The sequence below is a fragment of the Finegoldia sp. P3-F-LR genome, from assembly GCF_052932165.1.
Genome location: NZ_JBRFJE010000013.1, coordinates 1 through 53,736, shown reverse-complemented (window position 1 = coordinate 53,736; position 53,736 = coordinate 1). Strand labels below are relative to the sequence as shown.

Below are 53,736 nucleotides of genomic sequence, written 5' to 3'. Positions count from 1 at the left end.
TATTGATTTAAGTCCTCCTGATTCACCTGATAAGTATTCTAGTACTAATTTTATTTTAAATTCTTTTGTGTATTTTGGCATACAAAAACCCCTCCATCCGTATTCCGGATTTTGGGGTTCAGGTCATGATTTTAGCTATCTTTTTTAAGTTTTATTATTTAGTTTTACTTACCTTCTGTTGTGGTTGTTTCAGTGCTAACAGAGTTTAATTTATCATCTTTATCGACTTCACCTGGTTTTATATTACCATCCTTGTCTATACCATATTCTTTTGCATCTGTATCCTTGACTGCACCTGCTGGAATATTTGGTACACTTTTAATATAACCACCTGTAGCAAGTTCTTTAATATCTCCAGGTAATTTACCATCATTATCTTGTTTATAACTTTCCACAGCTGTTTCTAAGACTCTTACGTTTGCGTTATGAGCTGTTCTGGCTGCTTTTTCTTTTTGGTTTTTGTAGACAGGGATGGCTATTGCTATAAGTATTGCAAGTATAGCTAATACAACCAATAATTCTAGTAATGTAAACCCTTTTTTCTTCTTTTTTAACGTTTGTAGTTTCATAATTTCCTCCAGTTACTTATTATTCTACTTACTTTTATTATAATCAAAATTAAGGATTATTCAATACAAATAATTAAATATTTTTAAATCTCTTCAAAAATTAATTTTTTAGCTAAATTCCTATAAAAAACAATTAACGGTCCTGATAAAAATCCTAAAAATATAGTTCCTATTCCTATTTGTTCTCCAAATAATAGGCCAACTACAATGCATATTATATCTAATACGATCCTTGTATACTTATATGATAAATCTCTTTTAACTATATTGTCCACAACATAGGGCATAGCGTCATAAGCACTTGCACCTAGGTCAGCTTCCAAGTAAATTCCAACTCCTATACTCATAACATTTATTCCAATTATCAACAGAATAAAGTTCACCCAAAATTTGTCAGTATCCATAAATTTTAGTAGCATATACGAAAAATCAGCACTGTAACCTACAGTCGCCATATTTATAACTGTTCCAAGTCCGATAGATTTTCTGTGACCGAAAAATACTATAACGATTAATATAAAATTGGTTACAGTAATTACAGTTCCAAAATCTTTATTCAAAAAGTCTGAAAATCCACTATTCATAAAACTAAGAGGATCTACGCCTAATTTTGACAGTCTGAGTATTCCTATACTAAATCCGATTATTAAGTTTCCTAATATTGCAAACAATATTTGTTTTGTCTTTTTATTCATTAAAAATCTCCGTAAGTGTGTATTTTACTAATTCTTTAATATTATCATAAATAAACTCTTCATTTATGACTAAAGGATAGTAATTGTTTATTAAATTATAATTGTTGTCCATACTTGTCATTGTGCATTCCACAAAATCATCATCAATGTATCCTTCATGCAAACTCAAACATAAAGTTATAAACATTCCTTGCGATTTGATTTGAGTTGATTCATACATGGCATCAATTTCCATTTTATTATCTGTAATCAAACTAATTTCTAAGTTATTTTTTACTTTCTTTACATCATACAACAAATATCTAACGAATTTTGAGTACATATTAAAAGTATCACATTTTTCCTCAAAAAACTTTATCATATAATTGTACAGTTTTATCTTAAAATTCATGGATGTTTTGGCAAATTCTATTAATTCATCTGAAATACGATTTGATTTTGAAATCTTTTTGTATAGATTCACTGATTTTGATTTATCATCTATATTAATATCGAATAATTTTGATGCCAAATCTTTTGCTTTAATGGAAGTGAATTTTGAATTGTAGTAATTTCTAATTAATTTTTGCAAATAAATGCAATTGTTAATCACATCAAATTCTGTGTATTTTATTAATTTTGTATTGATAAATTTTACGTCAAATTTACTAAAGCTAATAATTTGTTTGTTTTGTAAGATTTTATAAGCTGATTTTATGATTTTTTCTTCAGATTCATTATTTTTTGAGTAGAAATTATAATATCTATCATTTGTAAAGATATTTATAAAATAAATATGGTTTTTGTGAGGATCTATTCCTGTTGTTTCTATATTTATAACAGCCTGATTTTCATTCATTTTATCACCATTTCCATTATACTATTATTTTGGTAAATTTTCTCTACATGTTATAATATTAGTATGATTTTAAATAGAAATGAAGGGATATAATGATATATTTAGACAATGCTGCTACTACGAAAGTGTCAGAAAATGCGGTAAAAGAAATGGTTAATGCAATGACTGTTGATTTTGGAAATCCTTCAAGTTTATACGATTTTGGAATGAGAGCGGAAAAGCTTGTTACTGATTCCAGAAATTCAATTGCAAACTTATTAAATGTTAGGCCAGAGAATGTGTTTTTTACATCTTGCGGAACTGAAGGTAATAATATTTCTATCAATGGAAGTGTTACTAATGATAAAAAAGAAGAATTTATAACTACAAATATAGAACATTCTTCTGTGTTTAAAACTTATAATAAGTTGAAGGAAAATAGGACTGTTCATTTTGTAAATGTAAGTGATGATTTTAAAGTAGAAGATATTATTGATTTGATAAATGAAAAAACACGTTTAGTTTCGGTTATGCATGTTAATAATGAAACTGGTAAAATTCTTCCAATAACAGAATTGGGCAAGAAAATTAAAGAAAAAAACCCTAATACTTTGTTTCATGTTGATGGGATTCAAGGTTTTGGCAAAATTAAATTGGATATTAATGAAGCGAAGATTGATTTCTACACAATTAGTGGTCATAAAATTCACGCTCCAAAAGGAATTGGTGCGATTTTCATTAGAAATCCTGAAAGGGTTAAGCCTCTTATAATAGGTGGATCACAAGAGTCTGGAATTTCTCCTGGAACCGAAAATGTAGCGGGAATTGTGGCATTGAAATGCGCGAGTGAAGAAGTTTTTTCAAAAATTGATGAGACTTACGACAGATTATACAAGATGAAGTCATATTTGATGAATGAATTATCAAAAATTGACGGTGTGTATTTTAATTCTAAGCTAGAAGGATATAGTCCATACATTACGAATGTGTGCTTTAATTACATTAAGAGTGAAGTATTGCTACACTATTTGGAACAAGATGAAATATACATTTCTACTGGGAGTGCATGCAATGGTTCAAAAAAATCGAGAATTATACAAAGCATCAACACACCTGACGAGTTTTCAGATGGATGTATAAGAATTTCATTTACAGATGATACGCCTGAGGATGTTTTGGATGTGTTTGTAGAGAAATTAAAGCTTAGATTAGAAGATATTAGAGATATTATGAGGAGATAAATGTTAGATTGGTATATATCGGTTAGTTTTGGAGAACTAACATTAAAAGGAAAAAACAGACACACTTTTGAGAAGCGTGCAATAAGTAAGATTTTGGATGCGATTTCTGATTATAAAATTGAAGAATATTATCAAGAGCAAGGTAAGTTGTACATCAAGGCTGATGTCAATGATTTTGATGAAATTATAGATCATATTAAAAAAGTTTTTGGAATTGTGTACATTAGTCCTTGCATAAAATGTGAAAAAACGGTTGAAAGTATGCAAGACGGGGTATTAAAGATAGTAGAAGATAAAATTATCGAAGATAAACTTCAAACCTTCAAAGTTGATGTTCATAGAGTTGACAAAAATTTTGAACCTAAATCGCCTGAGTTAAATCCACTTTTAGGTGGTACTATATTAAAAAAATATGGAAATTATGTTAAGGTTGACATCAAAAATCCTGACTTTTTTGTTTATGTAGATATTAAGGATAATTGTTATGTTTACACAGATAGAATAAAAGGTTGGGGTGGTCTTCCAATTGGTAGTTCTGGAAGAGGTTTATTGTTATTATCAGGTGGTATAGATAGTCCTGTGGCTGCTTTTCTTATGGCAAAAAGGGGAGTTCGTGTGGATTGTTTACACTTCCATAGCTATCCATTTACAAGTCAAAGAGGATTTGAAAAGGTTAAGCAATTAGCAGAGGAAGTTTCGTATTATACTGGTAATATTAACTTTTATTCTGTGAACTTGCTTCCAGTATACAAAGCTATCACCAAAAACTGCAAGGAAAGAATGATGACTATCATTTCTAGAAGATTTATGATGAGAATTGCAGAAAGAATTGCAAATGAAAACAAAATTGATGCCTTGATTACAGGAGAAAGCTTGGGACAAGTTGCAAGTCAAACTATTCAAGGGGTTTCAGTAATTAATGAAGTTACAAGTCTACCTATTTTAAGACCTTTAATTGCAAGTGATAAAACAGAAATCATAGAAATTGCAAGAGAAATAGGAACGTACGAAACATCGATTTTGCCTTTTGAAGATTGTTGCACGGTATTTACGCCGAAAAGACCAGTTACTAAACCAAGAATTTACGATGTCAAAAGAGAAGAAGAAAACTTAGATATTGAAGGTTTGGTTCAAGAATGTATAGATAATATGGAATTAATTAAGATTAGACAATAGGAGGAAGTATGAAAAAAGCAGGAGTTATTATAGGTATTATTGTTGTGTTAGCATTATTATTAGTGCCACAATACAATGGATTGGTTCAATCAAAGGAAGATGTGAATGAGGCTTATGCACAAGTTCAAAACGTTGTTCAAAGAAGGGCGGATTTGATTCCAAACTTGGTTAACACAGCAAAAGGATTTGCAAAGCACGAAGAAGATGTATTCATCAAAGTTTCTGAAGCTAGAGCTGGGGTAAAGAATGCCAAAGATCCAGAAGAATTAGCAAAAGCAAATGATGAATTGACAAGTGCATTAAATGGTATGAATGTTGTTGTAGAAAGATATCCTGAATTAAAATCAGATACCCACTTTACACAACTTATGGATGAATTAGCAGGTTCAGAAAACAGAATCGCTACAGAAAGAAAGAATTACAACACAGTTGTAAAATCATACAATCAAAAAGTTAAGAGATTCCCAACAGTAATATTTGCTAGATTAATGGGATTCAGCTCTGAAAAATACTTTGAAGCAGATGCTTCTGCACAAAAAGCACCACAAGTTAATTTTGAATAGGACAAATAAATAATGAGAAAGCAATATAGATTGATATTCTCATTTGTTTTAGCTTTTTTATTAATTTTTAATGTAAATGCTTTTGCCCAAGATTTGCCGAAATCACCGGATACTTTTTATCTTGATGAGATGGGTGTGATTAGCCAGGAAGTTAAAGATAAAATAGTTAAGACGAATGTAGAACTTGAGCAAAAAACAGGCTCACAAGTACTTGTTGTAACCATAAAAGATTTAAAAGGAAGAGATCCGGTTGATTATGGCGTTGATTTGTTCAATAAATGGAAAATAGGAGATGCCACTAAGAAAAATGGGGTTCTGATTTTATTGTCACAAGATTTAAATGAACCTAAGGGTCGTAATCGTCACATCAATATCATTACAGGTTATGGAATTGAAGGAAGACTTAACGACGGTAAGGTTGGTAGGATAATTGATGAATATATGCTAGATGATTTAAAAGATGGAAATTATTCTAATGCCCTACAAGAAGGATTCAATGCAGTTGTCAGTGAAGTTGCTGCTGAATATGATGTTGAATTAACTGGAGATTTTGACAAATATCAAGAAAATTTAAACAGAAAAACAGATCCACAAGTTTTTAATTCTGTACTAAGAATGGTAATAATTCTGCTTGTTTTGTACTTTATCTCAAGAAATAATCGTAGAAATAATAGATACAGAGGCAGAAGACGTGGTGGTACAATATTCTTCCCTGGATTTGGAGGAGGATTCGATGATGATGACTTCGGCGGATTCGGCGGAGGTTTTGGCGGCGGATCTTCTGGAGGATTCGGTGGATTCTCTGGAGGAGGAGGCTCATCCGGAGGCGGAGGAGCTGGAAGAAGCTTTTAATCAAATTTATGAAATACTCTCAATTAATTTTGAGAGTATTTTTTTGCGAAAACTTAGTAAAATATTTTTAACTTTTTGTTTAGTTTTATACGCTTTTATGTTATAATACTTTTGGTTTAATATTTTAAGTAAGGAGATAGTAATGGAAATAGGAGAAAAAATAAGATCATTGAGGTTAAAACTTGGATTGACCCAAGAAGAATTGGCAGAAAGGTCTGATTTGACAAAAGGTTTCATATCACAATTAGAGAGAGATTTGACAAGTCCTTCTGTAGATTCACTTAATGACTTATTAAATGCTTTGGGAACTGATATGGCAACTTTTTTTATGGATAAGCCTACAGTAAAAGAGATTTTCACAAAAGACGACTATCAATCAAGTGAAGATTTGAGCATGAATTCTACTATTACATGGCTAGTTCCAAAATCTCAAGTCAACACTATGGAGCCTGTTATAATTACGCTTAATCAAAAAGGAGAAACTAAAGAATACAATCCATTTGAAGGCGAAGAGTTTGGGTATGTACTTGAAGGAAGTTGCAACATTTATCTCGACAATGAAATATATAAACTAAACAAAGGTGATTGTTTTTACACGAAGTGCAATAAAACTAGAATGTTAGAAAATAATGGCACAAAAATCTGCAAGGTGATATGGATTATGTCACCACCAAATTTTTAGGGGGAATGTTTAATGGATAATATCATTGAATTAATCGGTATTAATAAATCTTTTGAAGATGAACATATTTTAAAAGATTTGAATCTTTACATTAGAAATAAAGAATTTTTGACATTATTGGGACCGTCAGGTTGTGGAAAGACTACGACTTTGCGATTAATTGCTGGATTTGAAACTCCAGATACTGGAAAGATTATTTTTGAAGGAAAAGACATCAGTCATATTGCACCTTATAAGAGAAATGTGAACACGGTTTTTCAAAAATACGCTCTATTTCCTAATATGAATGTTTTCGAAAACATAGCTTTTGGTTTGCGAATCAAAAAAATGAACGAAAAATTAATCAGAGAAAAAGTAACAGAAGTTTTGAAACTTGTAAATTTGTCTGGTTTTGAAAAAAGAAAGATAAATAATTTGAGTGGTGGTCAACAACAAAGAATTGCTATAGCAAGAGCTTTGGTTAATGAGCCAAGTGTTTTGTTGTTAGATGAACCTTTGGGTGCATTGGATTTGAAGTTGAGAAAAGGAATGCAAAACGAACTCAAAAATATTCAAGAGAGAATAGGAATTACATTTGTTTATGTAACACACGATCAAGAAGAAGCTTTAACTATGAGCGATACTATTGTTGTTATGGATAATGGTGTAATTCAACAAATAGGAACACCAGAAGATATCTACAATGAACCTAAGAATGAGTTTGTAGCTAAATTTATTGGCGAAAGTAACATAATTGACGGGATATTTTTAGAAGATTGCATGGTAGAATTCTCCAATCATAAATGGAAGTGTGTGGATAAAGGATTTAAGAAAAACGAAGGTGTACAAGTAGTTATTAGACCTGAAGATGTGGAGATAGTTGCTCCAGAAAAAGGACAAATCAAAGGGACAGTTATTAGCGACAGGTTCAAAGGAATTCACTACGAAATGTTTGTGGATACTGGAGATTTCAAATACAAGGCACAATCAACTATCAACAAACCTCAAGGAAGTATTGTAGGCATTAACATTGATCCAGATAATATTCATATTATGAAGAGGTGCGACAATGAAGCTTAAGAAATTATCCATTCCTTACGCTATTTGGATATTATTTTTCATTGTGTTTCCGTTGTTTCTTATAGTTTATTATTCAGTTACAACTGGATCATTGAGAGATTTTTCCAATCCACAATTTTCGCTGGAATACTTTCATAGATTTTTTACATCAAAATATGTAAAAGTGCTTTTGAATTCAATAAGATTGGCTTTTATAAGTACAGTGATTTGTTTGCTGATAGGTTATCCAACAGCTTATTTTATCAGTAAAGTAGACAAAAAATACAAGGCTGTGTTGATGCTTATGATAGTTATTCCTATGTGGATGAACTTTTTGTTGAGAACTTATGCGTGGATTATTTTAACTGGTAAAAACGGGATAATCAACAGTGTGTTGATACATTTTGGTTTTTCTCCAATAAAAATGCTTTACACTGAAGGAGCTATTTTAATGGGGATGGTTTACAATTTCTTACCTTTTATGATACTTCCTATTTTCTCAATACTAGACAAATCAGATTATTCACTAGTAGAAGCAAGTTACGATTTAGGAGCATCAAAGTTGCAAACTTTTTTGAGAGTAGTGTTTCCGATGAGTTTGCCTGGAGTTATTACAGGAATTACTATGGTGTTTATTCCTGCGATATCTACATTCGAAATATCTGCATTGCTTGGTGGTAACAAATACAATTTGATTGGTAATATAATTGAGCATCAATTTAGAATAGCAGGAAACTGGCATTATGGTAGTGCGATTTCTGTTGTTTTGATAGTTATGATTTTAATTTCATTAGCTTTTACAAATGAGAAAGGAGAATAAAATGAAGGAATTTTTTAAGAAATTTTATTTGGCATTGGTATTTTTATTTCTTTACGGACCAATTGCTGTATTAATGGTATTTTCATTTAATGATTCTCGTTTGAAAGGAAGCTGGGTAGGATTTACATTCAAATGGTACAAGGAATTATTGCATAACGAAGAAATCTTGTCTTCTTTTAAAACCACAATACTAATTGCCATATTAGCTACAATAATTGCTACAATTTTAGGAACAATAGCAGCAATAGGAATTTATTATTTGAGAGGTTACAAGAAAACTTTGCTTTTAAATATGAATTATCTTCCTGTTTTAAATCCTGATATAGTGACGGCAGTAAGTTTGATGGTAATATTTAACTTGATGAATTTTCCATTCGGATTTTTCACGATGTTATTGTCACACATCACATTTACAACTCCTTATGTAATACTTGCGGTGTTGCCGAAATTATCGCAAATGAATAAATTCTTGCCAGAGGCCGCAATGGATATGGGAGCAACTCCTTTTTATACTTTGAGAAAAGTTGTGCTGCCAGAAATAAAAACGGGAGTATTTTCAGGAAGCTTGTTGGCATTTACACTTAGTATTGATGATTTTGTAATAAGTTTCTTTACAACAGGTCATGGCGTGTCAAACTTATCCGTTACTGTGTACTCTATGGCAAAGAAAGGTGTAAATCCAGCAATTAATGCGTTGAGTACTATTATGTTTTTAGTAATGGTTATTCTATTATTGATTCTTCACAAGAGAACAAATCTATTGGAGGAATTGTAAGATGAAAAAAATTTTATTATTCTTATTAACTATATTGGTTTTAACTTCTTGCTCTAAAGATGATTCAAATGTTTTGTATGTATACAATTGGGGAGAATACATCGAGCCAGCTTTGATAGAAAAGTTCGAAAAAGAAACGGGAATTAAAGTAATATATGACACTTTTGAGCAAAACGAAGATATGTACATGAAAGTAAAAGAAGGAGGCAACAATTACGACGTTGTGGTTCCTTCAGATTACATGGCTGAAAAAATGATTAAACAAGGAATGCTTGAAAAAATTGATTACAGCAAAATTCCAAATTTCAAATACATCGATGAGAAGTTTAGAAATTTGGATTATGATCCCAAAAACGAATACACAGTTCCATATATGTGGGGAACTGTAGGAATTCTTTACAATAAAAATAAGGTAAAAGAAAATGTGGATAGCTGGAATATTTTGTGGGATGAAAAATACAAGGACAATATCATAATGATGAACTCCACAAGAGATATTCTAGGAGTAGCTTTGAAAAGAATAGGGTATTCAATGAATTCTAGAAATGAAGCTGAGTTAGAGAAAGCAAAAGAATCATTGATTAAACAAAAAGACATTGTACTTGCTTATCTTGTAGACGAAACGAAAAATCAAATGGTAAATGAAGAAGCGGACATTGCTGTGATGTATTCCGGAGATGCGATTGTCGCAAAGAGTGAGAATGAAAACTTGGAATATGTAATTCCAAAGGAAGGATCAAATTTATGGTTTGATACATTAGCTATTTTGAAAAATGCAAAACACAAAGAAAATGCCGAAAAATTTATAAATTTTTTGACAGATCCTGAGAATGCAAAAGTTAATGCCGAGTATATTGGTTATTCTCTTCCATCTACAGAAGCCAAAAAACTTTTGGACAAGGAAATCCAGGAAGATGATACAGCTTATCCTGATTTATCAAAGCATAAAAATATGGAAATATTTAAAGACCCATCAGATTTTGTAGAAAAATACGATGATATATGGGCTGATATAAAAGCAAATTAACCTAGAAAGTGCGAGAGAAATTCTTTTGCACTTTTTTCATTTGAGATTGAATAATAAACGGATTTTTCATATAATATGAGTAGTTAAGAAATTGGAGGAAATATGTTTATAGAAATATTAAAAGTTATTCTTTTAGGAATTATTGAAGGAGTAACAGAGTGGTTACCAGTTAGTTCTACTGGTCATATTTTATTATTGGACGAATTTATAAAACTAAACATGTCAGATGCTTTCAAATCAATGTTCACAGTTGTAATTCAATTGGGAGCAATCTTGGCAGTTGTAGTAATTTATTGGAACAAAGTGTGGCCATTCAAAAAAGGTAAAACTCATCTTGTATCAATCAGTAAAAGCAAAATGATAATGTGGGCAAAAATAATTGTAGCGTGCATTCCAGCGGCAATTATTGGTATAAAATTTGATGATTTTATCGAAGAACACTTTTATAATTATTTTGTAATTTCATTAGCACTAATAATTTTCGGTATTCTTTTTATTATAATTGAAAACAAAAACAAAGAATCACACAAAAAACTAGTCGATAGTATTGATAAAATCACTTACAAACAAGCTTTTATCGTAGGATTATTTCAAGTAATTGCAGCGGTATTCCCAGGTACATCACGTTCGGGAGCTACGATTTTGGGAGGTATTGCCATAGGATTATCCAGAACAATTGCAGCTGAATTTACATTTTTCTTGGCAATTCCAACAATGTTTGGAGCAAGTTTACTAAAACTTGTGAAATTTGGATTTAGTTTTACAGAAATGGAAGCATTCGTGTTATTATTGGGAACTGCAGTAAGTTTTATTGTATCTGTAATCACAATTAAATTCTTAATGAATTACATCAAAAACAATGATTTCAAAGTGTTCGGTTATTACAGAATAGCTCTTGGTGTATTGGTTCTAATTTATTTCGGCCTAATCAGATAGTTGTGATATAATAATGAGGAGGAATAGTTGCAATTATTCCTAAATGAACATTAGAAAACATAGACGAATATATATTTGAAAAAATAAGTTGTAGCGACTTATTTTTTTATTGATACATAAGGAGTTATGATGAATTTAGATAATTTAAATGACAGACAAAGAGAAGCAGTCGAAAATACAGATGGTCCTATGTTGATATTGGCAGGAGCAGGAAGTGGTAAAACAAAAGTTTTGACTACGAAAATTGCGTATTGTTTGGAAAAAGGATTGTGCTCAAAATACGAAATTTTGGCAATTACCTTTACAAACAAAGCTGCCAAAGAAATGAAAGAAAGAGTTGAAAACATCTTACAAGAAGACGTAGACAGCATGTGGATAGGAACTTTTCATGCCATTTGTTCTAGAATATTGAGAGTAGAAATAGAAAGAATTGGTTTCGAAAGAAACTTTACAGTTTATGACAGAGCAGATCAAATATCTCTTGTAAAAGAATGTTTAAAGGATATGGGAGTAGATCCTAAAAATGTCGAAATCAAAAACGAAATCAATACAATTTCTAGATTAAAAAACGCAGGTGCTACAGAAAAAAATATCGACAAAGAAGATTTTGATATAAGTTTAAGCACTTTTACTATGGAATTATTCCAAAAATACGAACACAAATTAAAAAGATACAATTCGTTAGACTTTGATGATTTGATTGTGAAGACTAATTTGTTGTTCGAAGAAAATCCCGACTTGAGAGAAAAATATTCTGAAAGATTTAAGTATGTGTTTGTCGATGAATACCAAGATACAAACGATACTCAGTACAAGCTTATCAAAAATTTGGTTTCTAAAAACGATAATATTTGCTGTGTAGGAGATTCTGACCAATCAATTTACGGTTGGAGAGGAGCAAACATACAAAACATTCAAAACTTTGAAAAAGATTTTAAGAATGCAAAAGTTATTTTATTGGAACAAAATTATCGTTCAACACAACCTATTTTGGATTTGGCAAACACTGTGATTAAAAACAATTCACTCAGAAAAGATAAAAATTTGTGGACTGCAAAAAATGAAGGGGATATGCCTATATATAGGAGAATGTATTCTGATTTAGATGAGGCAGACCAAGTGGTTCAATGGATTGAGCAAGAAAGATATCGACAAAATCCATACGAAGAAATGGCGATTTTGTACAGAACTAATGCACAATCAAGACTCTTCGAAGAAAAATTGAATAGACTAGGAATTCCTAATAGAGTTGTAGGTGGATTGAAATTCTACGATAGAAAAGAAATCAAAGATTGTGTTAGTTATCTTAGAATTGTTGAAAATTTGAATGATAATATGGCATTAAATAGAATTATCAATGAGCCGAAAAGAGGAATTGGCAAAACAACTATGGATAAGTTGTTGCAATATTCTCAAGCAAGAGGAATTAGCATGATGGAATACATCAAAAACACAGATCTTCCTGATTTTTCAAATGTTACAGCAAAAAAACTTCAAGAGTTTTATTATTTAATCAAAAGCTTTCCAAAAGACGATTTGAATGTTGCAGAACTTATGGAATATATTTTGGATAAAACAGGATACAGAGCGAATCTAGAAAAATCAACTAATAGAGATGATAAGACAAGGTTGGAAAATATTGACGAATACATTTCGTCTTTATATCAATTTGTTCAAGATAATCCTGATAAAAACTTGAGAGAATATTTGGAAACATCTTCTTTGATGACTGATTTGGATAAAACAGATGACAATACTAAAGGTGTATCAATGATGACAATCCACGCGGCAAAAGGATTGGAGTTTGATGTTGTATTTTTCACTGGGCTAGAAGAAGGTACTATTCCATCAAGAGTAGATGAAGATGTAGAAGAAGAGAGAAGATTGTGCTACGTGGCAATCACAAGGGCAAGGAAAAAATTGTACATTACAAGTGTACAATCGAGAAGAAGATTTAATGAATTTCAAACAAAAGCTGAATCGAGGTTTATAGAGGAAATGGAAAATAAATATAAAGACGAATCTCCTAATAAAGAGGTTAGTTTTAGAGAATCGTTCAACACAAAAGTAGTTGACGATTACAGGACAGAAGCATCAGCTTCAATCACTAAAAAACAAAATACTGTTACTAAAAACAATGAAAAGTACAGAGCTGGAGATAAGGTTTCACACAAAAAGTTCGGAACTGGTGTAATCGTTGGAATTGTAGAAAAAGACAATGGAGATGAGTTGACGATTAATTTCGACAAAAAAGGATTGAAGAAGCTAAATTCATCACTAGCACCACTAACAAGGGTTGAATAATGGAAAAGGAAGACAGAATAAAATATTTAGTAGACATACTAAATAAATACGCTTTTCATTATTATACTTTGGACGATCCTTTGATTGAGGACTCAGAGTACGATGTTTTGTATGATGAGCTTGTAAATCTTGAAAAAGAGACGGGAATTATTCTACCAAATTCTCCTACAAATAGAATTGGTGGAGAAGTTTTATCGGGATTTGAAAAGCATGTGCACTTGAATACTTTGTACAGTTTAGGAAAAGCGCAAAGCAAAGAAGAAGTTAGAAATTGGGTCAATAAAACCATTGAGTTTGTAGAAAATTACAATAAAAACCATGTAAATAAATTGCCAACTGTTGAATTTTATGTAGAATTTAAGTTTGACGGTTTGACAGTAAATTTGACTTATGACGGTGGATATTTGGTAATGGCTACTACAAGAGGTAACGGCACTATCGGAGAAGTTATTACAAGCCAAGTGAGAACTATCAATTCAATTCCCTTGAAAATAAAAGACACACGATTGATGGAAATTCAAGGCGAAGGAGTAATGCCACTTTCATCATTAGAAAAATACAACCAAACTCATGAACCAAAGCTAAAAAATGCTAGAAATGCAGCAGCAGGAGCTCTTAGAAATTTAGACCCAGCTGTTACAAGAGAAAGAAACTTGGATGCTTATTTCTACAATGTAAATTATTTGGAAGAAAACGGTCTTGAAACTCAAGAACAAATGATGAAATTTTTGAAAGATAATTATTTCAAATTGTATCCATACGAAAAACACGCAACATCATTCGAAGAAATTTCAGAATTTATTGACGAGATTTTTGAATTAAGAAATGAAATTGACGTATTGACAGACGGTGTGGTAATTAAAGTAAATGATTTTAAAACAAGAGAAAAATTAGGCTATACTAATAAATTTCCAAGATGGGCAATAGCTTATAAATTTGAACCTGAAAGATTTACAACAATTGTCAAAGAAGTGGAATGGAATGTTGGAAGAACTGGAAAAGTAACTCCGACGGCTTTGTTGGAGCCTGTAGAAATTGGTAATGTAACTGTAAAAAGAGCTACACTTAATAATATTGACGATATTGAAAGAAAACAAGTAAGATTGAATTCAGAAGTTTTCATTAGAAGATCAAACGATGTAATTCCAGAAATAATGGGAGTCGTAAATCCTGAGCAAGAAGATACCAAAGAAATTGAAATCCCGCATTACTGTCCATATTGTCACAGTGAATTATTTAGAGATGGAGTTCATATTTTCTGTCCAAACTCAATGAGTTGTACTCCACAATTAGTTAAGAGAATGGTTCATTTTGCAAGTAGAAATGCAATGAACATCGATGGATTAAGCGAAAAAACTTTGGAAGTTCTGCTAGAAAAACTAAACATCACATCAATAGAAGAAATCTACGATGTAAAAAAAGAACAGTTGATGCAATTAGAAGGCTTTAAAGAAAAGAAGAGCCAAAATCTTATCAATGCAATTGAAAAAAGTAAAAATGTTGATTTGGCTAATTTCATCTTTGCATTGGGAATTCCTGAAATTGGTGAGAAGACAAGCTTTGAATTGGCACAAAAATATAAAAGCTTTGATAATTTGAGAGAAGCGAAGTTTGAAGAATTAATTCAAATCGAAGATATTGGAAATGTAATTGCAGAAGAAATCGTAGAATTTTTCCATGACGAAACTATTTCTCATTCTATTGATTCACTTCTTTCAAAAGGAATTAAAATTAAAAACCCTGAAAATATTGAAAAGAAATTGGATAATTTAACTTTTGTTTTGACAGGAAGTTTGGTGAATTATTCTAGAAAAGAACTTACAGATAAGTTATCTAATTTGGGAGCAAAAGTTTCATCTTCTGTATCCAAAAATACTGATTATGTGGTGTATGGAGAAAAAGCTGGATCCAAACTTACAAAAGCGAAGGATTTGGGTGTAAAATTAATGACAGAAGATGAATTGAATTCATTCCTAAACAACTTATAAATTTAATTTATTTATGATAAAATTTAATCATGAATTAAAAAGGAGTTAGTATGATTAATCGAGATGAAGTAGTAAAAATCTATGATTTGGCTAACCTAGAGTTAACTGAAAACGTAGATGATTTATATGAAAAATATAATACTGTATTGGATTTTGCAAGTATGATTATGGAATGTGATACTGAAGGAGTGGAATATATGGAATTCTTGCCACAATATCACAGTATACTTAGAGAAGATACACCAAAAGAATCAATTCCAAGAGAAGTTGCGTTAAAAAATGCAAAATCTCGTGAGTATGGTTATTTTAAATTGAAGAAAGTGGTGGAATAATGATAGAAAATCTTAGAAACAAATTTGTAGAGAATCCTGAAAGTTTAAGGGACTACTACAATGATTTGGATAAATTAATAGAATCAAAAAAAGATTTGAATGTGTTCATAACTTACGACAAATCATTCGTTGACCAACAAGTTGAAAAACTAATTGAAAAAGCAAAAAACAACGAAAAGTTGGGAAAAATGTACGGTGTTGCAGTAAGCGTTAAGGACAATATCAATGTAAAAGATTTGAAGATGACTTGTGGATCAAAAATGTTAGAGGATTATGTTTCAATTTATGATGCCACTGTAATCAAAAAATTAAAAGAAGAAGACTGCGTTATAGTTGGAAAAGTTAATATGGATGAGTTTGCCATGGGATCTTCTTCTGAAACAAGTTATTTTGGCCCTACAAAAAATCCTGTAGACACAAAATTAATCCCAGGAGGTTCTTCATCAGGATCAGCTGCCAGTATCAAAGCTGAAATGGCTGTTGTAAGTTTGGGAACTGACACAGGTGGATCTAGCAGACAACCAGCATCTTGTTGTAATGTAGTAGGATTTATGCCAACTTATGGTTCTATTTCTAGATTTGGAGTTCAATCAATGGCAAATACTTTGGATGAAGTTGGTATATTATCAAATTCTGTTGAAGATATAATGGATACTTACAATGTAATTGCAGGTCACGATGACAATGATATGACTACAATTCAATTTGAAGTAAATGTTCAAAAGAAAGATTATGATTTTAAGGGCAAAAAAATTGCAGTTGTTGATTTAAAAAAATATAGCAAAGATGAAACAGTTATCAAAGAATACCAAGAAATATTGGAGATTCTAAAAAAATTAGGAGCCGATCTAGTAGAAATCGACTTTGAATATTTAAAATACGCAAATGCGTTATACAACGTAATAGTTACTAGTGAAGTGTCATCTAATATGTCAAGATTTGATGGAATTAGATATGGATATTTAACAGATGATTATGAAAATACGAGAGATTTGTTCGTTAAGGTTAGAAGCGAAGGATTTGGCGAAGAAGTTAAGAGAAGAATTGCTATGGGAACTTTTTATCTAGCAAGTTCCAATGACCAAAAAGTTTACAAACAAGGTTTGAAAGTTAGAAATCTACTTTCACAAGAATTTAAAAATATTTTCAAAGATTTTGATTTAATTGCTACACCTACAATGACAAGCTTACCTTACGAATTGGACAGTAGAAAAGACGATCCTTTGGCTGTATACGATTCAGGTATTTTCAATGTAATTGTAAACTTGAGTGGATTGTGTGCTATTTCAATTCCTTACAAATCAGGAATATCAACTAGTTTGCAACTAATTGCAAATAGTCACGACGAAGAAAATTTATTGAATGCAGCTTTAGCGTTTGAAAGGAGATAGCATGAACTTAAAAACACTTATAGGATTGGAAATTCACGTAGAATTATCAACTAAAACTAAAATGTTTTGTGGTTGTAAGAATGAATTCGGACAAGTTCCAAACACAAATGTATGTCCGATTTGTTTAGGTCATCCTGGAGCACTTCCTCACATGAACAAAGAAGCTTTAAGATACGCTATCATGGCTGGACTTGCTTTTGATTGTGACATTGCTAATGAATTTAAGATGGACAGAAAAAAATACTTTTACCCTGATTTAGTTAAAGGATATCAAATCACGCAAGAAGACCAACCACTTTGCACAAATGGATATATTGAATTAAAATCATCTACTAAAGGTAAAAAAGTTAGAATTAGAAGAATTCACATAGAAGAAGATACAGGTAAATCAATCCACAACGAAAGTGGAAACACTTTAATGGATTATAACAGAGCGGGAGTTCCACTAATTGAAATAGTTAGTGAGCCAGATATGAGCACTCCTGATGAAGCCAGAGAATTTTTAGAAACTTTAAGAGAAAGAATTAAATATTTGAAGATATCAGATGTTAAGATGAGTGAAGGATCATTGAGATGCGATGTTAACATCAATGTATACGATGAAGATTCTGATTTTAAAACTAAAATTTCTGAAATTAAGAACTTGAACTCATTCAAATCAGTTTCAAAAGCTTTGGTTTACGAACAAGCAAGGCATATACAATTGGCAAAAGAAAATAAAATCGGCGAAAAAGAAACTAGAAGATGGGATGAAGACACTCAAACTACAATAGTAATGAGACACAAAGAAGAAGGAAATGATTACAGATTTTCTGTTGAAGGAGATATTCCTAAAACTTATGTGGAACAATCTTACATCGAAGAAATCAAAAATGATTTGCCTGAACTTCCACAAATGCGTAAAGAAAGATTCATTAACGAATACGAGATTGATGAATACGACGCTGATATTCTTACAAGAAATGGATACTTGGCTGACTACTACGAAGAAGTTGTAAAAATTTCTAATGATCCTGTTCAATCTTCAAATTGGTTATTGGGAGATGTACTTCGTCAAGTAAATGAAAATGAAATTGAAGTAGAAGAAATGAATATGTCTGCTGAAAATTTGGCAAAATTGATTAAACTTTCTTCAGCTAAGAAAATAAATAATCAAACTGCAAAAAAAGTTTTGAGAGAAATGTTCAATGAAAACTTTGACCCAGAAGTTTATGTCAAAGAAAAAGGATTATTACAAGTTGATGATGATAATTTACTACAACAAATAGTGGATGAAGTGGTAGCAGAAAATCCAGAATCAATCGAAAGTATTAGAAATGGTAAAGATCGTGCGATTGGTTTCTTAGTTGGACAATGTATGAAAAAATCAAAAGGCAAAGGAAATCCTCAAAAATTCAATGAATTAATAAAAGAGAAAATCTAATGAAGAAAATATATTTATCTACAGGAAATAAAGGGAAAGTTTCTGAAATAAAAGAAATACTTTCTGATTTAAACTATGATGTGTATTCCAAATCCGAATTGGGTATAAATGAAGATGCAGTAGAAGATGCAGAAACTTTGGAAGGCAATTCACTTATCAAAGCTAAATTTTTAAAAAAATACACAGATGATATTGTAATGAGTGATGACACTGGGCTTTTCGTAAATTCTTTGGATGGAAGACCTGGAGTATACTCTGCGAGATTTGCGGGCGATGAATGCGACGATAGTGAAAATCGTCAAAAACTTTTATCTGAATTGAAAGAAAAAGAAGATAGAAGCGCTTATTTTGAAACTGTGATTACAATCATAGATTCAAATAATGAAATTCATCAAGCAAAAGGAAGAGTAGATGGCAAGATTTTATTAGAAGAGTGTGGAGAACATGGTTTCGGATATGATAGTATATTCATGCCAGATGGCTACGATAAAAGTTTTGCACAAATGGAAGATTGTGAGAAAAACAAGATTAGTCACAGAAAAAGAGCTTTGGAAAACGCCAAAATCATCTTGAAAGGTTTAAATGAAAGTAGCAATAATTAGTGATACACATAACAAAATCGCAAAAGTTTATGACTATTTATTTGATAAAGAAATTGACATCATCGTTCACTTAGGAGATGTGTGCGATGATGCAATTTTACTTGAAGATTTATTAAAAGTAGAAGTCATTTATGTAAAAGGAAATAACGATTTTTATGTTGTTGGTGGTGAATATGACAAGGTTATTAGAATTTCTGATAAAAATATTTTCATAACACATGGCCACAAGTACAATGTATCTTCAGGAGTGACAAAATTAGTCGAAAAGAGCAAATCTTTAAATTGCAAAATGTGTTTGTATGGACATACGCATAGGTATTTTAATGAAAAAATTGATGGCGTTTGGGTTATCAATCCAGGATCTGTAACTTATCCAAGAGATGGTCAAGCTGGATTTGTAATATATGATACAAAAAAAGAACAAATAGAAAGGATACTTTTATGAATGTTTTAGACATTAAAGAACTTAGAGAAGATTTAGGTAAAAGAATTATCGATGGTGTAGAAAAATTAGGCAGAGAAGTTAAGGTTGCAACTGTAAGAGTTGGTGAAAATGCAGGAGACATTTCTTACGAAAAAGCTGTAAAAAACAACTGCGCTAAGTTGAACATAACTTGTGATCAAATAGTTTTAAAAGAAGGAGAAAATGAAAAATTAATCCAAACTATAAAAGAACTAAATGAAACACACGACGGTATATTGATGTTTAGACCATTAAAAGATAAAAAATTGGAAAAAGAAATTCAATATATAATCGCTCCAGAAAAAGATATCGATGCGATGGGAATGGTTAACTTAGGAAAAGTTTTGGCAGCAGAAGAAGATGCATATTATCCAGCTACAGCTAGAGCTGTTGTTGAAATAGTTAAATACTACAACTTTGACGTTAAAAACGTAGTAATCGTAAACAGATCATTAGTTTTAGGTAAACCACTTTTCAATATGCTTATAAAAGAAAACAAGACTGTTACAATGTGTCATTCTAGAACAGAAGATATAAAATCATTTACTAAAAACGCTGATTTGGTTGTAACTGCAGTTGGAAAAGCTAAAATGTTTGATGATTCTTACTTTACTGAAGATTCTTATGTAGTAGATGTTGGAGTTAGCTTGGATGAAAACGGAAAATTATCTGGCGATGTTAATCCAGAAGTTAACGTAAAAGTATTGGCAAATAGCGTTGGAAAAATCACAACAAGAGTATTATTGTTGCAAATGGTTGAAGGCGCTTTAAATAGACAATAATTTTTATCCCAAAGACCTCTTTATCAATTAAGATAAAGAGGTTTTTGATTGCAGTAAACTAAAAGTGTATAATAGATTAGGTGATAATTTTGAAAATAAGCGCAGTAATAATGGCAAGTGGTTTGTCCAAGAGAATGAAATCTGACAAATTAATGCTGAAATATAATAATAAATTTATTTTTGAATATATTATTGATTTGGTAGCAAAATCAAACTTTTGTGATAGAGTTGTAATTACGAATAATTCTACGATAATAAAATATTGCAAAAAAATCGGAATCAAAACTATTAATAATCCTAACAATGAAATTGGACAAAGCGAATCAATCAAATTAGGAGTCAAATATTTCAAAGAAATGGATGGTATTTGTTTTCTAGTTTCTGATCAGCCATTATTAACAGAAATTTCAATAGAAAAATTAATTAATTCATTTGAGAAAGACAAGATTTGTCAATTGAAATTCAAAGACAAAATAGGAAACCCTGTAATTTTCTCCAATAAATTTTTCAATCAATTATTGTCACTGAAAAACGATGAAAAAGGTTCAATAGTTAAAAACAAGAATTTGAATGATGTAAAATATGTAGATGTAAATTTTGAAAGAGAACTAATGGACATAGACACGAGTGAAGATTATGAAAGGATTTTAAATGCAGAAAATTTGTTTAGTTAGAGGCGCAGGTGATATAGCCACAGGTACAATTCAAAAACTTGTTCGCGCTGGGGTCAAATGTATTGTTACTGAAGTTTCAAATCCAAGTAGTATAAGAAGAAAAGTGTCACTTTCTGAGGCGGTTTATGAGAAAAAAACAGTTGTAGAAGATATAGAAGCTGTTTTGTGCGAAAATTTAGATGAAATTGGACAATACTTAGAACGATACAATCCCGTGATAATAGTAGATCCAAAACTTACAATATTAAATAAGATGAAATTTGATGTAGTGGTGGATGCTATATTAGCTAAGAAAAATACTGGACTTAAAAAAGGTATGGCTGAGATTACGATAGGATTAGGCCCTGGTTTTGAAGCAGGTGTTGATTGCGATATTGTGATTGAAACTATGCGTGGTCATGATTTAGCTAGAATTATCGAACAAGGATTCGCAAAGAAAAACACAAGTATTCCAGGAATTATCGATGGATTTTCCAATGAAAGAGTTATATACTCTGATTTTGATGGTCGATTTACACATATTAAAAGTATTTCAGATATTGTTAATAAGGAAGAGATTATAGCAAAAGTCGGAGATAATTATATAAGAGCGACTTTAGATGGCGTTATACGCGGAATGATTAGAGATAATTTTGAGGTCAAAAAAGGACTTAAAATAATTGATATTGATCCGAGATATGAAGAAGTAGAAAATTGTTTTACAATTAGCGATAAAGCTAGAGCAATTGGTGGGGCAGTTTTGGAAGCGATTATGATGTTAGAAAACAGGAGAGAAAAGGATGCAAAATGATGTTTTGTTAGAAATGTATAAGTCTTTGGAAGATGGATATAAATGTATGATGGTAACATTGTTTAAAAATAGAGGATCAGTTCCTGGTAAACAAGGAAACATTATGGCTGTTCGTGAAGACGGAAAAACTTTTGGAACTGTAGGAGGCGGCGCTATCGAACACCAAGTAATCAAAGATTCTATCGAAAACTTAAAAAAAGATAGTGACTTCGAATTTGATTATGTTCTTAATGAGGGAGAAAAAGTTAGTATGAGTTGTGGAGGTAGAGCTAGTGGATTTGGTAAAGTGTTTTTTCCCAAACCAACTTTGATTATTTTTGGAGCTGGTCACTGTTCTCAAAAACTAGCCAGAATTGCAACTTTAACAAATTTTGAAGTTATAGTTGTTGATGATAGGGACGATTTCATTTATAACGAAGATTTTTCTAATATTAAAAAATATATCAATAAAGAAATCGCAGATTCGATTGATGATTTGAGATTTACACCAGATACTTTTATTATATCTGCAACTAGAGACCATAAGCACGACGAAGAAGTTGCCTTTAATATTTTGAACAAACCTCATAAATACTTCGGAATGTTAGGCTCAAGGAAAAAAGCAGACACGTTAAAACGAAATTTGATAGAAAAAAATGTGGACAAGAGCTTAGTCGATAGTATTAATGTTCCAGTAGGGCTTGATATTGATGATGGATCTGTAGAAGAAATAGCTATTTCGATAATGTCTCAAATTTTAAAAGTCAAAAACGGCAAATAAATTAAACAAAGCATGACTTACATCAAAGTCATGCTTTTGTTTAATTTATTTATTTTTATTTTGGCAATCCGGACAGACGCCTCTAAATTCAAGAGTATGTGAGTCGATTTTGAAACCGGTTTTGTTTTCCAAATCCGTCTCTATTTTTTCGATAGGGCAATGATCGATAGGAATGATTTTGCCGCAAGACTCACAAATTATGCTGTGTTTATGTTTTTTGCCTTTTAATCTGTAGTATGAAATACCATCAATTTCACATACAATTTCAACTATTCCTTTATTTTTTAATATTTTTAAATTTCTGTAAATTGTAGACAAATTGGATTCTTCCTTCTCCTTAAAAATCTCATACAAATCTTCTGCAGATATAGGTTGTTCTGTTTTGTCTAAAATCGATATCATAAGTTTCCTTGCTTTTGTGATTCTTAAACCATTGTTTAACAAGATTTCGTTTTTCATATTATCACCTATAATTATTATATCATTTTATTATGAAATGTTTATGAATATTTCAATTTTAAATTTGGAAGAATGCTACAATTTGTCAACTTTTTCGTTATTAATATCTAAAATTTCACAGATTAGTGGTATAATATATAGTTAGTGAAATAAGGAGAGTTGTTTATGAACATTTTATTTTCACCACCTGATATTTCTGATAAAGAAATTGAAGAAGTGGTAGACGCATTAAAATCCGGTTGGATTACAACTGGACCAAAAACCAAACAATTAGAAAAAAACTTACAAGAATATACACAATCAAAAAAGACTTGTTGCTTCAATTCAGCAACTGCTGCATTGGAATGTGCGCTTAGGATTTTGGGCGTAAATGGTAAGAAGGATGAATGTATTACTTCGGCTTACACTTATACTGCAAGTTGTTCAGTTATAGATCATTTGGATGCTACAATTAAATTAGTAGACGTTCAAAAAGATTCCTACTTTATGGATTATGATAAATTATATGATTCCATAAATGAAAATACTAAGGCTATTATTCCAGTTGATATCGCAGGAGTTCCTGTTGATTACGATAAAATTTACGAAATTATTGAAGCTAAGAAATCAATATTCAGACCTTCAAACGAAATTCAAGAATCATTGGGAAGAGTAGCTTTGATTTCAGATAGCGCTCATGCGTTAGGCTCAACTTATAAAGGCAAAAAAATTGGATCATTCCAAGATATTGCGTCTTTTTCATTCCATGCTGTTAAAAACTTTACTACAGCTGAAGGTGGAATGCTTGCAATAAATATTGGTGATGTAGATAAGATTTACAATGATTTACAATTATATTCCTTACATGGACAAAATAAAGATGCATTAGCCAAAACCAAATTAGGTGCATGGGAATACGACATTAAAGGTCTTTATTACAAATACAATATGCCTGACATATTAGCGGCAATTGGTCTTGCACAATTAGAAAGATATGACGATTTATTGGCTAGAAGAAAAGAAATAATCAAAATGTATAACGATGGTTTTGATAATACTTCAATTAGTTATTTAAATCATTTTGGTGAAGATTATACAAGTAACGGCCATTTGTATTTAACAAGAGTAGAAGGTATAGATGAACAAACTCGCAACGATATAATTGTCAAGATGGCAGAAAAAGGTATTGCTACGAATGTTCACTACAAACCAATTGCAATGATGACAGGATACAAAAATTTGGGATTTGATATAAAAGATTATCCTAATACTTTTGAACAATACAAAAATGAAATAACATTGCCACTTCACACATTATTATCAGATGCTGAAGTAGCATATGTAATCGAAACTTACAAGGATATAGTTAGTGGTAAATAATATGAACAATCGAGTAGATGAAATCCTTAAAAATAGCAAATTTAATCTTTTCATCAAAAGATTATTTGATATTTTAGCATCTTTATTTGGAATTTTGGTTATGGCAATCCCAATGATTATAATTTCCATTGCTATAAAATTAGATTCAAAAGGTCCTGTGTTTTTCAAGCAAAAAAGAGTTAAGAAAAATAATAAGGACTTTACAATTTTGAAATTTAGGACTATGGTTGTGGATGCTCCAAAATTGGGAATGGCAATAACAGTTGGAGACGATCCTAGAATAACAAAAGTAGGAAAGTTTTTGAGAAAAACTAAATTAGATGAGTTTCCACAATTGTTCAATGTATTGGTCGGAGATATGAGTTTTGTTGGTCCGAGACCTGAAGTTAGAAAGTACGTCGATATGTATTCTGATTCGGACAAAGATATTTTGAAAATTAGACCAGGAATTACGGATTTGGCAAGTATAAAATACAGAGATGAATCAGAAATTTTGGATAAATCTGACAATCCTGAAAAGACATATGTTGAAGAAATTATGCCTAATAAAATCGAACTAAACAAACAATACATTGAAAATATTAATTTATTAAATGATATTAAAATAATTCTTCAAACATTGAAGATTTTATAACTAATTAGTTATTTATATAGATAAAGAGAAATTAAATGGGGGATTTTAATGAATATACCATTGTTGAATTTAAAAAGACAATATAAAAACATTGAAGAAGAAGTAAATGCAAGTGTATTAGAGTGTTTCAAAAATGCACAATATATAATGGGTGAAAATGTTAAAGAATTTGAAAAAGAAATAGCTAATAAAATTGGCGTAAAACATGCAATTACAGTTGGAAATGGAACTGACGCGCTGATTATAGCATTGAAGTCTTTGGGAATCAAAGAAGGAGATGAAGTTATAACTACTGATTACACTTTCTTTGCAACTGCTGAAGCTATAAGATTTGTTGGAGCTACACCTGTATTTTGTGATGTTGAATTGGATACTTATAATATCGATCCTTCTCAAATAGAAGAAAAGATCACAGACAAAACAAAGGCAATTGTTTGTGTTCATTTATTTGGAAATGCATGTAAAATGGATGAAATAAATGATATTGCCAAAAGACATAATTTGTATGTTGTTGAAGATGCAGCACAAGCAATTAATTCACAATACAAGGGAAAAAATGTTGGTAATTTAGGAGATGTAGCTTGTTTCTCATTCTTCCCTACAAAAAACTTAGGATGTTTTGGTGATGGTGGAATGATCACAACTAATGATGATGATTTGGCAACCATTATAAGAGCTTTGAAGGTTCACGGTAGTGGCGAAAATGGAATGAAAGCTTATGCTATATTAAATGATGAAGAAGTTGAGGTTGTGGAACAAAATTCAGGAGACAACACTGTTTACAATCCATTGAAATACTACAACTATTTAATCGGTCACAATTCAAGATTAGACGAAATCCAGGCTGCTATTTTGAGAATTAAATTGAAACACTTAGATGAATATACAGAAAATAGAAGAAGTATTTCACACGGATACATCGAAGCTTTGAAGGATACTTCATTGGTAATGCCAACTGAAACTGAGGGCGGAAAGCACGTTTTCCACTTATTTATTTTACAATCTGAAAACAGAGAGGAAATAGAATCAAAATTAAAAGAAAAAGGCATTGCTACTGGAACTTATTACAAAGTCCCAATGCATTTACAAAAAGCTTTTAATGATTTAGGATATAAAAAGGGAGATTTTCCTAATGCGGAATATCTTTCAGAAAGAACTTTTGCAATTCCATTGTTCCCAGAAATGAACGATGAAGAAAGAGAATATATTATTAATTCTATAAAGGAGATAGTATAATGGACTTTTTTGCTCATGAGTCTTGCTATATAGATGAAGAGACAAAGATTGGTAAAGGTACTAAAATTTGGCATTTTAGTCATGTGATGTCAGGTAGCACTATTGGAGAAAATTGTAATATTGGTCAAAATGTTGTTATTTCTCCAGATGTTACACTTGGTAATAATTGTAAAGTTCAAAATAATGTTAGTGTGTATACTGGTGTTGTTTGTGAAGATGGTGTGTTCTTAGGACCTTCTTGTGTGTTTACAAATGTTATTAATCCAAGGGCTTTTATTGAGAAAAAAGATGAATATCGAAAAACAACTATTAAAGAAGGCGCGTCTATTGGCGCCAATGCGACTATTGTTTGTGGAAACACAATTGGCAAATATGCTATAATTGGAGCAGGAGCAGTTGTTACAAAAGATGTCGGGGATTACGAAATTGTAGTAGGAAATCCAGCAAGACATCATGGATATGCATGTTCATGTGGAGAAAACCTAAAAAGAGTTTCCCTCACAGATTATATATGTGAAAATTGTGACAAGAAATATTTATTAAATGATTATAAATTGAGTGAGGTATCAAATGAATAATTTAAAAGAAGAATTATTGGGCAAAATCGAAGATAAATCTCTAGTAGTAGGGGTTGTTGGATTAGGTTATGTAGGATTGCCATTAGCAGTTGAAAAGGCAAAAGCAGGTTATACTGTTATTGGATTTGATGTACAACCTGAAAAAGTTCAAATGGTTAACGATGGAGTTAATTATATTGGTGATGTTGTTGATTCAGAATTAAAAGCTATTGTTGAATCTGGAAAATTAAGAGCTACAAGTGATTTTGAATCAGTTGCAAGTTGTGATTTCATAGCTATTGCTGTTCCAACACCATTGGATATTTACCAACAACCAGACATTTCTTACGTTGAGAAATCAACTACAGATGTTTCTAAACATTTGAAAAAAGGATCTATAGTTGTCTTAGAATCCACTACTTATCCAGGAACTACTGAAGAATTAATGAGACCTATATTGGAAAATGGTTCAGGCTTGAAATGTGAAGAAGATTTTTACTTAGCATTCTCTCCTGAAAGAGTAGATCCAGGTAACAAACAATACAAAACTAAGAATACTCCAAAAGTTGTTGGAGGAATTGGGTCAGAATCTACAGAAGTTGCAGCAGCATTGTACAGAAATGTACTTGAAGGAGAAGTTATGACTGTATCTTCACCAAGAGTTGCTGAAATGGAAAAAATTCTTGAAAACACATATAGAAATGTAAATATAGGATTGGTAAATGAATTTGCTAAACTAGCTAATAAAATGGATATCAATATGTGGGAAGTAGTAGACGCTGCTAAGACAAAACCTTATGGATATCAAGCATTTTATCCAGGTCCTGGTGTAGGTGGACACTGTATACCATTAGATCCATTCTATTTGACTTGGAAAGCTAGAGAATACGATGTACACATGCCAATCATAGAAGCAAGTGGTACTGTAAATGATAGTATGCCTGAATGGGTTGTAGATAGATCAATGAAGATTTTATCTAGAAAATTTAAAAAACCTTTAAATGGTTCAAAAGTTTTAATTCTAGGTATTGCTTACAAAAAAGACATCGACGATTTAAGAGATTCTCCAGCATTTGTTGTAATGGATAAATTTAGAGAAGAAGGAGCTATTATCGATTACTATGATGGATTCAATCCTTCATATTTCAATCCAGATGGATCTAAGACTTACTCATTAAAAGAAATTAATCCAGAAGTAGTTAAAGGTTATGATTTAGTTGTTATAACTGCAGATCACACAAATGTTGATTATCAAATGGTTGTAGACAATGCACCATTTGTATTTGATACAAAATACGCTACAAGAAACGTAGAAAACAATAAAGATAAAATAGAATTATTATAAGAGGTAATATGCAAAAAATTAAATGCGCAATCATTGGCTGTGGTAGAATTTCTTATAAACACGTAGAGGGAATTGCAAACAATGATTCAGAAATGGAATTAGTTGCAGTATGCGATATTATTGAAGAAAGAGCCATCGAAAAAAGAGATGAATATTTGGAAAGATTTTCTGACAGAGATGTAAAAGTATACACTGATTACAAAAAAATGTTAGAAGAAGTCGACATCGATATGTGCTCTATTTCAACAGAAAGTGGTTACCACGGTGAGATAGCTCTTTACTGTTTAGAACAATCAAAACACGTATTGATTGAAAAACCAATGGCTATGAGTTTAGAAGAAATCGATAAAATTAATAAGTTAGCTGATGAAAAAGGATTAAAAGTTGGAGTATGTCACCAAAATAGATTTAATCCTCCAATTCAAAAATTGAAAAAGACAATTGACGCTAATAAATTTGGAAAGATGACAAACATCACAGCAAGGGTTTTATGGAACAGAAATCAAAACTACTATAACTTAGCTCCATGGAGAGGAACAAAGGCATTAGATGGTGGTACATTGATGAACCAATGTATACATGCACTAGACTTGTTGTTATGGATGATGGACGATGAATTAGTAAGCGTAAAAGCTGAAACTGAAACTTTCCTAAGAGACATAGAAATGGAAGATTACGGCGTAATTTTGATGAGATTTAAGAGCGGTAGAATTGGACTATTGGAAGGTAGTGCCGATGTTTATCCTAAAAATCTTGAAGAAACTATTTCTGTATTTGGCTCAACAGGAACTGCTGTTATCGGTGGGTTAGCTGTTAACGAAATAAAAACTTGGGTATTTGAAGATGAGTCTGAAACCGGAGAATTGGAAGATGATAAATCTATCGATAATGTGTACGGAAACGGACACACTCCATTGTACAAAGATTTTATTCACGCAATAAATACAGATACTCAGCCGCTAATCAATGGTCACGAAGGAAGAAAGCCAGTTGAAGTATTAATGAAGGCTTATGGCTGGATCGACTAATAAAATATTTTGAAAACAAACAAGCTCTTGATTTTTATCAAGAGCTTGTTTCAATTTAATTAGTATTTGTAGAATCCTTCTTTTGTTCCTCTACCTAATTTGTTTTCATCTATATATTTCTTTAACATTTGTGCAATCTGATATGTTACAGAATTTTCATCATTTACATCTGGTTTATTTAAAGTGATATTATAAGCAGTTTTAAGACCGACTACATCTAGTATTTGGAAAGGTCCAAATGGAGCACCTGTTCCGTATCTCCAAGCGTTGTCGATATCTTCGATGTCAGCTATGTCTAAAGCCTTTAGAGTCATTGCTGCATCTAATAACGGAACTAATAGTGAATTTAGTAGATATCCAGGTTGTTCTTTCTTTAATTTTAATGGAATCATTCCTATATCTTTTGCGAAGTTAACTACTTCATCGTATGCTTCATGGGAAGTTTCGCTGTGTCCCATAATTTCTGCTGTATTATTGTTCCAAATTTCATTTGCAAAGTGAAGAGCAAGATATTTTTCTGGACGGGGAAGTAAATCCTTAAACGAACTTGGTAATAATGTTGATGAATTTGTTGCAACTATAGTATTATCATTTAATACTTTTGCCAAATTCTTATAGAAATCAGATTTTTGTTCTGGATTCTCAGAAACAGCTTCAATCAATAAATCACAATTTTCAACTGATTTTTCTAAGTCTGTTAAAAGATGAATTCTATTGAATCCTTCTTCTACATCTTTTTTTAAATTTTCAATATCATCAAGTGTCAATTGATCTGAAGAAATACCTCTAGGTATAATTACTGAGTTAACAGTGTTTTCATCAGATAATCCAACCTTAATTCTATCTAGTATACTTAGATATGTTTCTTTTAATGCATCAAAACGTGGCTTAGCTCTATCTACAGAACCTTCACTTCTTAACCACACGTTGACATCAAAGCCTTTAAATGCAGTTTGAAATGCTATTTGAGATCCTAAAACTCCTCCACCAGCCACTGTTACATTTTTAATTTTCATAAATTTGCCTCCTTTAAATTAACCTATATTGTAATTTTATTCAATATTTATATACCATTAAATAATTTTACAAATCTTAATTGAACAAATTGTCTAATTTTTCGGTTTTTGTAAAATTTTAGAATGTTTAGAAATTAATAATAAGGGTATAATTAAAGTGAGGCGCTAGAAGTTAAAATAATTACTGAAGATTAAATTTTTATAATTTAACAAGTTGTTGTTTAGGATTTATTCAAAAGTGGTATATATATTAGGTAACAAATATATCAATAATTTACAAGGAGGTTTTATGAGTGGATTTAAAAAATTTGTTCATATATTGTTTTCAATATTACTAATTTTGTTTTCTTTAGTAATGTTTTTCACAGTATTCAATTTTGGACAAGTTAGTTATAATCTCAGAGAGCTCATGATGAATGAGGTATGCTTTTATATATTAGCAGTTATTGGAGCCTTAATTTTACTAGGGGCACTTATAATAATGTTTAAAGCAATACTCTCTGATAGTTTAAGTGATTTCTTGATCTCAAAAGACAAGGATGGAGAAGTTATGATATCTACAGATGCACTTGAAAATACTGTAAAAAGTACTGTAAATAAATTTAATGATGTCAGAACTTCTAATGTTAATGTAAGAGTCCACAATTCAAATGAACCATATATGAATTGTGATGTAGAGGTTGGAGTAAGGGATATGTCAAATGTAGGAGGTCTTGGTGAAAACATCAAAAATGATATCAAGGCTAATCTGGAAACTTTAACTGGTTACAAAGTTAAAGATATTACTGTAAAATTCTTGGATTTGGCAAAATCTACTAGCAAAAGAGTAGTGTAGGGGGTAAGAATGAACAATAATAAAATGTTGGATAATTTTCAATCCCCAGATGAACAAAGAAAAATAATTTTTGTAAAAGAAGATTCAAAAGATAAATTTGACGAAAGGTTAATAAAAAATTTATCAGGGTTAAGAAAACCAACTAAGTATGGAATTTTAGGTGTAATAATTGCACTTTCATTTTTAAAGCTTGGTTTTTGGGCAACAATCTTAATACTATTGCTTTTTGGTATAGGTTATGGTTATGGATTGTATAAAGAAGGTAATCCTAAATTTATCAGATTTTTGATGAATTTATTTAGGAAATAATATAGTATAAAAGGAGATTAGAATGATGGAAGAAAAAAAATACAATGAAGTAAACAAAGTAAATGAAGAAAAAGCTGAAAAAGAAAAGGAACAAAAACACGAATCAAAACTAACTTTTGATAACTCTGTAGTTCAAAAAATCGCTGCAATAGCAGTTAGAGAAATTCCTGGTGTTTTAGATATGGAAGGTGGATTCTTCTCAGGAATTCAAGAAACTTTCGGTGGATATAATGCAACTAAAGGTATTGATGCTGAAGTTGGCGAAAAAGAAGCTGCAATTGATGTATCAGTAATATTAGAATATGGCGTATCAGCTGTTAAAGTATTCCAACAACTACAAGAAGTTGTAAAACAAAGCGTAAAGAAAATGACTGGATTAGATGTTGTAGAAGTTAACTGCAAAGTAGTTGATGTTATGACAAGAAAAGAATTCAACTTGAAAAACAAAAAAGAAGAAGAAAATAAAAGTGGATTAAAATAAACTAAATTAAAAAGGGAAGGCATGATGCCTTCCTTATTTTAATGTTACAACAGCTCCGTAGATATGGGGACCTGTATGTATAACAAAAAGACTAGAAATAGGTCTCTTATAAATTTTAACATTAGGATAATAATCTTGTATTACTTTTTCTAATTCATCTGCATTTTCTTGTAGGTTTGAATGCATTATATAGATATTGTCTATTTGATCGTTAGCTGCGAAGTCAATTATATAATTAAGGATTTGTTGGTTGACTTTTTTTCTGCCTCTTACTGCATCTATAACTTCCAAATTTCCAGTTTTTTTGATGCAAGTTATAATAGGTTTTATGTTTAATAGATTTCCAACGACTTTACTTGATCGTTTAATACGACCACTTGTGTGAAGATAATCCAATTTGTCTACAGTAAAAAAGAAATCTTCTTTTGTTTTTAGCTTTTCTAATTCTTTTACTATTTCTTCGAAACTTATGCCATTTTCTTTCATTTTTACAGCTTTTTCAATTAGAAAACCCATTCCCATTGAACATGATCTGCAGTCTATCAAATGATATGTAATTTTATCAGAGTATAAGTTTAATATTTGTTGAAATAGATTATAAGTCCCGCTAATTCCGCAGCTCATGCATGTAGCTATTATATGTGTGTATCCTTCTGATATGATGTATTCTATTTTGTCAATCAAATCACTTGTTAAGGGAAGCGAACTACTAATAGTGTTACTATTAATGTCGTTTATAACGTCGTCAATATTTTTTTCATATTTATCTTTATACGTAACTTCCGAATTGTAAATGATTTGAAGAGGGACTTCTACAATATTGTATTCTTTAATAATTGATGGATCTACATCAGATGTAGTATCAGATAGAATAGCAATTTTTTGCATTTTTTATTCCTTTCTAAATCGTTTAATAATTTTGTATATACAAGTTAACATAACTATTATATCATTTTAACGAAAAAAATACGACAAGCAGTTTGCCGTATTTAAATCGTTATCGTGATTTTTGTTCCAACATCTAATTTAGATTCAAGAGTAATAGATCCATTGTGGATATCAACTATGTGTTTGATGATTGATAATCCAAGCCCTGTAGATTCTTGTGAAGAACGTGATTTATCAACAACAAAGAATCTCTCAAACACTCTAGTTTGGTATTTTTCAGCTATACCAATTCCAGTATCCTCGCAAATTATTTTAGTTTTGTCATTTTCTTTGAATATTGAAATCTTAATTTTACCTGAAATCTTGTTGTATTTAATTGCATTTGTAACTAAGTTTTCAATCATTTCTTTAATTAAATTTTCGTTACCGTATATCATGCAATTTTCCTGTAAATCCGTAACAAGTTCAATTTTTTTATTATCCAATTTGTTTTGGTTAGAAGTGACTATTTCATCGATTATTTTTTCAGGATTAAATAAACTTTTTTCAATATTATCTTCTGATTCATCTAACTTGGATAGTTTAATAATATTATCGATTAATTCTAATAATCTCAATCCTTCTTGGTGTATTATTGTAGCAAACTTACTTACATTTTCTGGACTAACCATGTTGTTTGCTATCATTTCAGCATAACCATTAATTGAAGTAAGAGGAGATTTTAATTCGTGACTAACATTCGCTGAAAATTCTCTTCTTCTTTTTTCAGCCTTAATTTTGTCACTCTCATCTACTAAGAACAATAAAACTCCATTTATAGTATCTTCATCTAATACCGGTGCAATATACATTGATAATAGAATTCCTTGCATTTCAATATTTATATGATGAGCTGTTTTAGTTGATATTACATTTTTTATTGCAGAATGGATTTTTAAATCTCTGTTTAATGAAATAAAGGGTCTTCCTTCATACTTTGAATCATTTGCTCCAAATAAAAACTCAGCAGACTTATTAACTGACAAAACATTCATATTCTTATCAAGTAGGATAAGACCTTCTCTCATATTGTCTGTAATAGTTTTAATTGTAGTTGACCTTTCTTCTAATTCATCTACATATTTTTTTATTGTATCATTCTTGCGTCTAATAATATTGATAAAAGGTATAAGCTCATCGTAAACTGGTTGTTCTAATAATTTTGATTCTTTGTCATTAACGATGTTATCATCTAATTCATTGGCAATAGTTTCTATAGGATCTAAGATTTGTCTTATTTGTCTTCTATTAATATCGATTAATAATATTAATGATAATGCTAATATCAATAGGGTATAAGGCAATAAATCCAAAATAGTTTTCAAAAAACTAGAAGATTCGCAGCTAACTCTAAGAACATCAGAATTTTGCTGAAGTATAGCAATATAATACATACTTTTATCAAAACTATCAGACTTACGTGTTATTGAGCCGATTTTGGATTCTCTTGCATCTTGTATTTCTTCTCTGTTTGAGTGGTTATCCAAAGAGTCTACATTTGTATCAGTATCATATACTACACTTCCATTTTCATCAATTATTGTAAATCTATTTGAAGGATTAATCCTTTTAAACTTTTTAACATTTGTAATAGTCTTATCACGACTATTATCGCTGATAGAATCTACGTATTGTATTTCACGTAGGAGAGAAGTTTCTTCTTTAGACTTGTTATAATTATAAAATATAAATGTTTGTAAGCCTAATCCAACTGCTAAAGCTATTATAATGACAAGAGAAATTCTAGTGTAAATTTTTCTTTTCATCATTCACCAGCTTTGTATCCAAGATTTCTTATCGTTTTGATTATGCTGGAAGCGTTTTTAAGTTTTTGCCTTAAAGTGGCTATATGAACATCAACTGTACGTGATTCTCCTTCAAAATCGAATCCCCAAATTTTTGTCATGATATTTTCTCTAGTCAAAACTTTTCCGATATTTGATAGGAGATAGTACAGTAATTCAAATTCCTTGTAAGTTAATTCTATATTTTCTCCATCAACACTAACTGTTCTCTTATCATAATCTAATTCAATATTCTTATAGATAATTTTAGATTTTGTTTTACTTAGTGAGGATCTTCTTAGTAGCGCTCTGACTCTTGCTAGTAGTTCCATAATACTAAAAGGTTTGATCATATAATCATCAGCGCCACTATCAAGACCTACTATTTTATCGTATTCTGTAGTCTTGGCAGTAAGCATCATTACTGGGATGTTTTTTGTTTTTTCATTATTTCTTATTTCTTTTAAAATTTCAAGCCCGCTTTTTCCCGGAAGCATAATATCTAGAATAATTAAATCTATGCTAGAAGAATACAATGTGGATTTGAATTCTCCATAGTCTCCAAATCCCATTGCATCGTAGCCTTCATTATTAAGTGCATAGATAATTAATTCTCTTATGCTTTTATCATCTTCTACACAGCAAATCATTGTGCATTTTCCTCGTATCTTTCGCCAGTAACTGAGAATATTACCCAAGTTGCAATTCTTTCTGCATTATCGCCAATTCTTTCAATGTATTTTGCGACTTGAATTAAATCTATAATTTGTTCAGGATTTTCACAACCAGATTTAATCAATTCTATTGATTCTTCCATGAAGTGATTAAAAAGCTCATCAACCTCATCGTCTTTTTTGATTACAGAATTTGCCAATTCGACATCATCATCAGTAAAAGCGTTGATACTTTCTACAAGCATTTTTTGTGCACATTTACCCATGGATCTTATCATAGTCAAATCTTTTGGAAGTTGTGATTTACCAATCAACATAACAAGTTCTGAAATTTCTTGTGCATGGTTTCCGATTTTACTCATACAAGAAAGAATTCTAAGTGCTGATGAAATAAATCTCAAGTCTTTGGCTACAGGAGATTGTGTAGTAAGAAGTCTCAAACAAGTATCTTCTACTTCTTTTGACATTTCATAAATAGTTTCTTGAGAATCATAAACTTTTTGTGCTATTTCCAAGTCTTGAGTTTCCAATGCGTAAGTGCTTTGTTCGATTTGTCTTTCGACATTTGCTCCAAGAAAAATTAAATTATGTTTTAATTCTTCTAATTGATGTGTAAAATATTTTCTCATAATACCACCTCTTTTTAACCGAATCTACCAGTAATATAATCTTCTGTTCTTTTATCCTCAGGTTTTGAGAACAGTATATCAGTATTATTAAATTCTATAACTTCACCTGTCAAGAAAAATGCTGTCTTATCAGAAATACGAGCAGCTTGTTGCATATTGTGTGTTACCATTATAATAGTATATTTTGATTTCAAATCTTGACACAAATCTTCGATTTTATTAGTTGAGATAGGGTCAAGAGCTGATGTAGGTTCATCCATTAATAATACTTCAGGTTCAACAGCCAAGGCTCTTGCGATACAAATTCTTTGTTGTTGTCCACCTGAAATAGAAAGTGCGTTCTTTTTCAAGTTATCTTTTACTTCATCCCAAATAGCCGCACCTTTTAAAGATTTTTCAACAATTTCATCTAACTTAGATTTATTTTTTTCTCCATGTAATCTTGGACCATAAGCTATATTATCGTAGATTGACATTGGAAATGGATTAGGTTTTTGAAAAACCATACCGACTCTTTTTCTCAACAAGTTTACATCGTAATTTTTATCGTATATATCTTTGCCATCTAAAGTTATTAAGCCTTCGATTCGACAGCCATCAATAAGATCGTTCATTCTATTTAGACACTTAAGCATTGTAGATTTACCACAGCCAGAAGGTCCAATAAAAGCGGTGATCTCATTAGATTTCATTTCCATATTGATTTTCTTTAGAGCTTGAAAATCATCATAATATAAATCAACATCTTTTATACTTATCTTAGACATTATTTACTTCCTTTCGTCAATTTTTTTCCTATTAAATTGGAAACTATATTTATTATTAAAACTAAAATTACTAATACAACGCCAGTTGCATAAGATTCTTCTACATGGAATCCTTCAGAAGATAATACATACATGTGTAATGCTAAACTTCTTCCAGATTGCATCAAACTTGATGGCACACGAGGATCTGTTCCTAATGTAAACATCAATGCAGCTGTTTCTCCTACAACTCTTCCTATTGAAAGAATAATTCCAGCCATGATTCCAGGCATTGCGACAGGAAGTAGTACCTTTCTTATAGTATACAACTTTCCGGCTCCCAATGCATAACTTCCAGCTCTTAATTCGTCATCGATTGATAACAAGGCTTGTTCACTGGCTCTAATTATTAATGGTAGCACCATTATGAACATTGTAAGAACTCCAGAAATTAAAGAATATCTAAACTTTAATCTCATTACGAATAACAACATACCAAATAAACCATAAACAATTGATGGAATACCAGATAATGTTTCTGTTGCAAGTCTGATAAGAGTAACTACTTTAGAATTCTTCTTAGAGTATTCAGACAAATAAATTGCTGTAAATATTCCTATAGGACTTGCAATTAATAATGTCAACAAAACTAACATAACAGTAGTTTTAATTGAAGGCATCATTGATACATTCTTAGAAGTATAGTGGTTTGAGAACATACTAGGTTTTAAATGGGGAATACCATTAACTAACATGTAGATAATTAAATAAAACAATACAGCTAAAGTAATAAAAGCCATCAAATAAATAAAACCTTTAATGATTCTACTTTTAGTTTTATTTTTTCTTAAATTTTTTAAACTATTTGTTGATACATCAATAGAATTATTTTCCATTATTTACACCTCTCTTAATCAAATTAAATATTAGATTTATTAAAAGTATAAATACAAATAATACCATAGCGGTTGCAATCAAAGCATCTCTATGAGCACCAGACGCATAAGCCATGTCCAATACGATGTTAGTTGTCATAGTACGCGTTCCTGAAAAAATACTTTTTGCTATTACAGGTTGATTTCCGGCAACTAAGTATACTGCCATTGTTTCTCCGATAGCACGTCCAATTCCAAGTATAACTGATGATAATATACCTGACTTTGCAGCAGGAACTACAACTCCCATTACAGCTAATTCGTGACTAGCTCCAAGTGCAACACTTCCTTCATAATAAGAATCTACAACAGTATTTATTGCACTTTCAGATAAAGTGATTATCGTTGGTAAAATCATAATTCCTAGAAGAATAGAAGCTGTAACTATGTTCATACCAGTTCCTCCAAAAGCTTTTCTAATCATTGGAACTATAACCACCAAAGCGAAGAAACCATAAACGATAGATGGGATACCAGCCATTAAATCAATACAAGGTCTCAAAAAATTATATAATTTTTTGGGGCAGAACTTTGCAAGATAAATCGCTGTGAAAATACCAATAGGGACTCCTATAATTATGGAGCCAATAGTTACATAAATACTACCGATAATCATTGGAAGTATACCAAATTGAGCAGGGACATCGACTGGAGCCCAATTTTTACCAAATATAAAATTAGTTAAGCCAACTTTTTTTATAAAAGGCATTGATTCACCAAAAATGAAAAAACATATTAAAACTATCGCAAAGATAGAAGTCAATGCTGATACTAAAAATACGTATTTCATTATTGATTCAGATAAATATTTCTTTTTCATATTAAATCCTTTCTTTATTTTTTTCACCTTAATAATATCAAGAGCTTGTAAAATTAATGCGATAACAATGTTAATTAAATGTAAAGTTTTACGAGCAATAAAGTTAAAATCCGTAGAAATAGGGAATTATTAAACTTTACAAATGTAAATTAAAATTTTTTAAAATAAAAAACAGATCCCATAAGAGATCTGCTTTTTGAGAGGAATTATTTAGAAATTTCAGACCAAGATTTAACTTTGCCTGTGAAGATATCTTTTACTTGTTCTAGAGTTAAATCTGTTGCGTTAGTATTTTCTTTGTTAACTATAACTGCTATACCATCAATAGCGATAGGTTGAGCTTTTAATTGTTCTTTTTCTTTGTCTTTTAATTCTCTTGAAGCCATTCCGATATCACATACACCTTCAATAGCTGAGTTCATACCAGCTGAAGATCCTGTTGATTGGATTTCGATTTCTACTTCTGGATACATTGCTTTGTAGCTTTCTGCTAATTTTTCCATTAATGGAGAAACTGAAGTTGAACCTGCAACTACGATTTTACCTTTTTGAGAATTTTTGTTGTAAGCTTTAGCTTCTTCAGGAAGTTGTTCATAACCTTCTTTTTTAACAATTTCTTGTCCTTCTTTAGATAAAATGAAATCTAAGAAATCTTTTGGAAGTGGTTTTAGTTCTCCTTTATAAGCAATATTAAAAGGTCTTGAGATTTTGTAATCACCTTTTTGAACATTTTCAGAAGTTGCTTCAACACCATTGATTTTTACTGCGTTAACTTTGTCATTTAAAGATCCTAATGAAATATATCCAATAGCGTCTTTGTCTTGACCTACAGTCATCATAACTGCGTTAGTACTGTTTTGTACAATTGCAGAAGAAACTGTTTTGTCTTGTTCTTTACCGTCAGCACCTTTTTCTAAGATTTTAGTGATTTCTGTAAAAGCTCCTCTAGTACCTGAACCATTTTCTCTTGATACTACGTGGATTTCTCCTCCAGCACTTTCGTTTGATTTAGAATCTGTAGAAGTAGTTTCTGTTTTGTTTGAGTTGTCTGATGTCTTTCCATCATCTTGTTTTGCACATGCTACCATGAATACTCCAAATACTAGCATCATAGCAACTAACATAAATTTTTTGATTTTCAAATAAATCATCCTTTCATATTTAATTCACTAATAGAATACATGTAATGTTTAAAATTCATATAATATTATTGTAAATTGTATGTAAAGTTATTTGTTTACAATTTTTAAAAGTAAAGTGTTATACTATTTCTAGGAGGATTGTATGAAAAAACTACTATTAATTACAACTGGAGGAACTATTGCTTCAGTTTCTACAGATAAAGGATTAGCGCCGGGTCTTCAAGCAAAAGATATATTAGAATATGTAAAATTTAGAAAATTTGATTTTGAATTAGATACTATCAGTTTATTCAGTATTGATTCAACAGACATAAGACCAGAGCATTGGCTACTTATCAAACAAACAATTAAAGAGAATTATGATAAATACGATGGGTTTGTAATAACACATGGTACGGATACTTTGGCGTACACTGCATCTGCGTTGGGTTATTTAATTCAAAAAAGTCCGAAACCAATCGTAATTACAGGTGCTCAAAAATCCATTTCAAATGATATTACAGATGCAAAGAATAATTTAATTGATGCATTGATATTTGCTAGTAAAGAAAAATCACACGGAGTTAATATAGTGTTCAATGGAAAAGTTATTTGTGGAAATAGAGCCAGAAAAGTTAGAACAAAAAGTTTTGATGCATTTGACTCAATTAATTATCCATTAATTGCTATTATTCACGATGGTAAAGTTTTAAGATATATTGATGATAAGTCAGAGAGTAATGTAGAATTTTACAATAAATTAGATGAAAGCGTCTATTTGTTGAAATTAATTCCATCAATGAGAGCAGATATTTTAGAAGATATTTTCGAAAAATACGACTGTATTATCGTAGAAAGTTATGGAGTGGGTGGAATGCCTGCAGGAATATCCGAAGAGTTTTTAAGATTGATGGAACAATACTCTACAAATAAAATAATCGTGATGACAACTCAAGTTCCACAAGAAGGTTCAGATATTGGAGTATATCAAGTAGGAATGAGAATCAGAGAAAATTTAGACGTATTGGAATCAAAAGATATGACATTAGAATCAGTAGTTTGTAAAATGATGTATGTAATGGGAAAATACAACAGAGATATTCAAAAAATACAAGAAGAATTTTACTCAATTATAAATCATGATATTTCAATAATAGAATAAGAATATTAGCGGTAAAATAATTTTAAAAAAATATTTTACCGTTTTTTATTTGCAAATTTTGAAAAGTATGAAATATGAATTATAATTTAGTTAGAGGAAAATTATGAAAAGAAATGTAGATTTTTATGTAAAAAAAAGAAATGAATTGATTGATTTGTTAGATGAGGAGAAAATAACAAAACAGGAATTTATTTCAAGAAACAACGTATTGATTAATAGTTTCAATCTAAGACCTTTCACTGATATTAAAACAGTAAATGAGGGAGTTTTTAACTATCAATATTATAATTTAAAGGCTAAGGAATACAATACAATAGCTAACAGATACAAAAACAAAAAACCTAAGAAGTATATTGCATCTTTAAACAAATGCAGAAACTATTACCTAGAAAAAGATAATACAATTTTGAAGATTTTGGAATTAATAGAATACAAGAATGTTGAAGCATATTATATAGACATTTTGTCTTACAGAATGAGGGATAATCTTTTTGAAATTGTACTCAAAGATTATGAAAAGATGATTTTTCACACAATAAATGAAAATATTAAACAACATTTGATATCAAATAATGTTTTTGAACCAATAAAGAAAAAATCCCTTATCGATTCTTATGTCAATAAGGGATATTAATTATTTCTTTATTTGATTTACTATTTCTTCTGTAGTCATATTTTTATTTAATTTGTAATTGCCATCCTTAAAAGCAGTAACATTGTTTTGCTTTAAGTAATCTAAGAATTCTTGTTCATCGGTAATTATGTTTCCACTGATTAAAATCTTTGAAACATCCAATTCTTTTGCCTCAGGTGGAATTGTGATTTCAATGTCTTTAACTTCTTCAGTAACTTGTTGGATTTTTAAATCCTTTGAGTAAGTTTGAGAACTTGTATAGTTTTTGGAAAACATTGAATTAATTGTTTTGTAAACATAAAATGTTGTAGCGACTAGAATGAGCAATAATAATAAAAGCTTTGCAAATTTATAAATAAAGTCTACTATTGTATCAATAAAATTTTTCATTTTTCACCTTCCTTATTAAATTATAATGATTTATTAACAATTTTTCAAATAGGAGCAATAATGAGACATATAAATATAGATAATTCAAATAGCAACCAAAGGGTAGATAGGTTTATTATGAAATTGATGCCAAAAATGAGCAAAAATCATATCCAAAAACTTATCAGAACTAAAAAAGTAAAAGTTAATAAAAAAAGGACAGAACCTGATTATAATCTGAAAATTGACGATGTGGTAAATATTTATTTGTACGATGAAGTTATTGAAAAATATCAAGATAATAGGGTATACTCCGCTGAGGATTTTAACTTGGATATAATCTATGAAGATGATGATTTAATATTGATTAATAAAAAAACTGGAGTATTATCACACGCAGCTAATCCTCAAGATTATGGGAAAAATATAGTGGATATGATGGTAAGCTATTTGATAAAAACAAATCAGTTTACTCCAACACAAAACTCTACATTTACACCAGCTTTAGTAAATAGATTGGATAGAAATACTTCTGGCATTGTTGTAGGTGCAAAAACTTATGATAGCTTGAAATATTTTAATGATTTATTCAAAAAACACGAAATTACTAAGATTTACGAAACTATTGTGGTTGGTAATCTCAAAGACCAAATAATTGATTTGGCGCTAGAAAAAGATAATGATAAGAACAAATCTGTGGTCAATTCAAGTGGAAAAAATAGCATGACAAAAGTTTGGAATGTAAAAAATTTTGGGAAATATTCACTGGTCAATGTAGATTTATTGACTGGAAGGACACATCAAATCAGAGCTCATTTGTCACACATTAATCACCCGATAATTGGCGATATTAAATATGGAAACAGAGATGTTAATAAATATTTCAAAAATAAGTACGATTTGAATTTTCAATTATTACATTCGTATAAGCTAATTTTTCCAGAAAAAATGGAAAAATACCAAAAATATGAATCTATGGTTTTTGAAAGCAAAAGAGATGATTTATTTGAGAAAATATTGAACGATTTGGAGAGTAAATATGATTAAGATAATTAACAACAACAAAATATACGACTATGAAGATAAGACGATTTATGATTATGGCATTCAATGTGGTTTTGAAGATAGTATTGTTGCGTTAAAGAACAATAAACTTGTCGATATTATGAGTAGTATAGAGGATGGAGATACGATTGAGTTTGTAAATGAAAACAGCGTTTATTCACAAGACACATTGATGAAAACAGGAATTTTGCTGTTGCTATTGGCATTTAAACTAAAATTTCCCGAAGATCAATTGGTAGTTGAATATACAATTGGAGACTATATGTATCTTGAATTCGAAAATAACAACGAAATTCATTTTAGAGATTTGGAAGAAATCAGAGAACTGATGGATGATTTGATTAATCAAAATCTTAGAATTGAAAGAGTAAAAGTTTCCAGGAAAGAAGCTTTTGATATTTTTGAAGAGGAAGGATACATTCAAAAATCAAGACTACTAAAAAGTTTAGACAAGGATGAAGTGTATTTGTACAAATGTCACAATCATTACTTCGGTATAGAAGGATTTGTAGCTCCATTTACGAGATTTTTGAAACATTACAAACTTATCAACTATTTTCCAGGAGTAGCATTAAGTGTCAGTAGAACTGGTGAATTTACCGACTTTAAAGAACAAAAAGCTCTCTCAAAAATATTTTCCAAATCAAAAAAATGGACTGAAATGTTGGATATTGGTTATGTGGGGAGTTTGAATGAAAAAATTCAGGATGGAAATATGGATTTTTTGGTTAACGTAAATGAAGCTTATTTTGAAAATCAAATTTCATACATTGCCGACAAGATTATTTACAACAATGCGAGATTAGTTCAAATATCTGGACCTTCTTCATCAGGGAAGACCACAATGGCTGAAAGACTTTCTGTCCAATTAGCTGTAAGAGGCAAAAATCCTATTCCTATTTCTATGGATAATTATTTTGTAAATAGAGTGGACACTCCTTTGGATGAAGACGGCAACAGGGATTACGAATCGATTAATGCACTTGATTTAAAAACGTTTAACAGAGATTTAATGGGACTATTAGAAGGCGATTATGTTAATTTGCCAATTTATAATTTTATCACTGGCGAAAGAGAATATGGCGATACTTACACCAAACTTGACAAAAATGGAATTATAATTGTGGAAGGAATTCACGGACTTAATCCAAAACTTACAAGTCTAGTTCCAGATAAGGACAAATACAAAATCTATGTATCAGCATTGACACAACTAAGTATTGATTGTCACAACAGAATATCAACTACAGATATGAGACTTATGAGAAGAATGGTGAGAGATTTTGTTCAAAGAGATAAAAGCGTAGATGATACATTGTCTGAATGGCCAAGAGTTCACACTGCTGAATATATTAATGTTTTTCCATATCAAAATGAAGCAGACAGTATAATAGACTCATCATTAATTTATGAAATTAATATTTTGAAAAAATACGTTTTGAAATTAGTGGAAAATTACGACAAAAACGGTCCAAACTTTACAGAGATTGAAAGGTTAAAATCCATTTTGAATTATTTTATAGAAATAAAAGACGATTCAATAGTCCCTAAAAACTCAATTTTACAAGAATTCATAGGAGATTACAATGAATAAGAGAATTGTGTACACTAATTCAAATTCTTCAAAGCTTTTTGATGAAAATATATCTTACTTAAAAAATCAAATTAGAAATGGCAACACTGATTTTATTTTAATTTTGCCAAATAGAAAGCTAATTAAAAATATTAGAAATAAGTTTTTAAAAGAACAATCGGTGCTATGCGACGTGAAGATTTGGACTATAGATGATCTAGTAAATGCTTCAGATATTTCAACATATCTGACAGATTTGATTTTGAGACTAGCAATTAAAGAGCTTATCAATGAAGGGGTGTTTGAGGATAATAAATTTTCCAATTCTAATGGAATGATAAATTCATCCAAAAGATTTATATCTACATGTAAGTATTCAAATAAAAAAATAGATGAACTTGAAGAAATCTCTAATCACAATGTTAGTTTAAATATTTTGAGTAAAGTCTATGAAAAATATCAAAGTATTATGAAACAGTATAATTTTCTGGATAAATTTGATGCCTATGACACAAAAAATCTTAATCTTCAAAAAAACAAGGATATTTACATTCATGGATTCAGTGAGTTTCGACCAATTGAATTGGAAGTAATAAATCAGTTGAAAAATTATGATGTTAATGTCTATATTTACGTGGATTATTATAATGAATACAAAAGTGAATTAGTAAATCAATTGCGTGATATTGGATTTGATGTTATTCAAAATGAAGATAAATCAAAACCAAATAAATTCATTGAAAAGAAGGTAGTTAAATTAACCAATGAAATTTTGGAAAAAGACAGGCTAATTAATGAAATATCAAAAGATTCATACACTTATGATTATAATAAAATGGCAATTCTTTTAGAAAAAGATTCCTCAAAAAGGGAAATATTGAATTCCTTGAAATTACACGATATTCCAGTTTTTGGAGATGATTATATTTTTTATCGTGACTACAAATTTTTCTTAGATATAATTAATCTACTTGATAATACGAAAACTTTAAAGCAATATATTTTTTCTACACTAGATAGTTGTTTTATGGAATTTGATTTGAAGGATAAAGTCACGTTCAGAAGTATATTGTCAGATTTTGAGTTTGATGATTGGGAAGATTTAGTTAAAATTTTGAAAGTAAATGTTAATTATGAAACTAATTTACAAATTTTAAAAGAGATTAAATCGTATTATTTATATTTTATAGAAACAAACATTAATGTTTTAGCTAATCTTATAGCAATAATTCAAAAAAAAGAAAGTTATGATAAAGGATTTAATTTATTTTCTGAAAAACTTTTGATAATACTTGAGGATTTGTATAAAAATCATGCTGAACTTGTTAAAAAATCGAAAAATATTAACTCTTATTTGATGGATTTGATAAAAAATTTGAAGGTTGATTCTACAGATTATTTAGTAGATGGAATTAGAATATATTCCCTTACGGATATTAGACTTTCAAACTACGATGTTTTATACGTAGTTAATATGAATGATGATGTGATTCCAGGAAAAATTAATTATGATTTCTTTAACAATGAAGATAATATAGAATTTCTACAAAAAAGAGGAATCGACATTTTGTCAGACGCAGAAAATAGAAAAAGAAATATTGACAGATTTATTGATGCTATAAATAGAGCGAATAAAAAAATTTATCTGTCTTACAATACTGAGAGCAACATAAAATCAAGATTGATTTTGGAAAAGAACATAAAATCAAGTCAAAAGATAAAGAAAATTAACATGAAAAATATCAAAAAAATTGACACAAAAAAACTTCACAGCGTGTCAGCTTATGAGAAATATTCTTTGAAACAACATTTAAATAGAATAGAAAGCAGAATATCCTCAAAGGATATTTCTGATTTTGAAGTGGATGACGAAACAACACAATATATATTGAAGAAAGAATTATCTTCAACTCAGCTTGAAACATATTTTGAATGTCCAATGAAGTTTTATTTTAGATATTATTTGAAGCTTAAACCGCAAATAAAGTCTAGACAATTGGATATTGGAACTATTTTGCACAACACATTGGAAGAATTTTACGGAATAAATATTTCGCAAATAAGAGATGCTATAGATGGCAAATGTGAGTTAGATGTTTCAAGTTTGGATAGATTGCTTAGAAATTCTTTTGAAAAGTTCGGATTAAACACTGATATTAAGGAAAATGAATTTGATTACGAAAAGTATTTGAAAAAACTAAAAGACTTTATTCGAACTGATATTTACAATATGAAAAACGAATCTGAAAAGTTTTACCCTTATAAATTAGAAGAAGATTTTATTGTTAGTTTAGATGAAAACACAAAATTTATTGGAAGAATTGACAGGGTTGACAGAACAGATTCAGGTAAAATTAGATTAATAGACTATAAATTATCGAAAAATAGTTTCAGGAAAGTAAAAGATTTGGACAAAAACAAAGGATTTCAATTTGCAATATATTCTTCGTACGGTGATGTTGTAAGTTGTAAATACAAAAGCATTAGAGATAATGAAGAATATGAATATCTTCAAAATGTTTCAAAGGATCAGTTGGATGAAATTATGATTCAGAAAGTAAAAGAATTCAGAGAAAATATTAGGAATAAGAACTTATTCGTAAAAGCAAGTGATGACAATTCTTGTAAATATTGTGATTTTAATAAAATTTGCAAATTAAAAAACACAGAAGGGAAAGCTAGCAATGATTAAATTCAGCGACAATCAAAAATTAGCTTATTCAACGATAAATCAAAATGTTTGTGTAAATGCAGGTGCAGGAACTGGTAAAACAGAAGTAGTTTCTGAAAGATTTAGATATATGTACGAAAAAGGTATCGACATTAAAAGTATCGTGTGCATTACTTTTACGAACAAAGCTGCTGATGAGATGAAGGATAGAATTATTCAAAAGCTAAACAATCCCAGACTAATTGACGACATAAATGTATCCACCATTTCATCTTTTTGCAAAAAAATCGTGTCGGATAATTCGTACTATTTATCAATAGATCCTAGTTTTCAAATTATAGAAGATGATCAATCTAACAAAATGATTAATGAAATTTTTGATGCAATCTTAGAAGATAGGATTGATTTTATTAAAAAGCTTGGTAGTGAGTTAGATATTTCATATTCAGACACGCTTAAAATTATCAGAGATTCTTTCAATAAATTAAGAACAAATAACATAGAATTTGAAGTTATTAAAAGAGAAACAATTCTTCAATTAACTAATTTGAGAAATATTGATGATGAGGATATAATCGGAATCAAAAATTATCTATTCGATTTAAGAGAAGAATCAGATAATATCAAAGGACTTACGAAAAATAGTAGGCTATATAAATTTTTGCATGATGATAAACAAATTTTGGAAATTCCAGAATATACTAGATTTTTGTTAGAAAGTTTTGACAATCTTGGAGAGAGCAAGAAAGAAAATGTTCAGGAAATAATTGATGAAGTTAATAAGAGAGTTGATGCGATACTTTCAAATAAAGAAAAAGATTATATAGATTTGTATGAAGGTTTTTTCGGTATTTTGATAGAAGTTAATAGAGAATATTCAATAAAAAAGAATGAAAAAAGTTTCTTAGATTTTAACGATATTGAAATGATGTGTAAAAAAGCTCTGGAAAATGGTGATATTCTAAAATCGTGTAAAGAAAAGTATAAATATTTTATGATAGATGAATATCAAGATACATCAAATCTACAAAGAGATATTTTTTATACATTGTGCAGCGAAAATAAGGCTTTGGATAGAAATAATCTTTTCATAGTTGGTGATCCGAAACAAGCCATATATAGTTTTAGGGGAGCGAACATAAAAGTATTTGAAAAAACTAGAGAAGACATAAAAAAAAGTGGCGGAAAATATATAACTTTCCATGAAAATCATAGAACACATCCAAATATAATGGAGCCTATTAATTACATTTATTCTAATAAAATGAAGGATAGATACGATAGCTTAGTCGCAGTTAATGAAGTGGGAGAAGTAATCGGAAGAGATGAATTTAAACTTAACAATAAGGACGCAAAAACAAAAGATGATTCCGCAGATATCTTGGTTTCATACATCAATGAAGATAATTTTAAAGACACTGCTATCTTAGCTAGAACTAAGAATGATTTCTCGGAATACGAAAAAAGTTTAGCAAATAGAAATATTCCTTATTATATTTTTGACAAACAAGGACTTGAAGAATGCAGAGAAATATTAAATCTGATTCAGTTCATAAAATACGCACGATACGGTGATGACATAAGTAAAGTAGGAATATTATCTAATGTATATGATGTGGATTACAATGAAATATTGAATCAAACAGATAACTATCAATCTACTATGAAAAAAATTGATGAACAAGTTGTAGATTTTACGGAAAATCTTACAAAATATACGATTTACGATTCAATGTCTAATTATATTGAACAGATTGACTACTTAGGATTATTTAATGATCTTCAATCAAAGGCAAATATAATTAAATTTTTGGAAATTGCAAAGCAATTTGATGCCAACAACTATAGTATAGAAGATTTTGTAGATTATTTTGAAAATAATACTAACTTATATCAAATGTCTTTTGAAGATGAACACAGTGATTTGGTAAAACTGATGACTATTCATAAGTCAAAAGGTTTGGGATTTGAAAAAGTTATAGTGGATAATCTATCAAAACCATCAATTAACAAAGATAAATTTCTATTATTTATAGACAACGAAAACATTCAGATGCAATTCGTGCTAGATTTTCCTTATTCAAAATTTAGATTGACAAAAGTTAAGAAATTAATAGAAGAAGAGGATGATTACGAAGTTGATAACGTGTACTATACGGCATTCACACGTGCAAAAAAAGAGTTATCTTTTTCGAATTCAAAAAAATCGGGACATTTCAAACAAATAAGTCCATACATTGAGGACTTGCAACAAAGAGGAAGTATAAGATTTTTAGAATTAAATGAGAAACCTTTTTTACTCGAAAAAATACAAACAAAATTCGATATACCAGAACCAAAGAAAGTAAAAGTCGAAAAACTTATTCCAATTGGTATTACAAGTATTTTAAATTCCAATGAAGAAATTTTTGATAGTAATCTTCAAAAATCTTCAATAAATTATATATTACTTGGTAATTTGGTTCATATGTATGCGAAATTATCTGACGGAAGTAATTATCCATGTATAAAAGAAGTAGATTTCTTAAATAATGATGAGAAGGAAATTTTCAATGTCGCAACTAAAAACTTTAACCAATTTATAACAGATTTTTCAAATTATAAAAATGAAATGGATTTTAATTTATTGTACGAGAATCTTATGATATCTGGATTTATGGATAGAGTGGAATTTTGTGATGAAAAAATAAAAGTTTATGATTATAAAATTAGTTCACAAACACAAGAATACTTGTACGAAAAATACCACATGCAATTGAAGTTTTATTCTTATGTTTTGAACAAAAAATACAACAAAAATATTAAAATGATTCTTGTAAATTTAAGAAAAGGATACATTATTGAAAAAAATTACGACCAAAATTGCGAACTAGAGGTTGAGGTTTTTCTTAACAATTATGTAGATCAATTGAATTAGCTAAATTATGAGTTATAATAATACATGAGGTGTGATATGAGTATTAAAGTTCTTTTAGTAGAAGATGAAGATAATATAAGACAATTTACAAAAATAAATTTAGCAAGAGAAGGATTTGAAATATTAGAAGCTGAGTCTGGAGAAAAAGGCGTAGAGTTAGCAGAATTAAACAAGCCAGATGTAGCTGTTTTAGATATAATGCTTCCTGGAATTGATGGGTTTGAAGTTTGCAAAATTTTAAGAAATAAATTCCCGAATATTGTTATTATAATGTTGACTGCAAAAACTCAAGATAACGATAAAATTGAAGGGCTTGAAAGAGGGGCAGACGATTATTTGACAAAACCATTTAATCCTCGCGAATTGATTCTTAGAATAAAATCTGTTTTAAGAAGAAGTCCGCAAAAACAAAATAATAGCCAAATTATTGAAGATGAAACATTCAAACTTGATATGTATTCGAGAACTTTTTATAAAAATGGAAAAGAAATTACATTAACTCCAACAGAACTTAACATAATAAAACTTTTGATGCAAAATCCTGGAAAAGCAATTACTAGAGATGAATTGATGGATAAAGCATGGGGTGAAGATTTCATAGGAGACGCTAAAATTGTTGATGTTAATATGAGAAGATTGAGAAGCAAAATTGAAGAAGATTCAACTCACCCAAAATACATTGTAACAGTGTGGGGAGTTGGTTACAGATGGGAAAATAAAAAATAATGAGTATTAAAAACAAAATAATGTATTCCTTTGTATTTTTAACAAGTATTACCGCGATAATACTTGTTATATTTTCTATTTATGCTACTAAGTTTTATTATTATTCTACAATGGAAGGCGTTTTGAACAACGAAATAAGATATTCTACAAATTTGTATAGCTCTTATATGGCAGATTATGAACTAGATGAAGTAATTGCCGAAGACAAAAACCAATTTTACAGACAAACTGACTGCCAAGTGCAAATTTTGGACAATAATCAAGTTGTTGTATTTGACTCAATTGCAAGTCCAAATTTGGGCGAAAAAATAGAAACATCAGATGTAGTAAGTGCAATAAATGGTCAAAGTGGAAGATACACAGGAAAAGTTAGTTATTCTGATTCAAATATTATTTCTGTTTCTGTTCCACTTGAATCCAGGGGAAAACAAGTCGGAGTTTTAAGATATATTTCAAGTTTAAAGGAAATAGACAGGGCAATAAGAGTGAAGTCAGTATCTTTTGCTTTGTTCGGATTTTTAGTAATATTATTCAGTATTTTATTGAGCAAAATTTTAACTAAAAGCATAATCAAACCGATAAATAGCCTTGCAAAAACTGCCGAAAGAATGGCTAAGGGTGATATGGAAGTAAGAGCAAAAGAAAATGATACAGATGAAATTGGAAGACTTGGAATGACTTTGAATTTATTGACGGACAATATTAACAAGAAAGAACAATTGAAAAACGAATTTATTTCAAGTGTGTCACATGAATTGAGAACACCATTAACTTCTATAAAAGGATGGGCGCAAACTTTAAAATACGATCCATCAGATTTAGAAACAACAACTATGGGAATAGATATAATCGATAGCGAATGCGACAGACTTACAAACATGGTTGAGGAGTTACTTGATTTTTCAAGGTTTACTTCTGGAAGAATTTCAATCATTAAGAGAAAACAAAACTTAATTGAATTAGCAGAACACATCAAAAATCAATTGCTTCCTAAAGTTCGTTCTAAAGGAATTGATTTGATATTGAATTATGAAAGTCCAGAACTCATCGCTACATTTGACGAAGATAGAATTAAGCAAGTTTTCATTAATATTTTAGATAATGCTATAAAATTTACTCCAGAAAAAGGAACGATAATTATTAATATTGAAAAAACGGAAAAATTTGCAGAAGTATCTATAATAGATACAGGGATAGGAATTTCATTTGAAGAAATAGAACTTGTAACTGGAAAATTTTACAAAGGCTCTAATTCGAATTCTCATGTAGGTTTGGGGCTTTCTATTTGTGAAGAAATAGTAAAACTTCACAAGGGAGAATTGATGATTAAATCTAAATTAGATGAAGGAACTACAGTTTCGTTTACATTGCCATTAGGAGATGATGAAAATGAAAAAAACAACTAGTATTTTGGTAGGTACGATAGTTTTAATTTTGTTGATTGTTTTCATAATGTTCAGAAATAAAGAACAATCTGCAGTTGAAAATATCAAAGTTCCTGAAAATAATTTATTGGTTGCAGCAGGTGTGTGGCAAATTGATAAGAAAGAAAGCTTTTCTGATTCTAAATCCAAAGTTTCAGATGAAATAGGTAAACTTTACGTCGATGAATCTATAGTTGTTTTTGGAAAAAGATTTACTATAAACCCTAAATTTTCGTCTAAATTTGTCAGTTTACAAAATTATCTAAGTAAAAAAACAAGCGATGAAAATATAAGTAAGAAATTTTCTAAAGATAAGAAAATGGTCATTACAATTTCTGATGGCAGCAAGTTTTATCAAGATGTTGTTGTAATGGATAAAAACAATATAATTTTACCATACAACGGAGTGCTTTATTACATGAAAAAAACTGAAAATCAAGTCAGCAGAACTTTTATTGAGAATTACCAGTCAACCTATGAAAGTAAATATTATGAAAATAAAGGAAACAATTTAAAAGACAAAGAAAATATTGCTCTTTTAATTGGAATCAAAAATAAAGTTGTAAGAAATGATGAAAGTGATATATCTTATAGGACTATTTTATTGGATATCGACAAGAAAAATCGCGCACAGATTTATCAAACATCTGCATTGTTTTTCCCTAGAAAAAATGGGTTCTGGACTATGGAATACAAAAAGAATGAATTTGATAATAACTATGTAGAGCAATTCTTAGCCAAGCCGGTTTATTCAGGTGAAAACTCCAAAGAAAATAAAAAATTAGAGTTTGACTCATCTGCAGAAATAACATACCTAGGTCCAGAATATATCTCAATCATGCGAAATAAGCATCAATTTGAATATTATTCTATATATGACATAGATAAAATGAGCAATAATAATGAATTGAATATAGATCAAATCGGAGGAAAAGAAGCTGTAAATGTATTGAAAAATTCTATTGCAGAAGAATACACAGAGTCTAATTCTGAAGTTTCTTCAAATGATAAAAATGAAGATTATAAAAATATTGGAATTGTAAGAAATTCAGGTAAGTGGAATTACCAAACACAATATACATTTAAAGAAAATAACGAAGTTAAGTTAAAAAATGTAATACTAAATATAGTTTCACATTTGAATTTATCGCCAGATGAATTATCTATGAATTGGCAATCTATAAAAAATTTAAAAAGCAGTGCGATAGATGCTTATTCTTCTCCTGATAAAAGAATATTAATAGTTCAAACGACAGACGAAATATTAATCTATGATTATTCTAATGATAATAAATTAATTGGAAGTATTCCAATTACAAAAGATGATTCAATTATAATGAGTGAGTGGGCAGTCGGAAATTATGCAGAAATGTGGAAAAAAGAATTTCAAAACAATGACAAAATTCCATCATCTTTTATTACTAACCTTAGACAATAAAAATTAATAGAAAAAAAGAAGTAGATAATCTATAAATTGACCTGAACCCGTAAACACGGAATAATTTAATAATATTTTAAGCGGAATGTAATCTGTACATAACAGGGGACATTCCGTTTAATTTTGTTTTAATTCTATCTTCATTGTACCATCTAATATATT

Annotated in this window: 54 protein-coding genes; 39 read left to right on the top strand and 15 right to left on the bottom strand. The window is 29.9% G+C overall.

What is annotated here, in order from left to right; genetic code table 11:
- Positions 1–164: 164 nt before the first annotated feature.
- The 3 genes from ACU68U_RS06300 to ACU68U_RS06290 form a co-directional block, all read right to left on the bottom strand.
- Positions 165–569 (bottom strand): prepilin-type N-terminal cleavage/methylation domain-containing protein, encoded by a 405-nt coding sequence (locus tag ACU68U_RS06300; protein WP_446762954.1) that lies wholly within the window; start codon positions 567–569, stop codon positions 165–167.
- A gap of 83 nt (positions 570–652) precedes the next feature.
- On the bottom strand, positions 653–1,264 hold the full coding sequence (locus ACU68U_RS06295; protein ID WP_446762953.1) for a YczE/YyaS/YitT family protein: 612 nt from the start codon (positions 1,262–1,264) through the stop codon (positions 653–655).
- On the bottom strand, positions 1,257–2,102 hold the full coding sequence (locus tag ACU68U_RS06290; protein WP_446762952.1) for a ribonuclease H-like domain-containing protein: 846 nt from the start codon (positions 2,100–2,102) through the stop codon (positions 1,257–1,259). The genes ACU68U_RS06295 and ACU68U_RS06290 overlap by 8 nt, the downstream gene beginning before the upstream one ends.
- 92 nt (positions 2,103–2,194) lie before the next feature.
- Between ACU68U_RS06290 and ACU68U_RS06285 the strand changes: the two genes are divergently transcribed.
- From ACU68U_RS06285 to ACU68U_RS06185, 21 genes are all read left to right on the top strand, one after another.
- The gene (locus ACU68U_RS06285; protein WP_446762951.1) at positions 2,195–3,322 is read left to right on the top strand and encodes a cysteine desulfurase family protein; all 1,128 of its coding nucleotides are present in this window, start codon (positions 2,195–2,197) and stop codon (positions 3,320–3,322) included.
- The gene (thiI, locus tag ACU68U_RS06280) at positions 3,323–4,498 is read left to right on the top strand and encodes a tRNA uracil 4-sulfurtransferase ThiI (RefSeq protein ID WP_446762950.1); all 1,176 of its coding nucleotides are present in this window, start codon (positions 3,323–3,325) and stop codon (positions 4,496–4,498) included.
- Between the two features lie 8 nt (positions 4,499–4,506).
- The gene (locus ACU68U_RS06275; protein ID WP_094205491.1) at positions 4,507–5,061 is read left to right on the top strand and encodes a LemA family protein; all 555 of its coding nucleotides are present in this window, start codon (positions 4,507–4,509) and stop codon (positions 5,059–5,061) included.
- Positions 5,062–5,073: 12 nt separating this feature from the next.
- On the top strand, positions 5,074–5,913 hold the full coding sequence (locus ACU68U_RS06270) for a TPM domain-containing protein (RefSeq protein WP_446762949.1): 840 nt from the start codon (positions 5,074–5,076) through the stop codon (positions 5,911–5,913).
- Between the two features lie 142 nt (positions 5,914–6,055).
- Positions 6,056–6,595: a helix-turn-helix domain-containing protein gene (locus ACU68U_RS06265; protein ID WP_316103407.1), complete on the top strand. Its 540-nt coding sequence runs from the start codon at positions 6,056–6,058 to the stop codon at positions 6,593–6,595.
- A gap of 12 nt (positions 6,596–6,607) precedes the next feature.
- Positions 6,608–7,654, top strand: a complete 1,047-nt coding sequence (potA, locus tag ACU68U_RS06260) for a spermidine/putrescine ABC transporter ATP-binding protein (RefSeq protein ID WP_156849909.1) — start codon at positions 6,608–6,610, stop codon at positions 7,652–7,654.
- Positions 7,644–8,453, top strand: coding sequence for an ABC transporter permease (locus ACU68U_RS06255; protein ID WP_094205495.1), 810 nt, complete (start codon positions 7,644–7,646; stop codon positions 8,451–8,453). The genes potA and ACU68U_RS06255 overlap by 11 nt, the downstream gene beginning before the upstream one ends.
- Position 8,454: 1 nt before the next feature.
- Positions 8,455–9,228: an ABC transporter permease gene (locus tag ACU68U_RS06250; RefSeq protein ID WP_035109446.1), complete on the top strand. Its 774-nt coding sequence runs from the start codon at positions 8,455–8,457 to the stop codon at positions 9,226–9,228.
- A gap of 1 nt (position 9,229) precedes the next feature.
- Positions 9,230–10,255 (top strand): ABC transporter substrate-binding protein, encoded by a 1,026-nt coding sequence (locus ACU68U_RS06245; RefSeq protein ID WP_446762948.1) that lies wholly within the window; start codon positions 9,230–9,232, stop codon positions 10,253–10,255.
- Positions 10,256–10,357: 102 nt separating this feature from the next.
- Positions 10,358–11,191, top strand: coding sequence for an undecaprenyl-diphosphate phosphatase (locus tag ACU68U_RS06240; protein ID WP_446762947.1), 834 nt, complete (start codon positions 10,358–10,360; stop codon positions 11,189–11,191).
- Positions 11,192–11,320: 129 nt separating this feature from the next.
- Positions 11,321–13,495 (top strand): ATP-dependent helicase, encoded by a 2,175-nt coding sequence (locus ACU68U_RS06235; protein ID WP_316537061.1) that lies wholly within the window; start codon positions 11,321–11,323, stop codon positions 13,493–13,495.
- Positions 13,495–15,483 (top strand): NAD-dependent DNA ligase LigA, encoded by a 1,989-nt coding sequence (gene ligA / locus ACU68U_RS06230; protein ID WP_446762946.1) that lies wholly within the window; start codon positions 13,495–13,497, stop codon positions 15,481–15,483. The genes ACU68U_RS06235 and ligA overlap by 1 nt, the downstream gene beginning before the upstream one ends.
- A 50-nt stretch (positions 15,484–15,533) precedes the next feature.
- Entirely contained in the window at positions 15,534–15,815 is a 282-nt protein-coding gene (gene gatC, locus ACU68U_RS06225; RefSeq protein ID WP_002836168.1) for an Asp-tRNA(Asn)/Glu-tRNA(Gln) amidotransferase subunit GatC, read from the top strand.
- A complete protein-coding gene (gatA, locus tag ACU68U_RS06220) occupies positions 15,815–17,206 on the top strand; it encodes an Asp-tRNA(Asn)/Glu-tRNA(Gln) amidotransferase subunit GatA (RefSeq protein ID WP_446762945.1) in 1,392 nt (463 codons plus the stop codon). Before gatC ends, gatA begins: the two co-directional genes overlap by 1 nt.
- A 1-nt stretch (position 17,207) precedes the next feature.
- Entirely contained in the window at positions 17,208–18,629 is a 1,422-nt protein-coding gene (gatB, locus tag ACU68U_RS06215; protein WP_446762944.1) for an Asp-tRNA(Asn)/Glu-tRNA(Gln) amidotransferase subunit GatB, read from the top strand.
- Entirely contained in the window at positions 18,629–19,231 is a 603-nt protein-coding gene (gene rdgB, locus ACU68U_RS06210; RefSeq protein ID WP_446762943.1) for an RdgB/HAM1 family non-canonical purine NTP pyrophosphatase, read from the top strand. The genes gatB and rdgB overlap by 1 nt, the downstream gene beginning before the upstream one ends.
- On the top strand, positions 19,212–19,676 hold the full coding sequence (locus ACU68U_RS06205; protein ID WP_446762942.1) for a metallophosphoesterase family protein: 465 nt from the start codon (positions 19,212–19,214) through the stop codon (positions 19,674–19,676). Before rdgB ends, ACU68U_RS06205 begins: the two co-directional genes overlap by 20 nt.
- On the top strand, positions 19,673–20,476 hold the full coding sequence (locus ACU68U_RS06200; RefSeq protein WP_316514303.1) for a bifunctional 5,10-methylenetetrahydrofolate dehydrogenase/5,10-methenyltetrahydrofolate cyclohydrolase: 804 nt from the start codon (positions 19,673–19,675) through the stop codon (positions 20,474–20,476). The genes ACU68U_RS06205 and ACU68U_RS06200 overlap by 4 nt, the downstream gene beginning before the upstream one ends.
- A gap of 80 nt (positions 20,477–20,556) precedes the next feature.
- Positions 20,557–21,150, top strand: coding sequence for an NTP transferase domain-containing protein (locus tag ACU68U_RS06195; RefSeq protein WP_446762941.1), 594 nt, complete (start codon positions 20,557–20,559; stop codon positions 21,148–21,150).
- The gene (yqeB, locus tag ACU68U_RS06190; RefSeq protein WP_446762940.1) at positions 21,128–21,940 is read left to right on the top strand and encodes a selenium-dependent molybdenum cofactor biosynthesis protein YqeB; all 813 of its coding nucleotides are present in this window, start codon (positions 21,128–21,130) and stop codon (positions 21,938–21,940) included. Before ACU68U_RS06195 ends, yqeB begins: the two co-directional genes overlap by 23 nt.
- The gene (locus ACU68U_RS06185) at positions 21,930–22,700 is read left to right on the top strand and encodes an XdhC family protein (RefSeq protein ID WP_446762939.1); all 771 of its coding nucleotides are present in this window, start codon (positions 21,930–21,932) and stop codon (positions 22,698–22,700) included. Before yqeB ends, ACU68U_RS06185 begins: the two co-directional genes overlap by 11 nt.
- Before the next feature lie 45 nt (positions 22,701–22,745).
- Here ACU68U_RS06185 and ACU68U_RS06180 read toward each other — a convergent pair whose 3' ends face one another.
- Complete coding sequence (locus tag ACU68U_RS06180; protein WP_154271198.1) at positions 22,746–23,159, bottom strand: Fur family transcriptional regulator; 414 nt, start codon at positions 23,157–23,159, stop codon at positions 22,746–22,748.
- A gap of 165 nt (positions 23,160–23,324) precedes the next feature.
- Between ACU68U_RS06180 and ACU68U_RS06175 the strand changes: the two genes are divergently transcribed.
- The 6 genes from ACU68U_RS06175 to ACU68U_RS06150 are packed head-to-tail and all read left to right on the top strand — an operon-like array spanning position 23,325 to position 29,318.
- The gene (locus tag ACU68U_RS06175) at positions 23,325–24,518 is read left to right on the top strand and encodes a DegT/DnrJ/EryC1/StrS family aminotransferase (RefSeq protein WP_446762938.1); all 1,194 of its coding nucleotides are present in this window, start codon (positions 23,325–23,327) and stop codon (positions 24,516–24,518) included.
- A 1-nt stretch (position 24,519) separates the two neighbouring features.
- Positions 24,520–25,152 carry a sugar transferase gene (locus ACU68U_RS06170; protein ID WP_156849917.1) on the top strand — a complete coding sequence of 211 codons (633 nt, stop codon included), beginning with the start codon at positions 24,520–24,522 and terminating at the stop codon, positions 25,150–25,152.
- Between the two features lie 48 nt (positions 25,153–25,200).
- The gene (locus ACU68U_RS06165; protein ID WP_154271196.1) at positions 25,201–26,388 is read left to right on the top strand and encodes a DegT/DnrJ/EryC1/StrS family aminotransferase; all 1,188 of its coding nucleotides are present in this window, start codon (positions 25,201–25,203) and stop codon (positions 26,386–26,388) included.
- On the top strand, positions 26,388–26,966 hold the full coding sequence (locus ACU68U_RS06160) for an acyltransferase (RefSeq protein WP_154271195.1): 579 nt from the start codon (positions 26,388–26,390) through the stop codon (positions 26,964–26,966). The genes ACU68U_RS06165 and ACU68U_RS06160 overlap by 1 nt, the downstream gene beginning before the upstream one ends.
- Complete coding sequence (locus ACU68U_RS06155) at positions 26,959–28,290, top strand: nucleotide sugar dehydrogenase (protein ID WP_154271194.1); 1,332 nt, start codon at positions 26,959–26,961, stop codon at positions 28,288–28,290. The genes ACU68U_RS06160 and ACU68U_RS06155 overlap by 8 nt, the downstream gene beginning before the upstream one ends.
- 8 nt (positions 28,291–28,298) lie before the next feature.
- Positions 28,299–29,318, top strand: a complete 1,020-nt coding sequence (locus tag ACU68U_RS06150) for a Gfo/Idh/MocA family protein (RefSeq protein WP_094205516.1) — start codon at positions 28,299–28,301, stop codon at positions 29,316–29,318.
- A 59-nt stretch (positions 29,319–29,377) separates the two neighbouring features.
- Here the strand turns inward: ACU68U_RS06150 and ACU68U_RS06145 are convergent, their stop codons facing one another.
- Entirely contained in the window at positions 29,378–30,334 is a 957-nt protein-coding gene (locus ACU68U_RS06145; protein ID WP_446762937.1) for a 3-hydroxyacyl-CoA dehydrogenase, read from the bottom strand.
- Positions 30,335–30,623: 289 nt separating this feature from the next.
- On the opposite strand from ACU68U_RS06145, the gene amaP reads away from it, so the two are divergent.
- Genes amaP through ACU68U_RS06130 form a run of 3 tightly spaced genes read left to right on the top strand, consistent with a single transcriptional unit; the run spans position 30,624 to position 31,959 of the window.
- Positions 30,624–31,169: an alkaline shock response membrane anchor protein AmaP gene (amaP, locus tag ACU68U_RS06140; RefSeq protein WP_094206999.1), complete on the top strand. Its 546-nt coding sequence runs from the start codon at positions 30,624–30,626 to the stop codon at positions 31,167–31,169.
- A 9-nt stretch (positions 31,170–31,178) separates the two neighbouring features.
- Positions 31,179–31,478, top strand: coding sequence for a DUF2273 domain-containing protein (locus ACU68U_RS06135; RefSeq protein WP_094207000.1), 300 nt, complete (start codon positions 31,179–31,181; stop codon positions 31,476–31,478).
- Positions 31,479–31,500: 22 nt separating this feature from the next.
- On the top strand, positions 31,501–31,959 hold the full coding sequence (locus ACU68U_RS06130; protein ID WP_227905412.1) for an Asp23/Gls24 family envelope stress response protein: 459 nt from the start codon (positions 31,501–31,503) through the stop codon (positions 31,957–31,959).
- 33 nt (positions 31,960–31,992) lie between these two features.
- Here ACU68U_RS06130 and ACU68U_RS06125 read toward each other — a convergent pair whose 3' ends face one another.
- From ACU68U_RS06125 to ACU68U_RS06090, 8 genes are all read right to left on the bottom strand, one after another.
- Complete coding sequence (locus tag ACU68U_RS06125) at positions 31,993–32,847, bottom strand: DegV family protein (RefSeq protein ID WP_094207002.1); 855 nt, start codon at positions 32,845–32,847, stop codon at positions 31,993–31,995.
- A gap of 101 nt (positions 32,848–32,948) precedes the next feature.
- Positions 32,949–34,652 (bottom strand): sensor histidine kinase, encoded by a 1,704-nt coding sequence (locus ACU68U_RS06120; RefSeq protein WP_094207003.1) that lies wholly within the window; start codon positions 34,650–34,652, stop codon positions 32,949–32,951.
- On the bottom strand, positions 34,652–35,320 hold the full coding sequence (locus ACU68U_RS06115; protein WP_094207004.1) for a response regulator transcription factor: 669 nt from the start codon (positions 35,318–35,320) through the stop codon (positions 34,652–34,654). The genes ACU68U_RS06120 and ACU68U_RS06115 overlap by 1 nt, the downstream gene beginning before the upstream one ends.
- Complete coding sequence (phoU, locus tag ACU68U_RS06110) at positions 35,317–35,973, bottom strand: phosphate signaling complex protein PhoU (protein ID WP_094207005.1); 657 nt, start codon at positions 35,971–35,973, stop codon at positions 35,317–35,319. Before phoU ends, ACU68U_RS06115 begins: the two co-directional genes overlap by 4 nt.
- A 14-nt stretch (positions 35,974–35,987) precedes the next feature.
- Positions 35,988–36,740 (bottom strand): phosphate ABC transporter ATP-binding protein PstB, encoded by a 753-nt coding sequence (gene pstB / locus ACU68U_RS06105; protein WP_094207006.1) that lies wholly within the window; start codon positions 36,738–36,740, stop codon positions 35,988–35,990.
- On the bottom strand, positions 36,740–37,615 hold the full coding sequence (gene pstA, locus ACU68U_RS06100) for a phosphate ABC transporter permease PstA (RefSeq protein ID WP_316533076.1): 876 nt from the start codon (positions 37,613–37,615) through the stop codon (positions 36,740–36,742). The genes pstB and pstA overlap by 1 nt, the downstream gene beginning before the upstream one ends.
- The gene (pstC, locus tag ACU68U_RS06095; RefSeq protein ID WP_094207008.1) at positions 37,605–38,474 is read right to left on the bottom strand and encodes a phosphate ABC transporter permease subunit PstC; all 870 of its coding nucleotides are present in this window, start codon (positions 38,472–38,474) and stop codon (positions 37,605–37,607) included. The genes pstA and pstC overlap by 11 nt, the downstream gene beginning before the upstream one ends.
- Before the next feature lie 206 nt (positions 38,475–38,680).
- Positions 38,681–39,616 carry a substrate-binding domain-containing protein gene (locus tag ACU68U_RS06090; protein ID WP_154271188.1) on the bottom strand — a complete coding sequence of 312 codons (936 nt, stop codon included), beginning with the start codon at positions 39,614–39,616 and terminating at the stop codon, positions 38,681–38,683.
- 142 nt (positions 39,617–39,758) lie between these two features.
- On the opposite strand from ACU68U_RS06090, the gene ACU68U_RS06085 reads away from it, so the two are divergent.
- Complete coding sequence (locus tag ACU68U_RS06085) at positions 39,759–40,757, top strand: asparaginase (protein WP_446762936.1); 999 nt, start codon at positions 39,759–39,761, stop codon at positions 40,755–40,757.
- A gap of 103 nt (positions 40,758–40,860) precedes the next feature.
- On the top strand, positions 40,861–41,391 hold the full coding sequence (locus ACU68U_RS06080; protein WP_154254942.1) for a DUF6648 family protein: 531 nt from the start codon (positions 40,861–40,863) through the stop codon (positions 41,389–41,391).
- Here ACU68U_RS06080 and ACU68U_RS06075 read toward each other — a convergent pair whose 3' ends face one another.
- The gene (locus ACU68U_RS06075) at positions 41,392–41,781 is read right to left on the bottom strand and encodes a hypothetical protein (RefSeq protein WP_094224576.1); all 390 of its coding nucleotides are present in this window, start codon (positions 41,779–41,781) and stop codon (positions 41,392–41,394) included.
- Positions 41,782–41,841: 60 nt separating this feature from the next.
- Here ACU68U_RS06075 and ACU68U_RS06070 point away from each other — a divergent pair, with 60 nt between their 5' ends.
- The 7 genes from ACU68U_RS06070 to ACU68U_RS06040 all read left to right on the top strand — a co-directional run bounded on the left by ACU68U_RS06070 (position 41,842) and on the right by ACU68U_RS06040 (position 53,574).
- Positions 41,842–42,807, top strand: a complete 966-nt coding sequence (locus ACU68U_RS06070; RefSeq protein ID WP_274983443.1) for an RluA family pseudouridine synthase — start codon at positions 41,842–41,844, stop codon at positions 42,805–42,807.
- Positions 42,800–44,419, top strand: a complete 1,620-nt coding sequence (locus ACU68U_RS06065) for a nucleoside kinase (protein ID WP_446762935.1) — start codon at positions 42,800–42,802, stop codon at positions 44,417–44,419. The genes ACU68U_RS06070 and ACU68U_RS06065 overlap by 8 nt, the downstream gene beginning before the upstream one ends.
- The gene (locus ACU68U_RS06060; RefSeq protein ID WP_446762934.1) at positions 44,412–47,090 is read left to right on the top strand and encodes a PD-(D/E)XK nuclease family protein; all 2,679 of its coding nucleotides are present in this window, start codon (positions 44,412–44,414) and stop codon (positions 47,088–47,090) included. Before ACU68U_RS06065 ends, ACU68U_RS06060 begins: the two co-directional genes overlap by 8 nt.
- A complete protein-coding gene (locus ACU68U_RS06055) occupies positions 47,083–49,986 on the top strand; it encodes a UvrD-helicase domain-containing protein (protein WP_446762933.1) in 2,904 nt (967 codons plus the stop codon). Before ACU68U_RS06060 ends, ACU68U_RS06055 begins: the two co-directional genes overlap by 8 nt.
- Positions 49,987–50,022: 36 nt before the next feature.
- Positions 50,023–50,712, top strand: a complete 690-nt coding sequence (locus ACU68U_RS06050) for a response regulator transcription factor (protein ID WP_035109453.1) — start codon at positions 50,023–50,025, stop codon at positions 50,710–50,712.
- Between the two features lie 122 nt (positions 50,713–50,834).
- Positions 50,835–52,118 carry a sensor histidine kinase gene (locus ACU68U_RS06045; RefSeq protein WP_306479210.1) on the top strand — a complete coding sequence of 428 codons (1,284 nt, stop codon included), beginning with the start codon at positions 50,835–50,837 and terminating at the stop codon, positions 52,116–52,118.
- On the top strand, positions 52,102–53,574 hold the full coding sequence (locus ACU68U_RS06040) for a hypothetical protein (protein ID WP_446762932.1): 1,473 nt from the start codon (positions 52,102–52,104) through the stop codon (positions 53,572–53,574). The genes ACU68U_RS06045 and ACU68U_RS06040 overlap by 17 nt, the downstream gene beginning before the upstream one ends.
- Positions 53,575–53,650: 76 nt before the next feature.
- On the opposite strand, the gene ACU68U_RS06035 is transcribed toward ACU68U_RS06040, so the two are convergent.
- Positions 53,651–53,731 carry an IS3 family transposase gene (locus ACU68U_RS06035; RefSeq protein WP_414731760.1) on the bottom strand — a complete coding sequence of 27 codons (81 nt, stop codon included), beginning with the start codon at positions 53,729–53,731 and terminating at the stop codon, positions 53,651–53,653.
- Positions 53,732–53,736 lie beyond the last annotated feature (5 nt).

Bases quoted from the DNA above. Each gene is read 5' to 3' on its own strand.
- gatB (WP_446762944.1), top strand. From the start codon at position 17,208: ATGAACTTAAAAACACTTATAGGATTGGAAATTCACGTAGAATTATCA.
- ACU68U_RS06040 (WP_446762932.1), top strand. From the start codon at position 52,102: ATGAAAAAAACAACTAGTATTTTGGTAGGTACGATAGTTTTAATTTTG.
- ACU68U_RS06135 (WP_094207000.1), top strand. From the start codon at position 31,179: ATGAACAATAATAAAATGTTGGATAATTTTCAATCCCCAGATGAACAA.
- ACU68U_RS06265 (WP_316103407.1), top strand. From the start codon at position 6,056: ATGGAAATAGGAGAAAAAATAAGATCATTGAGGTTAAAACTTGGATTG.
- phoU (WP_094207005.1), bottom strand. From the start codon at position 35,973: ATGAGAAAATATTTTACACATCAATTAGAAGAATTAAAACATAATTTA.
- ACU68U_RS06245 (WP_446762948.1), top strand. From the start codon at position 9,230: ATGAAAAAAATTTTATTATTCTTATTAACTATATTGGTTTTAACTTCT.
- ACU68U_RS06255 (WP_094205495.1), top strand. From the start codon at position 7,644: ATGAAGCTTAAGAAATTATCCATTCCTTACGCTATTTGGATATTATTT.
- ACU68U_RS06270 (WP_446762949.1), top strand. From the start codon at position 5,074: ATGAGAAAGCAATATAGATTGATATTCTCATTTGTTTTAGCTTTTTTA.
- ACU68U_RS06300 (WP_446762954.1), bottom strand. From the start codon at position 569: ATGAAACTACAAACGTTAAAAAAGAAGAAAAAAGGGTTTACATTACTA.
- ACU68U_RS06235 (WP_316537061.1), top strand. From the start codon at position 11,321: ATGAATTTAGATAATTTAAATGACAGACAAAGAGAAGCAGTCGAAAAT.
- gatC (WP_002836168.1), top strand. From the start codon at position 15,534: ATGATTAATCGAGATGAAGTAGTAAAAATCTATGATTTGGCTAACCTA.
- ACU68U_RS06070 (WP_274983443.1), top strand. From the start codon at position 41,842: ATGAGACATATAAATATAGATAATTCAAATAGCAACCAAAGGGTAGAT.
- ACU68U_RS06130 (WP_227905412.1), top strand. From the start codon at position 31,501: ATGATGGAAGAAAAAAAATACAATGAAGTAAACAAAGTAAATGAAGAA.
- ACU68U_RS06060 (WP_446762934.1), top strand. From the start codon at position 44,412: ATGAATAAGAGAATTGTGTACACTAATTCAAATTCTTCAAAGCTTTTT.
- gatA (WP_446762945.1), top strand. From the start codon at position 15,815: ATGATAGAAAATCTTAGAAACAAATTTGTAGAGAATCCTGAAAGTTTA.
- ACU68U_RS06275 (WP_094205491.1), top strand. From the start codon at position 4,507: ATGAAAAAAGCAGGAGTTATTATAGGTATTATTGTTGTGTTAGCATTA.
- pstB (WP_094207006.1), bottom strand. From the start codon at position 36,740: ATGTCTAAGATAAGTATAAAAGATGTTGATTTATATTATGATGATTTT.
- ACU68U_RS06125 (WP_094207002.1), bottom strand. From the start codon at position 32,847: ATGCAAAAAATTGCTATTCTATCTGATACTACATCTGATGTAGATCCA.
- ACU68U_RS06200 (WP_316514303.1), top strand. From the start codon at position 19,673: ATGAATGTTTTAGACATTAAAGAACTTAGAGAAGATTTAGGTAAAAGA.
- ACU68U_RS06290 (WP_446762952.1), bottom strand. From the start codon at position 2,102: ATGAATGAAAATCAGGCTGTTATAAATATAGAAACAACAGGAATAGAT.
- ACU68U_RS06160 (WP_154271195.1), top strand. From the start codon at position 26,388: ATGGACTTTTTTGCTCATGAGTCTTGCTATATAGATGAAGAGACAAAG.
- ACU68U_RS06180 (WP_154271198.1), bottom strand. From the start codon at position 23,159: ATGAAAAACGAAATCTTGTTAAACAATGGTTTAAGAATCACAAAAGCA.
- ACU68U_RS06285 (WP_446762951.1), top strand. From the start codon at position 2,195: ATGATATATTTAGACAATGCTGCTACTACGAAAGTGTCAGAAAATGCG.
- ACU68U_RS06120 (WP_094207003.1), bottom strand. From the start codon at position 34,652: ATGAAAAGAAAAATTTACACTAGAATTTCTCTTGTCATTATAATAGCT.
- potA (WP_156849909.1), top strand. From the start codon at position 6,608: ATGGATAATATCATTGAATTAATCGGTATTAATAAATCTTTTGAAGAT.
- ACU68U_RS06205 (WP_446762942.1), top strand. From the start codon at position 19,212: ATGAAAGTAGCAATAATTAGTGATACACATAACAAAATCGCAAAAGTT.
- ACU68U_RS06145 (WP_446762937.1), bottom strand. From the start codon at position 30,334: ATGAAAATTAAAAATGTAACAGTGGCTGGTGGAGGAGTTTTAGGATCT.
- ACU68U_RS06240 (WP_446762947.1), top strand. From the start codon at position 10,358: ATGTTTATAGAAATATTAAAAGTTATTCTTTTAGGAATTATTGAAGGA.
- thiI (WP_446762950.1), top strand. From the start codon at position 3,323: ATGTTAGATTGGTATATATCGGTTAGTTTTGGAGAACTAACATTAAAA.
- rdgB (WP_446762943.1), top strand. From the start codon at position 18,629: ATGAAGAAAATATATTTATCTACAGGAAATAAAGGGAAAGTTTCTGAA.
- ACU68U_RS06055 (WP_446762933.1), top strand. From the start codon at position 47,083: ATGATTAAATTCAGCGACAATCAAAAATTAGCTTATTCAACGATAAAT.
- ACU68U_RS06080 (WP_154254942.1), top strand. From the start codon at position 40,861: ATGAAAAGAAATGTAGATTTTTATGTAAAAAAAAGAAATGAATTGATT.
- ACU68U_RS06185 (WP_446762939.1), top strand. From the start codon at position 21,930: ATGCAAAATGATGTTTTGTTAGAAATGTATAAGTCTTTGGAAGATGGA.
- ACU68U_RS06065 (WP_446762935.1), top strand. From the start codon at position 42,800: ATGATTAAGATAATTAACAACAACAAAATATACGACTATGAAGATAAG.
- amaP (WP_094206999.1), top strand. From the start codon at position 30,624: ATGAGTGGATTTAAAAAATTTGTTCATATATTGTTTTCAATATTACTA.
- ACU68U_RS06050 (WP_035109453.1), top strand. From the start codon at position 50,023: ATGAGTATTAAAGTTCTTTTAGTAGAAGATGAAGATAATATAAGACAA.
- ACU68U_RS06085 (WP_446762936.1), top strand. From the start codon at position 39,759: ATGAAAAAACTACTATTAATTACAACTGGAGGAACTATTGCTTCAGTT.
- ACU68U_RS06075 (WP_094224576.1), bottom strand. From the start codon at position 41,781: ATGAAAAATTTTATTGATACAATAGTAGACTTTATTTATAAATTTGCA.
- ligA (WP_446762946.1), top strand. From the start codon at position 13,495: ATGGAAAAGGAAGACAGAATAAAATATTTAGTAGACATACTAAATAAA.
- ACU68U_RS06155 (WP_154271194.1), top strand. From the start codon at position 26,959: ATGAATAATTTAAAAGAAGAATTATTGGGCAAAATCGAAGATAAATCT.
- ACU68U_RS06170 (WP_156849917.1), top strand. From the start codon at position 24,520: ATGAACAATCGAGTAGATGAAATCCTTAAAAATAGCAAATTTAATCTT.
- ACU68U_RS06115 (WP_094207004.1), bottom strand. From the start codon at position 35,320: ATGATTTGCTGTGTAGAAGATGATAAAAGCATAAGAGAATTAATTATC.
- pstC (WP_094207008.1), bottom strand. From the start codon at position 38,474: ATGAAAAAGAAATATTTATCTGAATCAATAATGAAATACGTATTTTTA.
- ACU68U_RS06295 (WP_446762953.1), bottom strand. From the start codon at position 1,264: ATGAATAAAAAGACAAAACAAATATTGTTTGCAATATTAGGAAACTTA.
- yqeB (WP_446762940.1), top strand. From the start codon at position 21,128: ATGCAGAAAATTTGTTTAGTTAGAGGCGCAGGTGATATAGCCACAGGT.
- ACU68U_RS06165 (WP_154271196.1), top strand. From the start codon at position 25,201: ATGAATATACCATTGTTGAATTTAAAAAGACAATATAAAAACATTGAA.
- ACU68U_RS06150 (WP_094205516.1), top strand. From the start codon at position 28,299: ATGCAAAAAATTAAATGCGCAATCATTGGCTGTGGTAGAATTTCTTAT.
- pstA (WP_316533076.1), bottom strand. From the start codon at position 37,615: ATGGAAAATAATTCTATTGATGTATCAACAAATAGTTTAAAAAATTTA.
- ACU68U_RS06250 (WP_035109446.1), top strand. From the start codon at position 8,455: ATGAAGGAATTTTTTAAGAAATTTTATTTGGCATTGGTATTTTTATTT.
- ACU68U_RS06175 (WP_446762938.1), top strand. From the start codon at position 23,325: ATGAACATTTTATTTTCACCACCTGATATTTCTGATAAAGAAATTGAA.